Genomic DNA, 57,671 nt, shown 5'->3' on the forward strand with positions numbered 1-57,671 from the left:
AATGTCATAGTTGCTAAATCACCCACTGTAATGAATAACAAGAGACGTTCTTCTCAGCACCTTACTTTTGAAAAAGATAAAATGTTGTTAGTTAGTACAAAATCAAATGTAACTACGACGCTTACTCTGGAAAGATTAAAGCAATAGATTTAGTTAGCACTCAGAATGGTGGATAACGGTCTTGTATATAAAAAGTAGCGAATTTTTTAGCAATAACTTTTCGGGTTAGCACTGACAAAATTTTATAAAATTCATTTCCCTTCAAGCCCTGAAACCGCTATTTTTTATATACGTTGTTACCTGCCATTTTTATTTTTCTGTCGTTTAATTTCTTTTTCAATGTATGTTTTGCGTTTCCGATTTTGTCATTTCATTGCTTGTTAACTCGTTCCACGAACTGGTTATCTCCTTCTGATTTTCCGTCCCCGTAAATTCTCATACCGACTACCTTTCCGTTATCATCAAGATCGAAGATGATATCGTCATTACCCGCATTGTAGTAGAAATCGTGGGATCCGGATGGGACAAATTCAAAAATTGAGTTGTTGGGATACCGGATTCGCAGAAATTTCCTGGAGACAACAACCTCCCATATCTCACCTGCTTTATTGTGATAACCGCCTGCGAACTTTTCCAGTTCATTGGTTGGGATATTTACGCGGGGCTTATCCTCAGGAGCACGTGCCGCTGGAGGAAGTATTTCTCCTGCTACAAGGTGCATGGCAATCAACATAGGTTCTGATTCATAGGTCCGCGCATTTGATAGAACCACTGCCGCTACACCGGTTCTTGCATTAAACGCCAATCCGGACCTATATCCTTGCTTTCCTCCGGCATGCCGATAAATTCCATCTGACCTAAGTCCAAGACCGAGTGGCAAAAAAGTTCCATCAAGTTCGACACCTTCTCGCATCTGAAATTTCGCTGCTTCCACCATATGGGAATTGTTGGATTTCCCCAAATATAGTTCCAGCAATCTAAGCATATCATTGGCTGTAGACCGTAGAGAACCGGAAGCTTGAAGTGTAGCCATTTCCCAAGTCCGAATCGGCTGAAGATAGGGACTATGACCCGGTGCCAACCGTGCCAACTGTTCCGAACTAAGTGTGATCGAAGTGCTGTTCATTTCCAGAGGACCCAGTACCCGATCCTTGACCAAATCTTCATAAGTTGTGTTCATTCGGAGCGCTAGCACCCATCCAAGGAGTGATACCCCAAGGTTTGAATAGGCGTACTTTATTCCCGGTGCTCCCTCAGGCGTATAGCTTGACAAGAAAGACCAGAGTTGGTCAACAGAATAAGCTGCATAGGGGTCAGGCTCACCGTGGATATCAAAATTGGTTGGCATCGAAGGCAGCCCTGAAGTATGCGTGGCCAAATCACGAAGGGTTATAGGTCTCCCAACTTCCACCAATTTTATCTCGGGAGGTAGAAAGTCACTCACTAGGTCGTCCAGTCCTACTTCTCCACTTGTAACCATTTCAGCGAGTAGTAGATTGGTTATTACTTTGGTGAGTGACCCAAGTTGGAATACAGTTTCCCCATCCAAAGCCCGTCCATTTTCGGCCCCACTTAGTCCATTGGTAACAACATTCTGACGTTCACCATCAATTACTCCAACCACCATGCCGATACCATTGTATAGCATGCGCTCTTTGAGCATAGCACTGATCAGGTTGTCCGACGGGACTGCCCATTCAGGTTTACCGGACGTGAATGTTTTTTTTTCTCTTCTACAACCTACGACACCCAAAAAGAGGGTGAGAAATGTAGCTAAAATGAGATATCGATAAGAAAGTTTCATGTTTTTGACCTTGATTAAAAAATATAATTTCATGGATATTTCCAGAGATAAATAATGAGAATGGCATGTCTCTAAACAAAGCCTTCACAACGTTCAGCAAGGTTATTGACTCGTTCTAAATTGTCAAGAAACTCTTTCATTATGGGATAGTTTATATTTACACCTTTCATGCGAGCTATATTAATTTCTTCTATGTGATATTTTTTTTCATCAGTTTTTCCAATGGTAGGTAACGCCCAGATATGGCATGTGCCTCTGGACTTGTTTAATATCTACTAAAGTATCGGTTTAGCATTTCAGTTTCAAGTAGCTACTTAGTGGCATGTGCTATATCGTTTGTTAGTGGTCGTTTTGACATTTCATTCCGTTTCAGGATAATCTATGAACACTACTTTATTGTTTTTATCCAATGAGACTGTAGTATAAAGAGTTCTGCTCCCGATAAGTTTATAGTATCTGAAAGTATGAATGCTGACACCAAAAAGATTGATATCTCTAGAACTAACATCATCCTCTCCTAGAAAGACAATTGATTCGGTACTCGATAAAGCGGCTTTCAATCCTCTGGAAAGATATGACTTTGGAAATTTGTCACTTATTGAGTTTTTGCTTAGCTCATTAGAATCCAGGTTTTTAAATAATGTAAGGTGTTTGTTGGTGAGATCTAACCTATTATCTGCGATGGTCTCTCTTTTTGAAAGTTGCCCTAGTTCTTCATAATAAATTGATGCAATCTTCTGCACTAAAGGAAAATTTGTTCCTCCTGAGACATTGGTTAACAGAATGATGATAAATTTTTCTTCTGGAATAATAAAAGCCTGACTGCTGAACCCAGTCCTGAAGGCACCGCTATGCTGAGAAACAACTCTGCCGACCAATGGCCAATTCATCCAGCCTGGTGCGGTAGGTATAAGTTCACCATTATCAAGTATTGCAGAGGAAAACATGAGTTTTGTAGACTGTTCATTTAGTAACTCTCCAGTCAAGAGGGCATCATAAATGTCATTAAGTCCTTCGCAGTAGTACGAATTCCAACGTCAGCTCTTCCATAGGCAACCGGAGAGATTAGAATTCCATTTCCTCTACCTGAAATACCTGTGTCCATTTCTGTTGTGTCGTGATCGAAATAGCCCGAAACTCTGTTTGGAATAAGTTTATAGGGATGATCTACATACGTTTCAGAAAGAGACAAAGGGTTGAAAATAAATTGTTGAAGATACTCGCCATAATATTTTCCAGTTATTCTTTCGATCACCACACCTAGCACAAAAGGCCCAGAAGAGTAGAAAGTACCTGTCCCAGGTTTAAACTTTAATTCATGATCGAAAAGATGTTGAAGAAACGAACTGTCTGATTGAGCTTTTAAAAACAATTCGTTAGATTCATCCCAGCTATAAAGCCCCCAATCGTCTACGAGTCCTGACGAATGAGTCAATAGGTGCCATATGGTGATGGCATCCCATGATTTAGGAGCTTCTGGAATGTATTTCGTTACGCGATCATCAGGACTCAGCAAACCTGCTTCCATAAGTAAAAGTGTAGCTGCTGCCGTGTAGGCTTTGCTCATTGACGCAATTGCAAAGACTGATTTTTCTGTTACTGGAACACCTAATTCAACATTGGACAAGCCGCGGTAACCCTGTTCAATGATTTTACCATTTTTTCCTATGATAAAAGCAAATCCCGGAACATCCTTTTCTTTAATTCTCTGATTAACAACCTGGTCAACACTCTGTTGAGCAATGCATACCGTATTCAGGAACAATGTCAACAAAGTGATTCCAATTATTCTGTGTCTTCTCATTTTGCTTTATCCGCCATGACCACTAACGCTCAGATATGGCGCTATGGCCCCCGAGCTTTATTAATAGCGATAAAAGTAGCTTATCTGTCCGCGCCCGGCAAGGGGGTGCACAAAGTATCAAATGGACACTGCGCCATGAATATAAAAATATCCCACAAGCTGAAGATAGTAGAAAGCACAATAGTTTCTTGGCGGCAGATAAGCGGGATGTTTTGCAGGCACTTGGCAGATGACTAAGTAAGGCCATGCGCAATATCGTCCTTTCACATCTGTTTTAATTGTTCCCGTAGTTCGTCAGGGTCTTGCTTGTTAGCCCAAACAAGAGTTAGACTTATATAATCTGTTTTAATCTTGTAGTAGAGTGTTACAAGTGGATGAATAAGAAGTTGCCGAAACTCTGTCTGTTTGTAGGTTGGCCCGATTCGCGGATTCTTCTTCAGCTGCTCAATCCGTTCGTCGAGTCGGTCAAGGAAATTGTCCGCAACATCCTCATTCCACTGTTCTTCAATAAAGTCGGTTGTTTTGTCCAGCGATTTGAGCCCAACTGGCGTCCAAACTGTTCTCATTTACGTCCTAAAAGTTCTCGTGCACTTGTGTGTTCAATGCAATCCTCAAATTTGGCTGAACTGGATTCATGTAGGAGTTCTAGAATTGTATCAGGAGTCTCAAAATCTGGATTGTTCTTAAAACTCTCAATGCGATTAATAACGTCTTCACTTTGGATAGAGCTTATCCAAGTAATTAACTCCAGTTTACGTTGTTCAATCGTCATGCTGTAAAGATACGAAATTTACTACATGCAGTCAATGGATGTGAACGCCTAGCTAAAGTGCGTATGTCCCGAACCCACCTGATGAAAAACTAAGCTAGCAAAGCTGTGACCCACTTACAACAGTATGTGTGAAAAACTCTGTGAGAAAGATGAAGGCTAGAGCAAGAAAAGAAGCTAAAGTGAATTGAACTATCAGTGGAGAAGCTTTGCGGTTCGAATAGCAGGAGAGTGGCTAGGAGCAGTTTGACATATGCACTTTAGCGTTTGTTAGGAGACGCCACCCCTCAAAAGCTATCTCGAAGAAAATGCGTTGTGAAAGATAACCTCCAGAAGCACTGTAGTTGCTAAGGCTTCTCAACTTTTAGAAGGTGCATCGAAGTGGGACAGTTACAGATCAGGCGGTGAATAGCACGCTGACAAATGCTGCTTAGCAACTGTTAGACACAGCTTTAGTGGCTCAAATCACCATATTACCATGCGTTTGATCTTAGCTTTACGTTCGAAATTCTGAGTTGAAGGTTCGTCATTCGGGTTAGGTTCATAGTTGCCTACTTGAGTTCCTCTGGGGCTCATGACTTGAAAGTTAATATTTCCAGATTTGTATTTTACTGATACGTATTCAACAGAGGAGTCAAGATAGTCGGGGACTTGGTAAACGTTAGGATGTTTGTTCTCAATCTCTCCTAGAGTTGATCCGATACCCAATCCATCATACGTCCTGTAAGCTTTTGAAAGGCAAACAATTCCACCAATAGTTTTATCGAAATCCTTAGACCAAACAAACATTAATGTGTCAGAATTATTGATCACAATCAAATAGCCGTTACCAGGCCCGTCTATTCCGTATTTAGTTGCGGGTAGTTCTTGGATTGAGTTCGCTGGAAAAACTTGAGTTAGAATGTTCATGCTATCTCCCAAGTTGATGTTTCCCACAGAGTTTGGAGTTATCCTATAGTCTTGCGAATTACTAGTTAGTGCAATGAGAATTAGTAGGAGGGTGAGATAATCTTTCAAGTGGAGATTGTTGTGTCTAACGTTCAGGTAAAATGCTGTGTGGCTCGAGCTTTCTTAATAGCACTAAAGTAGCGATTCAGGCTCCAACTCACAACGGTTCAGATACAACACGTTCCACAAGCATTTTTCCTAGTGGCAGAAAGAAAAGTAGAAAGCACAGCCTTTTCCAAAAGCCAGAAATCGCAGTTCAGTTGCACTGAAAGTAGCAGATGGGTAGTAGCCAAATGCATTTTACCGCTTGTTACCTGTCGGCTATTTTAGCTAGTAGTTGATTAGGTTCAATGATCTCCGCTCCCTCAAAGGGGTTCAGTTCCAATAAGTCCTGATCTCCTGTCACTAGAAAGTTAGCTTTTGAAACTCTGATCAGTCCCAACAAAAAGTTGTCTTTCGGATCTCTGCAAATGTTCGGATACTCTATGACCTTATAGTCAGTTCCGATGAAGTCCATCAGTTTCAGTAGTTCGGATACTTTCTCTCTGCTAAAATATTTTTGAAATTTCTTCCTTCGTGTTACTTCAGTCAATTCCGCTCGAAGTTGTTCGGATAGTATGATTTCAATTTTCTGAGAAGTTAGAAGTTCTGTCAATTCACCAAGTTGATGACCAATGAGGTAACTGATCCAAATGTTGGTGTCGAATATGACCTTAATTCGATGTTCGCTTATCATAAAGGTCTTGTCTGACTTGTTCTACTTCTGAAGTTATCTCGTTCATCGAAAGCTTGTCAGTTTGAAAAGCAGTCAAAAGTTCAGTCAGTTTGGAGCCAATTGTTTCCTTCTCAAGTTCTTGGGAAATCTTGATCTTCTGTTCGCCTGGCAAGTTCCTAACCAGTTCGAGTATCTGGGAGAAAGAAAGGTTCATGTTCGCTTCCATAGGTTAAAGTTACGAAAAAGTAGCACTATCTGTTATCATGGCGCAGCTGACAGGTAACGCTCAGATATGGCGCTGTGGCCTCCGAGCTTAATTAATTTCGATAAAAGTAGCTTATCTGCCGGTGCATTCAAAGTATCAGATACGCACTGCGCCATGAAAGATAAAAATCTCCCACGAGCAGCACTTATTAGAAAGCACTTCAGATTTTTGGCGGGAGATAAGCGGGATGTTTAGCAGGCACTTTGCAGATGACTAAGTAAGGCCATGCGCAATATCGCCTGTTGGCCTCTGTTTTAGATTTCCTCTACTTTTTTGGCAGTTCGTTCGAGGAATTTCTTGATGAGTTCTGAGTCCGTGTAAGGTCTAAAGTTGTCCCTCGCTGTTTGTTCTATGGCGTTAATCTCAGACCTGTAGTCGTCTGAAAAATAGAGTTCATATGCAGCAAAGTTCGAATACAGTTCAAAGAGTTCGTCTGACTTAATTGTTTTTGCAAATTCGGTTGGATACTGCTTTAGCAAGTTGATAATAGGTGTTCCCATAACCTCCGAAAGTGCTCCGTCAGATTGTTTTAAGATCTTGTTGAATACTGGCAAATAGTATTTTCTGGTTTGTTTGTTAGTTGACGTTAAGCTATCAAGGATTCTAAAGGTTATGAAGTTGTCCGCTGGTTGGAGTTCATCATTCATAATCCGTTCAGCAATAGTTCGTGAGTCTATGTCGGCCAGATAGTAATAATGTTGTTCAACTCTTAGCGTGTCAGTTTGTTGACCAAAGAGTTCAAGAGTTGAAATGAGAGTTAAGAAGAGAAGAAGTTTTTTCATCTTGCAGTCAATGGAGGCCAACATTTGTGTAAACGACATTATGTCGTTTATCTACCTTTCAAATATACCAGTAGCAACCAAGCTGTCCAACGGACTTTTGATTTCTTCCATACTCTTGCTACTTACATGGGTGCATATCTGAGTTGTTTTAGGACTGTTATGGCCAAGCAATGTTTGAATGTAGCGGAGGCACTCTTCAGGTTTGGAAAAAATAAAACCCTCACCATTTCTGGCAAGGGTTTGATATTCTAATATTCCGTAAGCTTACTTCAGCACGCTGAAATCCCACGTGTCCAAATACTTGGTGGTAAAATTCCCGGATCTAAACGCTTCATCTTCCATCATTTTCAGGTGGAAAGGAATCGTCGTTTTAATGCCTTCTATCACCGTCTCTTCCAGTGCCCGCTTCATCTTAATAATCGCTTCTTCCCGCGTTTGTGCACTCACAATCAGTTTTCCAATCATGGAGTCATAGAAAGGAGGGATGGTATATCCAGCATACACATGGCTGTCTATCCGCACTCCATGTCCACCAGGGAAGTGAAGGTTGGTAATCTTGCCCGGACTTGGTCGGAAACCGTTTGCCGGATCTTCCGCATTGATTCTTACTTCAATCGAATGACGCTGAGGATAATAGTTTCTTCCGGAGATTGGCTCACCCGCGGCTACTTTGATCTGCTCTTTTATCAGATCATAGTCTGTTACTTCCTCTGTAATCGGATGCTCCACCTGTATACGTGTATTCATCTCCATGAAGTAGAAGTCTCCATTTTTATCCACGAGGAACTCTACTGTTCCGGCTCCTTCATATTTGATGGCTTCAGCACCTTTGATGGCAGCTGCTCCCATCTTTTCTCTTAGTTCCTGAGAAACAATCGGAGAGGGGGTTTCCTCGATCAGCTTCTGGTGCCTTCGCTGGATGGAGCAATCTCTTTCGGAGAGGTGGCAGGCTTTGCCTTTGCTATCTCCGACAATCTGTATTTCTATGTGACGAGGCTCTTCCACGAATTTTTCCATGTACATGCCATCATTCCCAAAAGATGCAGCAGCTTCTTGTCTGGCACTGTCCCAGGCTTTTTTAAACTCACTTTCTTCCTTGATGAGTCTCATGCCTTTACCGCCACCACCTGCGGTGGCTTTGATCATCACAGGGTAACCTATTCCTTTAGCCAATTTAATTCCTTGTTCCACTGACTCTAATAGTCCTTCAGAACCTGGAACAACAGGTACACCAGCCTTTATCATGGTTGCTTTAGCCGTGGCTTTGTCACCCATTCGGCTGATCATGTCTTCGCTTGCACCAATAAACTTGATGTTATTTTCGGCGCAGACACGAGAAAATTCAGCATTTTCTGATAAGAAACCATAGCCTGGATGGATAGCATCTGCATTGGTTACTTCGGCAGCCGCAATGATGTTTGGAATCTTGAGGTACGAATCTTTGCCTGCCGCAGGACCAATACATACAGCCTCGTCTGCAAAACGCACATGGAGACTGTCAGCATCTGCCTTAGAATAAACAGCTACCGTTTTGATACCCATTTCTTTACAGGTACGAATGATACGCAATGCGATCTCGCCTCTGTTGGCAATCAAAATCTTGTTAAACATAAGGGTAATGTTTTACGATGGATCAACTAGGAAAAGCGGCTGATCGTATTCTACAGGTTGTGCATTGTCAACCAGTACTTTCACGATTTTACCAGACACTTCTGACTCAATTTCATTGAATAGCTTCATAGCCTCTATGATACAAACAGGGTCGCCTGCCTTTACAGAGCTACCTATTTCGACAAATGAAGGTGATTCAGGATTTGCAGATCGGTAGAATGTCCCGATCATGGGTGATTTTATTTCTACAAGGTTGCTTTCTGCTGCTGGGGCACTGCCTCCGTCTGCTGCAGGAGCGGGAGTTGCTGCTGGAGCTTGAGCTGTTGGTGCGGGAGCTGCAGCCATTGGCGCAGGAGCAGATGCAATTACGTGCTGTTCGGCGCTTCTCTTGATGCTCACCTTAAAGTCATCTGTCTCAATATTCACTTCTTCCAACCCTGACTCGGAAAGGAAGTTTATTAATTCTTGAATTTCTTTGGCCTTCATAGGTTAATTGTTGATTAATAAATCTTAAGAACTAAGGTATAAAATTTCTTTGGCTGAGTGCAAAATTTCTTTTTCAGATTAGCCGTTAGGTACACGTGCTTATTTTACGCGCTCTACATATGAGCCGTCTACAGTATTGATTTTAATCACTTCATCTTGCTCAATAAACATAGGTACCTGAATGGTAGCACCAGTCTCTACCACTGCATTTTTTGTGGCATTGGTTGCTGTATTTCCCTTTACCCCGGGATCAGCCTGAGTTACGGTCATAATCACATGTTGTGGCAACTCACAACCCAAAACTTTTTCTTCTTCGGCGTGGAAAAGAATTTCTACTTCTTGTCCGTCTTTCAAGAATTTTGGTGCGTTGATCAGGTCTTCCTGAATGGCAATCTGCTCGTAAGTAGAAGCATTCATGAAGTGATAGCCCATATCATCCTTATATAAGAATTGATGCGGTCTTCTTTCTACGCGTGCGGTTGTCACTTTTACACCTGACGAAAAAGTGTTATCTAAAACTTTGCCGGTAGAAATGCTTTTCAATTTCGTTCGTACAAACGCTGGCCCTTTTCCCGGTTTCACGTGTTGAAATTCTACAATCATGAATAGATCATTATTGTATTCAATCACCAATCCATTTTTAAAGTCTGCTGTAGTTGCCATGAATTTTTAGGATGTTAGTTGGTTATTTAGGATCGTATGCCCATTTTACCCAGATAGATCCCCAGGTAAATCCGCCACCAAATGCAGCTAGAATAAGGTTATCTCCTTTTTTCAGTTTGCTTTCATAATCGAATAAGCAAAGTGGGATCGTGCCACTGGTTGTATTGCCATATTTCTCAATATTCAGCATAACTTTTTCGTCGCTCACGCCCATTCGATTGGCGGTAGCATCGATAATTCTTTTGTTGGCTTGATGAGGAACCAGGTACGTCACGTCATCGGCCGTTAGCCCGTTTCGTTCCATCACCTGAGCTGCAATGTCGGCCATGTTCTTCACTGCAAATTTGAACACAGTAGAACCTTCCTGATAAGCAAAATGCTCACGATTCTTCACTGTGTCTTCTGTTGCTGGTCTTCGGCTACCTCCGGCCTTCATGTGAAGGAAAGGTTCCCCAGAACCATCAGACTTTAAGACTGAATCTTTAATGCCAAAATCTTCTTCCGTAGGCTCTAGCAAAACCGCTCCTGCGCCATCTCCAAAGATGATGCAAGTGGCACGGTCAGTATAGTCCACGATGGAGGACATCTTATCCGCGCCAATGACTAATACCTTTTGGTATTTGCCTGTCTCGATGAATTGTGAGCCTGTAGCCAACGCATAAAGAAATCCGGAGCATGCAGCCTGAATGTCGTATCCAAACGCATTTACTGCTCCGATTTTATTCGAAATGATATTGGCAGTTGCCGGAAAAACAAGATCCGGTGTTGTCGTAGCACAAATCACCAGATCAATATCTTCTGCTTTGGTATTGGTTTTCTTCAGGAGTCCTTCTGCGGCCTTCACAGCCATGACTGAAGTACCCTGATCTTCACCTTTTAATATATGTCTTTGTTTGATGCCTGTTCGAGAAATGATCCACTCATCATTGGTGTCAACCATTTTCTCGAGATCCTTGTTGGTAATAACGTCCTCAGGAACGTACCCGTGAACGCCCGTTATTGCAGCTTGAATTTTAGGCATCAGGACTTAGCTTAAGCTAAAACTTCTTTCTCCATCACAACTTTACCTTTATAGTAAAGTTTGCCTTCATGCCAGAAAGCTCTGTGAGGAAGGTGTGCTTCACCTGTAGTAGGACAAATCACAAAGCTCTTTGGAGTTGCTTTATAATGTGTTCTTCTCTTGTCTCTTCTGGTTTTCGAAATCTTTCGTTTTGGATGCGCCATCTTCTTTTCTCTATCTTAATTTTTCTTATTTCAATTTCTTAAGGGCTTCCCACCTGGGATCTATGCTTTCTTCTTGTGACTCCTTATCAGTTTCTGAAACATAAATCATTTCATCACTTTCGGGACCGTTTTGGAATTTTGGATGAAGTTTTTTCATCGGTACTTCCAAACTGATTGATTCATATAAAAACGCGGCAATGTTTAATTCCTGCTGACCTTTTAAAATTACAAATACATCTTCACTTAGCTCTTCCTGTTCGTCACCGTATTTGTAAATGATTTCCTTATTTATTGAAATAGGGAAGTCAAAAAGCTCAAGGCTTCTGTCACATTCCAGCTCAATTGATCCCTCAATCTTAAGATTAAGCGTAATCATAGAGTCTGTTTTTGTCAAAATCACGTCGCAAGTGCCTTTGCCCTTGCTTACCAGGCTGTTTTCAAAATGAGTGAACAAATCGTCATTAAACAGGAAATTAAAGTCGTGAGTGCTATTACTCAGTCCAAAAATTTCAATTTTATACGCTTTCAAATCCATCATTTCCGTCCACTTCCCGGTAAAGACCCGCAAATTTAGATAGAATCCAAGTACTACAAAAGCTTTATGAATTACTTTTCATCCTCACTTGCAAACTGACTCTCGTTTCGTTGGCGAATAATGTCATTTGCTAGGTAAAGTGCATTGCGGAATGAGGTTTCATCTGCTTCGTTTTTGCCTGCTATTGAAAAGGCCGTTCCATGGTCCGGAGATGTACGCACAAATGGTAGCCCGGCAGTGTAATTGATTCCTTCTTCGAAAGCCAAAGTTTTGAACGGGATTAATCCTTGATCATGATACATGGCTAATACGCCATCGTATTGCTTATAAGTGCCCATGCCGAAAAATCCATCTGACGGAAAAGGACCTGCAACTATGTGATGACCACTTTTTACTTCGTTGATGGCAGGGATAATTACTTTTTCTTCCTCATCACCAAGAAGTCCGTTTTCACCTGCATGTGGATTCATTCCTAATACCGCAACACGTGGTTTTTTAATACCAAAATCTTTCTGGAGTGACTTGAGCATCTTCTGAATCTTGATAACAATTTTTTCTTTGGTCACTTTGCTACTTACTTCCTTGAGTGGAATGTGCCCGGTAACTACGCCAACTCTAAGTCCTTCATGTACGAGAAACATGAGGCTCTCTTTTTCTCCGGCTTCCTGTGTTAGGTATTCGGTGTGCCCAGGAAATTTAAATTCATCTGACTGAACCAGTTCTTTACTTAAAGGTGCCGTAGTGATCGCATTAATTTTTCCATCCTTCAGATCTGCTACAGCCCTTTGTAAGGATAGTACAGCATATTTGCCACCGGTTTCATTGGGATGTCCAGGATTGATTTCTATAGCTTCATCCCATACATTCAACACATTCACTTTTCTGTGTATGACCTTTTCAATGCTAGAAATTTGCTGGTAGTTGAAATCTTCCTTGTCAAGGTTTTTACGATAATAGGAAATCACCTTGCCTGAACCATAAATCACAGGTGTGAACTGCTTGAGTATGCGATTGTCTTCTAGAGATTTGATTATAACCTCTGGCCCAATACCATTCACATCACCGATGGTGATTCCTATAACAGGTTTATTTTTTTTGTGAGATGATTCACCCATTTGCGCATTACATTTATAAGATTTGAAGTTAACCCGAAAAATTCGGGAGATGTTTATTCGAAATTGAGTATTACTTAATATCGATCTTATTCACATCTGAACTGACAATTATAAAAACGGAGAATAAGTTGGCAAACGTAAGACCAAAAAAACATTTAGGTCAACATTTTTTGAAGGATGAAAACATCGCTCAAAAAATTGTGGAAGCATTGAAGAATGAAGCAAACCTTCCGGTTTTTGAGATTGGACCAGGGACAGGTGTTTTGACCAAGTACCTACTTCAAAAGCCTGAGATTGATTTTTATGCCTTGGATGTCGATGCAGAATCTATAGACTATTTAAAGGCCAACTACCTGAATCGCAGTGATCGATTTCTCTTTCAGGATTACTTGAAATACGATGTTCCTTTTGATCACTTCAATGTGATTGGAAACTTTCCATATAATATTTCATCGCAACTCTTCTTTAAAATCTGGGATGATCGGGAGAAAGTAGATGAGGTGGTTTGCATGATTCAAAAGGAAGTGGCGGATCGGATTTGTGCCAGCCATGGAAATAAGACCTATGGTATTTTGAGCGTATTACTGCAGGCATTCTATGATATAGAATACTTGTTCAAAGTTTCACCCGGAGTATTTAATCCCCCACCGAAGGTGCAGTCGGCAGTCATTAGATTGAAAAGAAACAAAACAAAAGAATTGTCTTGTGATGAAAAGCTATTTAAGCGAGTAGTAAAAGCTGGTTTTGGTAAACGTCGTAAGACCTTGCGCAACGCATTAAAAGATCTAAATTTGCCCGAATCTGTGACGGCTCTGGAGGTGCTAAACCAACGAGCGGAGCAATTATCTGTTCAAGAATTTATCTCGCTGACCGAAAAAATTTCCTGAAATGGAACCAGTAATGACTTTTGAGTTATCCGTCGAATTCAAAGATCGATTTCAGCAAGGACTGGACGAGCGAGATGATTCGTTTGTAAAGTCTATACTAGAAGGTGTAAATCCAGCCGATATTTCTGCTCTACTAGATGAGTTTGATGCAGAGGAATGCAAATACGTATTTGACCTACTATCACCTGAAGTAGGAGCGAGTATTCTTGAAGATTTGGAAGAGGATGTTCGAGAGGATTTCATTAAGGAGTTTTCCGCTTCTGATCTGGCATCCTTTGTTGAACTCATGGATTCAGATGATGGAACCGACATCTTGTATGAGATGGAAGTAGCTGACCGAAATGAGGTTATTCGTCAAATTTCTGATGAGGAGAAAGCTTCCAACTTGATGGAACTACTTGAGTATGATGAGGACGTTGCTGGTGGATTGATGGCGAAAGAATTGATTAAGGCGAATCTAAACTGGAGTATTTCTCAATGTATTGAGGAGATTAGGTTGCAAGCCGAAAATGTGCAAAAGATATATTCGGTATATGTGGTGGACGACAAAGAGAACCTGCTTGGAAAAGTAGGGGTGAAAAACTTGATTCTTGGAAAGTCAGGTGCCAAAGTTGCAGATATCTACGACGATCAAATAATATCAGTGGAAACGTCTACTAGCGAAGAAGAAGTAGCTAGCATCATGCAAAAATATGATTTAGAAGCTGTCCCGGTTGTCAACGCTAGGGGAAGATTGGTTGGTCGAATTACCATTGATGATGTCATTGATGTAATCCGAGAGAATGCTGAAGAAGAGCGACAACTCATGACAGGAGTAAGCTCAGATGTAGAAGAAGATGACACTGTCTGGAAGATTTCACGCGCACGTTTGCCTTGGTTGATCATTGGAATGGCTGGAGGTTTGGTAGGAGCGCAATTCATGGGATTTTTTAGAGAAGAAATAATTATTGTTCCAGCACTGGCATTCTTTATTCCATTGATTACAGCATCGGGCGGAAATGTTGGAATTCAATCCTCGTCTATAGTAGTACAGAGTCTGGCTAATCCAAATGTTTTTGCAGATAGTATGTGGAAGCGACTTCTAAAAGTATTCCTTGTAGCTATCGTCAATGGTGCTATCCTTTCTTTGATGGTTTTTGGAGCAGTGATATTATTTATGCGCGAACAGCCATTAGCTGCTACAGTTTCAATTGCCCTTTTTGCAGTGGTTTTGTTGGCCTCTTTTATGGGTACAATTACGCCACTTCTATTGAATCGTTTTGGAGTAAATCCGGCCTTAGCCTCAGGACCTTTTATTACTACTACGAACGATTTGCTCGGTTTGGCTGTCTATTTCTCGACAGCACACCTATTGTATAATTTATAATGGCAGATAAACGCGTTCTCATCGTTGATGACTTGCACGAATGTATTCTTCCGCTTCTAAGTGAGGCAGGCTATGAACCTGTCTATTCACCGGGAATTGATCGAGCAGGTATACTTCAAATCATTCAGGGATTCGTAGGACTGATTATACGCAGCAAGACGTCTGTAGATAAAGAATTGATTGACCGTGCCACTAGTTTGAAGTTTGTAGCTAGGGCAGGTGCAGGGATGGACAACTTGGATAAGCAATACCTGGAATCTAAAAATATCAAAGCAATAAATGCTCCTGAGGGCAATCGTGATGCACTGGGTGAACATGCCGTCGGGATGTTGCTTTCATTGTTGCATAAAATTCCATCAGGCCATCATGAAGTAGTAGGTGGAGCCTGGAATAGGGAAGGTAACCGTGGAATTGAGCTTAAGGGTAAAGTGGTCGGTATTTATGGTGTGGGAAATATGGGGATGTCATTTGGAACAAAGTTGAGTAGTTTCGAATGCGACATCATTGGATATGACAAATTTAAAGGTGAGTTTCCTGGCGCATTTATTAAGAATGTGGAATTGGAAGAATTGTTTGAACGGACAGAGATATTAAGTATTCATGTGCCTCTTTACGACCTTACCAGAGGCCTTTTTAATGAAACATACCTTAGAAAATTTAGAAATCTAAAAGTCTTGATTAACACAGCAAGAGGTGAGATTTTGGATACCAAGGGTTTGATAAAACTTCTTGAAGAAGGTGTTATTTATGCAGCAGGTTTGGATGTGTTGGAAAATGAGAAACTGAGTGTTTACACTGAAGAAGAGAAAGCGCAGCTTGAAAAGCTATCATCCTTACCCAATGTTCTTCTTACTCCACATGTGGGAGGTTGGACATATGAATCATATCAACGAATTAGTGAAGTGCTTGCAAAGAAAATTGGAGCGTTAAGAAGTTAGATCAGCCAATTTAAAGCGGCTTGTACATCGTCAAATCTTTTCATTTTAAGTAGTGGTATTTCATCTTTAAGAATTTCACCAGCAAAACTACTATACATGCTTCCTATAGCTGATATAGGACTGATAGAAGCCAGTTTAACTAACTTATTACTTAGGCTTTCCGCTTTGTGCTTTAGCAATTCCTTTACCCATACTCTAGCTTCAGTTTCAAACTCAACTAGAAAGGAATGGTCTAATACGAGTTTGTTGCAACCATGGAACTCAATTGCTTCAAACGCTGACCTAATCAATTTTTTAGCTGTATGAATATCCACATGATCATTCCAGTCAATTCTAGCTATTCCGTAATTTTCATCGATAGAAAAGGTGCTCCCATTTTTTTTAGTGATACTCTGAAAATCAACTGATTTTAAATTTTTAGTGGAATCTGAAATTAATAGATCAACTTCTATAGAATGAGTAGCCTTTTTCACCTGGTTAAAGGTGTTCGGGTTTTGGTAGAAATAATTGTCTAGATATGTAGATTTCATGGTAGTTTTCTAAACGAATGACAATGCAAGCTATACATTCAATCACGAGCAAAATTAGGATTCCGATGTACCTAACAAATGACATGGTGAAACCTGCTCTTTTTCCGATAAGTATTTTGTGCAATGACACCCGCCGGAATATCTAATTGAATTATTCCAATAATTCAACATTAATATTGGGAGAAATAATTTTTAAGCTGTTATAAATCAAAACTTTGAAATGGCCACTTTCTTGATTTTGACTTTAGCAATACTGTATATTTGCATTATCAAAATAAGACAGCACAAGAAAACGGCTTCAATGTGAGGCCGTTATTTTTTGTTTAAAGGGGTACTATCAATTATGGCATTTAATTACTACACACAAGAAGGACTTGATAAGTTGAAGGCTGAGCTGAATGAACTTAAGACTAAGGGAAGGTCAGATATGGCTAAGCAGATAGCAGAGGCACGGGACAAAGGAGACTTGAGCGAAAATGCGGAGTATGATGCAGCAAAAGAAGCGCAAGGTTTATTGGAATTAAAAATTTCAAAGTTGGAGAATGTTGTTGGAGATGCTCGGGTAATTGATGAGTCTTCGATTGATACATCTAAGGTTTCTATTCTTTCTACTGTGAAGATTAAAAATAAGAAAAACAACATGGAGGTTACCTATCAGTTGGTGGCTGAGGAAGAAGCTGACTTAAAGAGCGGAAAGATTTCGGTTCAGTCTCCAATCGGCAAAGGCTTACTTGGAAAGAAAAAAGGAGAAAAGGCAAAGATTACTGTGCCAGCAGGTGATATTGAATTTGAAATACTAGACATTACCGTCTAATGTCAACCATCTTCACTAAAATAGTTGAACGAGAAATTCCAGCTCACATCGTGGCAGAGGATGAAAATTACCTCGCGTTCTTAGATATTAATCCACTCGCCGATGGTCATACTTTAGTGATTCCCAAAAAGGAAGTGGATTACATATTCGATTTGGATAATGAGACCCTTGCGGGGCTATTTTCTTTTTCTAAAGGAGTAGCTGGAGCAATAGAAAAGGTAATTACTTGCGAGCGTATAGGAGTGTCTGTTGTTGGCTTGGAAGTACCTCACGCGCACGTTCACTTAATTCCGATCAATGCTGTGGATGACATGAACTTTAGCCAAATGAAACTCTCTCCATCCAAAGAAGAGCTGGCAGAGATGGCTAAAATGATTAAAGAAGCTTACAGTTAGTTTTAGTAATTTAATACGACACTAAAACGTGTCAACTAGGTTACTTCACCCTTCCCGGATTATCTGAGATAAATGATTTCCAACTCTTCTTTCCGCCTCCTGGTATTCCAGATTTAGATGAATAGTGATGGCAGATGGCTACAGCCAATGCGTCAGTAGCGTCGAGCAATTTGGGAGCTTTTTCAAATTTGAGTAGCATCTGGATCATGTGAGCCACTTGTTCTTTGCTGGCATTTCCATTTCCAGTCACAGATTGCTTCACTTTTTTTGGAGCATATTCATGAATCGGCATATTCCGATTGAGGGCAGCTGCCATTGCCACGCCTTGTGCTCTACCAAGCTTGAGCATAGATTGTACATTCTTGCCAAAAAAGGGCGCCTCAAGCGCCACCTCATCAGGTAGGTATTCTTTGATGAGTTCAGTTACCCGATCAAATATTTTCTTCAGTTTTATCTCGTGATTTTTATACTTGCTTAGGTGAATCACCCCAAACTGGATAACGCTCATTTTTTCACCTTTGCAATGGATCAAACCATATCCCATTACATTAGTGCCCGGATCTATTCCTAAAATGATACGCTCTTTAATCGCCACAATGCAAATTAAGAACAACCAGCCAAACAACCTTCGAAAGTCAAGGCTCATTGGCTTGTTAAAGCTGGCACTGCTGGTTGGATGTTTATTCTTTCTCTATGACAAACTTCAGGATCAACCTATTTCACTTAGCGAAATAAAATGGCCCAATGGTTTCTGGTTTACACTTACAGTTGTTTGCTTGTTGATGACCTCAAATTGGTATTTAGAAGTATTAAGATGGAAGTATTCTATTCAAGTTTTTGAGTCAATTTCCACAAAAGAGGCGTGGCGTGCTGTGCTTGGAGGATTAGCGCTCAATTGGGTACTTCCATTAACATCTGGAGATTTGATTGTGCGAATTTCACAGCAGCAGGATCAATATAAAACGACCTCTGCTGCCTTGCTTAATAGATTTATCATGCTATGCTTCACGATACTATTAGGTGGCTATGGAATAAGCCATTTAGCTAAAAACTACGATTGGAGCTGGTGGGTACTGATTCCAATTGCTTTATTGATGGTGCTAGGACTTATGTTTCGAAATTCATTTAGACGCTTCATCGCTTATTTCAAACAATTGAATCAAATGACTTTTCTTAGAGTTTTTGGTTTATCATTATTGAGATATCTGATTTTCGTCAGTCAATTCTTACTTGTACTTCAAGCTTTCCTTCCTATGTTATCAATCAGCCTTCTCATCGCTGGCATAGGATGGATATTTCTTATTCGGTCAGCGCTCCCACTTTTTTTAGGAGGCATTGGCATACGAGAAGCTTCAGGAGTTTTATTTTTCGAACCACATGTGAATCAACTTCATCTCGTTCTAATCCCGATTTTCCTTATCTGGATTATCAACACAGTCATTCCTTCACTAGTTGGAATGCTTTTGTTTCTCAAATGGAAACCAGCATTTGCAAAATAATCTGGTTTAAATTGAAGTCTTCTCAATATTTAAGTACTCAATTAAAAGTCACTCGAACAAATGGAGTTAACATTGCGTGATGATGATTTTGATAGCAGCATTCACAATTCTGCACGTGCTTTTTTACCTTAAACTGGCTCATGGATGGATCCGAATTCCATTGATTTCTTCGAAAGAGACGCTGATACCATTTTCTGTAGTTATTCCTGTTCGGAATGAAGAGGAAAATATTGCGCGAATCCTGCATCAATTAGCGAAACAAAATTATCCAAAAGATCTTTTCGAAGTGATTGTGGTGGATGATTTTTCTGATGATCAAACTGTTAGTATAGTTAATGGATTAAAGGACTCCCTGGAAATTAGCATTAGATTAATTCCTTTGATTGATAAACAAAAACAGGGTAAAAAACATGCGCTGACTGCAGCTATTAATGCTGCGGAGCACGAGACGATATTGACGACAGATGCAGATTGTTGGTTTGAATACAACTGGATTAAGTGTTATAACGATGCTTTTGATGAAAGGACCAATATGGTAGCGGGACCGGTGGCTATTCAGGGCAAAGGAATCTTTGCTCGACTTCAGCAGGTTGAGTTTGCGGGCTTAATGGGTTTTGGGGCGGTAACAATCTCACATGAAAACCCAAGTATGTGCAGTGGTGCAAACCTTGGATTTAGAAAGAGTGCATTTGAAGCGGTTGGCGGATATACCAATAACTTGTTTACTCCATCAGGTGATGATGAATTTTTACTCTTCAACATCATGAGTAAATTCCCACACTCTACTCGTTTTTTGAAGAGTGACAATGCTGTAGTGAAAACCGCTGCGCATAAAAAGCTGCGTTCTTTCGTCAATCAAAGAACCCGATGGACCAGCAAATGGAAGTATAATAAGAATTGGAAAGTACGAGTAAGTGCAATATTGTTCTTTCTTGACTATTTGATTTTCTACGCCTCAATCGCATTTTCATTGTTGGGATTGATTGATCCAATCTTGATAGCACTGGTGATATTGGTCCGTTTCATTTCTATGCTTTTGTTTGTCGCCCCAATCAATAAATTTTTAAAAGGAAGAAGTAGTTTTTGGCCTTTATTGGTCTTTCAAATTATTTATCCTTTGCATGTTTTATTCATGGGTATGAATTCTATCTTTGGTTCTTATACCTGGAAAGGAAGGAAATACGGATGACAGACCTAGAATTTGATATTATTGATGAACTGTATTTTGTTACCGCCTATTCTGACCTGAAAGAAGCAATAGATTTTTCAGATGATGTCTTAAAAGTCAATTTAGCAAATATGGCCAAGCAAGGGTGGGTACGGGTTTACAAATCGGTTAATGAAGAATCTGAGCTGGATCAACTGGATTTAGAAAATGATTTTCAATCCTATTTTTACCTTGCTTCTAAAAAAGGACTATTTGAACACAACTCGAAATGAAGGGCACTTCACTTGATATAAAAGACCTTCAGCTCAACGCTTTACTTGAGGTGACTCAGGCAGTAAACAATAACTTGCCTGAAGATGACCTACTTAAGATTTATAAGTTTACCCTTTTGGCCGACTTAAAAATTAATAAACTCGCACTATACACGCAACAAAGTGGAGCATGGGTTTGTCGTGTAAATTTCGGCACGAAAGAAGACTTAATTGGAGGTACACTTCCAGCAAAATATAAAGAACTAAAAAATCAAATAGGAACAGTTGAAACATCATTCAATGAGTTCGACGCTGTATTCCCAGTCTATCATAAAAGCAAGCTACTTTCAGTGGTGTTCATCGAGTCGGATTCTAAACTCGGTGTTCAGAATCGATTTTTAAATGCATTGACGAACATTATTCTTGTAGCAATCGAGAATAAGAGACTTGCACGTCAGCAAATGGAGCAGGAAGCTTATAGAAGAGAATTAGAGATTGCCAAGAAGGTTCAAAACTTCCTCTTTCCAAAAGAGCTCCCAAAGATCGAGCGATTGCAGATTGAGGCTTTTTATCTTCCACATCACGATGTAGGTGGAGACTACTATGATTACATTCAGATAGATGAAAATAAATTTTTGGCATGCATTGCAGATGTGTCTGGAAAAGGCGTTCCGGCAGCACTCCTTATGTCAAATTTTCAGGCTTCTTTACGCGCATTGGTTAGACAAACAAAAGACCTTCTTGAGATAGTTACCGAGCTAAATCACGCCACATTTGTTAGTGGAAACGCTGAAAACTTCATTACTTTCTTTGCTGGAATTTATGATTTCAAATCCAAGAATTTAGAATATATCAACTGCGGTCATAATGAAATTATTCTTAAGCATGGAGATAAAATCGAGTTACTTAATGATGGCACCACGGTCTTGGGGATGTTCGATCCACTACCATTCATTGAAACCCAACGATTGGACAATTTGGATGAATTTTTCCTATTCGCATATACCGATGGCCTGACAGAAACATTCAATGAGAAAGATGAGGATTTTGGCTTTGAGCGATTGCTTGAAATAATGAAGCAAGATTGTCCTGAAGATCTATCGGATCTCCATGATCATATTGTGAAAGCATTAAATGAATTCAAGGGAAATCGTAGCTATCACGATGACATTACCATGCTTTCCTGCCATATTCAAAACAAATGATCCGTTTTTACAGAACCCCATGGATTTCGCAGGCTCGGTATCCAGAGCTGATATGGAATATAGATTCTGAAGAATCTCTTTATTTAACTTTTGATGACGGCCCACATCCAGAAGTAACCCCATGGGTAATTAAAGAATTGAGGAAGGTTGGTGCAAAAGCTACTTTCTTTTGCCTAGGAAAGCACATTAAAGAATATGAAAGTATTGCAAGAGCGATAATAAAAGATGGTCATATAATCGGGAATCATACTTACAGCCATTTAAATGGCTGGAAAACCTTAAATATGACCTATCAGGAAGACATTCGCACTTGCGACAATGAATTGATGAAATTGGGAATCCATAATCAACTGTTCCGCCCACCATTCGGTCGAATTAAGAAAGGTCAAATAAGTGCATTGAAAAATCGAAAAATAGTGATGTGGAGTCATCTTTCATGGGATTTTGATCCAAAACTTGATGTTAACAAAAGTATTGAACAGTTAAAGGCGGCCAAACCTGGAAGCATCATATTATTTCATGATTCAATAAAAGCCTTTAATAATCTAAAAATCATTCTTCCTGAAATCCTTTCTTTTTTTTCATCAAAAGGGGTGAAATTCGAATCTATAAGATGATTGACACGCACGCACACATTTACTTGGACCACTTTTCTGAAGATGTAGATGAAGTGATTAATAGAGCACTTGAAAGTGGAATACAGAAAATCTTACTTCCTAACATAGATAGCACCACCATCGATTCGATGCTAAATCTCGAAATGAAGTATCCTGATATTTGTTTTCCCATGATGGGACTTCATCCATGCTCTGTAAAAGTAGATTTTGAAAAAGAATTAAAAGTCGTTGAAGGTTGGCTAAGTAAGAGACGCTTCTTAGCAGTAGGTGAGATGGGTACCGACTTATACTGGGACAAAACTTTTTGGCAACAACAAAAAGAAGCTTTCAATTTTCAATCTGAACTTGCAATTCAGTATGATTTACCTATTGTCATCCATTGCAGAGAAACAATAGATGAAACCATTCAGTTGGTTAAATCACATGAGAATAAAGGACTAAAGGGTGTGTTTCATTGTTTTACGGGTTCTGTAGAGCAAGCAAAACAAATCACAGATATGGGGTTTTACCTTGGACTAGGTGGAGTAAGTACATTCAAGAATGGTGGCATGGATCAGGTAATCCCATTTCTCGATCAGACTAAAATTATTTTAGAAACTGATAGCCCGTATTTAACACCAACACCACATAGAGGAAAAAGGAACGAGCCTGCTTTCGTGTCGATTATTGCGGATAAAGTGGCAGAATATTTACATACGACAAAAGAAGCTTTGATTGAATTGACCACAGCTAATGCAAATGCGCTATTTTTCCCTACTCAAAAGTGATAGTGATTGAAATACAAGATTGTAAATATCAATAAGAGCGGTGAACGTTCGGTACTCATAATTTATACAGGAGGTACGTTTGGTATGATTCAAGACGCGAGTGGAGCACTAGCTCCATTCAACTTTGGAAAAGTAGTAGATCGTGTTCCTGAGCTTCGTCAACTAGGCATTCGACTGACAGTTATCTCATTTCCAAAACCCATCGATTCTTCGAATATCCTTATTCAGGATTGGAAAGATATGGCATACATCATTGAAGAAAATTATGCTCAGTATGATGCTTTTGTGATTCTTCATGGAACGGACACGATGGCTTACTCAGCTTCCATGCTTAGTTATATGCTAGAGGGATTAAACAAGCCTGTCATTTTCACTGGTGCTCAAATGCCAATAGGTTCCATCCGTTCAGACGCAAGAGAGAATTTAATAACAGCACTTGAAATAGCGGCAGCTCACAGCAACGGACAAACGATCGTAAGTGAAGTATGCGTCTATTTTAATTATCTACTTTTAAGAGGCTCACGTTCTCAAAAATTAAGAAGTAGCACATTTGCTGCATTTGAATCCGAAAATTATCCTGTTTTGGCTGAGGCAGGAATTGAAATAGAATTTAATTATCCAGCCTTGAAGCCGTTTGATCCGGAGGCACAACTTAAGGTTAGGAATTTGATGGATTCAAACGTAGTAATCCTGAAAATATTCCCAGGAATAACAGAGCATGTCGTTCGATCAATTCTAGAAAATCCAAATGTTAAAGGTGTTGTTATGGAAACTTTTGGATCCGGAAACACGATGAGTTTCGATTGGTTTATAGATTGCTTGAGGGAAGCAATTGCAAGTGGTAAAGTAATCCTAAATGTTAGTCAGTGCATTGGTGGAGAAGTTGAGCAAGGAAGATACGAAACAAGTAAAAAATTGAATGAAATAGGGGTTTTGAGTGGCGGGGACATTACTACTGAGGCTGCAATTACAAAATTGATGTTTTTGTTAGGCTCAGAGAAAGTTACGAAGGAGCTTAAGCGGCAGCTGCCCCATTCTTTAGCTGGTGAAATGGACGCTGTGCTTGAATGAAATACCGAGAAAGACCTTGATGTTCGAATAAAACTTGCATAAAGGTATTTTTCATGATTTATTTGTAGCCCGTCAAAAGTGGCGGCCTACAGAGAGGTGGCCGAGTGGTCGAAGGCGCACGCTTGGAAAGCGTGTATACCTCAAAAGGGTATCGAGGGTTCGAATCCCTTCCTCTCTGCGATTTGAAGCGAATGACCTAAGAGTTCGACTTTTTTTATGAATGGTGCGAATTTTGTGGGAATGAAAATGCAAATTTGAATTTTACTAAAACTTAAATATTTAACTAAACCGAAGACTTAACTTACAAGACTGAATTATGAAAAAGTTATTGACTCTCTTAATGTTGGCAGGTGTATTTACCTTCAGCGCTACTGCGCAAGAGTTTTCTGATGCTGCAGCAGATTCTGCAGATGTAGACTCAGCACAAACCGAAGAAGTATATGAAGAGCCTGTAGAAATCGCCCAGATTGTAGCTCCTGTAGAAGAAGCTCCATCAAAAGGATTTCACCAAGTAGTAAAAGAACAGTTCATCGATGGAGGACCAACTTTCATGGGTATCGTTCTTGCATGTTTGATTCTAGGTTTAGCAATTGCTATTGAAAGAATTATCCACCTTAACATGGCTTCTACTAATACTAAAAAACTTCTTGCTGATGTTGAAGATGCGTTAAGCGCTGGTGGTGCTGATGCAGCTAAAGAAGTTTGTCGAAACACAAGAGGCCCGGTTGCTTCTATATTTACTCAAGGACTTTTAAGAATGTCTGAGGGAGTAGAGATGGTTGAGAAGTCAATTATCGCATACGGATCTGTAGAAATGGGTAAGCTGGAAAGAGGTATGATTTGGATCTCACTTTTCATCTCTCTTGCACCAATGCTTGGTTTCATGGGTACAGTTATAGGTATGATTGAAGCATTCGACGCAATTGCAGAAGCTGGTGATGTTTCTCCTGCTCTAGTAGCAAGCGGTATTAAAGTGGCACTTTTGACTACTGTAGGTGGTTTGATTGTGGCAGTAATTCTTCAGCTTTTTTACAACTACCTTGTATCTAAAGTTGATTCAATTGTGAATAGCATGGAAGATGCCTCTATCTCTTTGGTAGACCTTCTTGTGAAACACAATCTTTCTAAGTAATCTAAAAATAGATTAGACTATGGTTGATGTAGGATTATTTATATCGTATATACTCATTGGTGTTTGCATACTCACAGCAGTAGGTATGCCACTAATGAAGGCAATGGGAGACCCAGACTCATTAAAGAAAATGGGAATGGGAGTCGGAGCATTGGTAGTAGTTTTTCTTGTAGCTTTTTTTACAGCTAATGGAGAAAACTCAGGTGATGCATCCGAGACAACGGCGAAGCTCGTGGGAGCAGGATTGACAACTTTTTACATTCTTGCGATCGCAGCGATTGGCGGTATCGTTTATACAGAAATTAAAAAAGCAGCTGAATAATGGCGAGGAATAAAGAGAGAGGCACTCCGGAAGTGAGTTCTGGCTCTATGGCAGACATTGCCTTCCTTTTACTCATTTTCTTCTTGGTGACAACCACGATAGCAAATGACAAGGGGATTTTAATGACATTGCCTCCTCCACCAGAACCAGATCAACCAATTGTTGAGTTTCAAGAGCGAAATATCTTCAAGATTTTGGCGAACTCAAATGATCAGTTGTTGGTAGAGAATGAGCCATATAACAAGCCGATATCGGAATTGAAAGATGACATTAAAGCATTTGTTTTAAACTTTGGTAATCCTGATCAGGAAGGTATTGATACATACAATAGCCTGCCATCTCAGATGAAAGCCAGAGCAAAACAAAGCCCTGAGTCTTCGGATCATCCTAAAAAGGCAGTGGTTTCATTTAAAGCAAATAGAGGAACCAGTTATGATTTGTACATTCAAATCATGGATGCTGCTCATGCTGCTTATAATGAAATTTATGCAGAACGAGTAGGTATTAATGCTATGGAATTTTTGGAGCTAGATCAAAGCAATGATGTTGAAAAGAGAATGTATCTCCAGGGCAGAGCAGGAATTCCAAAAGCGATCTCAATTGCAGAACCAGATAAATAAGTTGAACTATGTCGAAGTTTAAGAAAAATTCTAGTGCATCTCAAGATATTCCAACGGCAGCATTGCCGGACATTATCTTCATGTTGCTTTTCTTCTTCATGGTGACAACTGTGATGAGAGAACAAGAGATTTTGGTGAAGCAGGTACTTCCAAAAGCAGAGCAACTTTCGAAGATTCAGAAAAAATCATTAGTTAGTCATATCTACATAGGTGAGCCAAGGAATATTGGAACTTATGGTGAGGAGCCAAGAATTCAAACCAATGATGTATTCATGGAACCTGATGAGTTAACACTTTTTGTGAACCAGGAAAAGGATAAGCTTTCAGAGGCAGAGCGTGATCGTATCACAATGGCACTCAATATTGATAATGAAGTGAAAATGGGCATTGTGTCTGATGTGGAGCAAACATTGAGAAAGTCAAATGCCAGAAAGATTTTGTACAAGTCCTTAAGAGGAGTGCAAAATTAATTGCAACTTTAATAATTCAGATATAAAGCCTGATCAGCCAACTGACTGATCAGGTTTTTTTATGACTAGTCGTTCAGTTGTTTTTTCTTCTCCTTAATCCACTGATCGTATTCCTGTTTGGCGTTGTCAAGTGCATCTTCTAGCTCTTTCTTTGTCGCCTTTCGAAGTTTATCAGCTTCGTCAATTACCTTTCTACGTTGTTTTTTTAATTTCCTGAGAGCGGTTTCTATTTCTCTTTTAGCATCCTCCGCTGCTTCTTCAGAGTCTTCTTTCAGCTGACTTATTTCTTCCTCAATCTCTCGCTTTTTCTCCTCGAATCTATCCAGTGTCTCTTCTCTTTCAGACTCTTTTCTATCATCTTCTATGGTGCATGAAGTGAAGAGTATACTTATGAGAATTATTGAAAGGTATTTCATGAATAATTTTTAGTTTAGTCTACGCACTTACCCGTTTCGGGTTTAAATAGGGCGCCCAATCATCACGATAGGCACCGTTGTACATTTTTAAGAATGTAAGGTAATTTGGCTTAATTGGAGCTTTTGTAAGCTGCATACCAATCTTCTCTAAGGTAAAATCACTTTTACGTGAGTTACATTGCTTGCAGGCAGTCACAAGATTGGTCCATATAGATTTACCTCCTTTTGATCTAGGAACAACATGATCAATTGTTAGCTCTTTTCGAGCACCACAATATTGACATTTACCTCCGTCACGCTTAAAAATATTATGACGACTCATTACTACACCCTTATAAGGTATGTTAATGTAGTATTTTACAATAATGATTGATGGGAAAGGAAAAGATTGACTTATAGATCTTAGACGCTTTTCTTTTATTTCAGTAATTAGATCAGCTTTTTTTAAAAACATAAGCATAAAAGCACGTTGTACTGAGCATACAGTAAGTGGTGTGTAGTCTTGATTAAGTACCAGTACAGTGTTCATTGCGTCATATTTTCAACCGTTCTAATTCTCTCTTTTGATCCTTCTTTTTAATACTATCTCGTTTATCATAGATTTTCTTACCCTTGGCTAGTGCAATTTCTAACTTGGCCAATCCCCTGCTATTAATATAAATTTTGATCGGTATAACAGTTAACCCCTTTTCATCCATCTTTGATTTAAATTTTTCAAGCTCTCTTTTTTTCAGCAATAGTTTTCGGTCTCTAGTCATCTCATGACTTTCGAAACTTGCCTGAGAGTAGGGAGATATGTTCATCCCTTTTACAAAAAGTTCTTCTTTTCTGAAGAAGCAATAGGCTTCCTGAATGCTAGCTTTCCCTTCTCTTAAGGATTTAATTTCGGTCCCTTTGAGCATGATACCAACCTCTAGTTTTTCTACAAATTCATACTCGTAACTGGCCTTTCGGTTCTTTATTTGTATGTTATTAGAAAATCGATTTTTTTCCTTACTCATAGTTTAAATATAATACAGTCCTTAAAATGGCATCCTTGGTAGTGGACTATCAGTTATTTTCCCAAATGAACCATGTTCATATAAAAGGTGACCACTTATTGCAATCATGCCGGCATTATCAGTGCAATATTGAAAGTCAGGTATAAATACATCCCATCCTAGCTCTTTCGAATTAAGTTCCAACACCTTTCTTAATCCGCTGTTTGCTGATACACCACCAGCTATCGCAACCTGATTGATATTTTCTTGTCTGGTGGCTTTTGTCAACTTGTCCAACAACATAGAAATAAGAGTTTGTTGAATACTAGCAGCCAGATCAGTTAGATTATTCTTAATAAAGCCTTTATCTTTTTTTAATTCTTTTCTTAAAAAATAAAGAATAGAAGTTTTGATACCACTAAAGGAATAATCGAGTGCGGGCATTACAGATTCCGCAAATTTGAATCTATATGGATCCCCATCCTTAGCTAGTTTGTCAATCATTGGCCCCCCAGGGTAGGGCAACCCCAATAATTTCGCAGCTTTATCAAATGCTTCTCCAACTGCATCGTCCTTGGTTTGACCAAGAATGTCCATGTCAGTTGGACTGTTAACTTTTAAAATTTGGGTGTGACCTCCGCTAACAGTTAAGCAAATAAAGGGGTATGCAGGATTGGGATCATCGATAAAATGTGCAAGCACATGGGCCTTCATATGATGAACAGGTATTAAAGGAATATTAAGTGAAGCAGCCATTGCTTTAGCAAAGCTGTTGCCAACCAACAATGCCCCAAGTAATCCAGGTCCTCTAGTGTAGGCAATCGCATCGAGCTCAGTAACGTTAATAGAGGCATGATGTATTACATGATTAACAATTGGCACGATATTTCTTTGATGTTCACGAGAAGCTAATTCAGGCACTACGCCTCCATACTGCGCATGAATAGCTTGGCTAGCAATTTCATTATTGATTACTTTGCCATTAATACAGATGGATGCTGAAGTTTCATCACAAGAAGACTCTATACCAAGGATAACCGCCACCGCTTTTTGAAGGCCAAGATAACTATATCACAAGTTCGTAAGGTACTCTGGAAGATTTTTTCAGGGGTTTTCTTTTATTTGATGACTTTATTCCTGGTGATAATGCTCCTGCTGCAGCTACGTCCTGTTCAAACTTTTATGGCACAAAAAGTCTTGAAAATTATTTCAACAAAGACAAACCATGAAATATCTATTGATAAAGTTAAAATTTCTTGGCTGGATAGAGCAAGCCTAGAAGAAATCCTGGTCAAAGATTTACAAAGTGATACACTTATATATTCGAGAAGCCTGACTATAAATTATTCAATCAAGGATATAATTTATGGAGACTATTTAAGTGTCGAGGAAATTAGTGCCGACGATCTTAGACTAAAGCTGATTAAACCGGATTCGTTATCAAGACTGAATCTTTCAGAGTTTCTTAACGCGCTAAAGAAAGATACGGTTAAAAAGAAATCTAAACCTATTCATGTTGATCAGATTGATCTGAAAAATCTTAAGTTGAGTCTTAGAGACAAAACAAAAACCCCTGATGAGTCTAAGTTGGACTTTGCGAACTTAAGTTTTAGAATACCTGATTTTAGTATTGTTGAATTATCACTAGTCTCAGACACAATTTCTGGAGACATCATACAGATGAATGGATATGAAAGCAATTCAGGTTTCACGATCACCGAATTAAGTACTAATTTTTATCTAAGCAACCAATCCTTAAGTATTGATGATCTAAACTTTAGAACACCGACGAGTTATATATCTGATAGCTTAGAATTTTTCTACAATGGACTGGATGATTTTGGGCATTTTGTTGATAGCGTTTCGTTTATTCTTCATTTTAATAATTCGAGAATTTCTCAAACAGATTTAAAACTTGTTCTGGGGACAGATAAAATTAATGAGGACATTACCATCGATGGAATTCTTTGGGGAACGGTAGGAGATTTTAATATTGAGGAAACAAGATTTGGGTATGGTAGATCATATTTCGTCGGTGGAGTAAGCTGCTTTGGATTACCTGTTATTAAGCAGACATTCATATTGGCAGATATTACAGATTCACATGTTCTTCCAGCCGATCTCAGGCCATATATTGGTAATTATGCTGATAATTTAAGTCAAATGGGAAGGATTGACTTCACTGGTAGCTTTGCAGGATTTTTAAATGATTTTGTGGCACGTGGGGACTTTATTACAAATCAGGGCTCTGTTCACACAGATATAAATTTAAAAATTCCCAACAATCCGAATAATATGTCCTATGAAGGAAATCTTGAGTTTAAAAATTTAAATATTGGTGCGTTCTTTCAAAATGAAATTGCACAAGTCGTTAATTTGAAAGCCACAATTAATGGGAGAGGTATAAAACCAGAGAATGCAGAGTTCGACCTAAAGGCACTCATTTATAAGAGTGGATTAAAAGGATACATATATGATAGTGTTGAAGTTGATGGAAAGTTTGCTAAGAATTATTTTGAAGGAGGTTTTTCTGTAAATGATCCTAATTGTTCCTTAAGTGGCGCTGCACAAATTGATTTTAGGCAAATACATGAAGTTTTAAATGCTAATATCAAAGTTGATAAAATTAATGCGGATAAACTTCAGCTAACTTCTCGAGCTATTTCCGCTCACGGAAAGTTGCAGCTTGAAGTAATGGATATAGATATAGATAACTTCTCAGGCAGACTAACAATAGACTCAGGCTCCCTCTCAATTGATCAAAAAGAAGTTGAGTTAGATTCCATTAGAGTTAGTGCAATTTTTGAGGACAGCACACGCGTAATCCAAATGTCGTTTCCTGGATTTAACTCGACATTGAAGGGAGAATTTAAAATATCTGATGCCTTGAAAGACATACCAATAATGGCTGCTAGGTACGCATCAGAGCTCAAGCTAAATCATGATACCACAAAATATGAAGTTAGTGGTGAAAGCTACAAACTGTCACTTTATGCACAAATTGATAATATTTCAAGATATATTGATTCGCTCAAGCTTCCTTTTACCTTAGGCGGCAAAACAATTGTTGAATCAACATTTAGGCAAAGTAAGAATGCCAATATTTCGCTGTATATCCAGTCAGATACTTTTACGATTGGTACAAGCGAATTTCATCAGCCCGTAGTTGAAATAAATGGATCTAGTGATTTAGATGCATCCGACATCCTTACAAATTTTATAATTGAATCATCTAAGCAAGTGTTTGCTGGAATGCCAGATACAGAAGAATTGCTATTAGAAGGAGTATGGTACGGTAATAGCATCGATATAACGACACATATAAGTCAACCAGGAACGGCAAGTGATGTTAGGGTTGAAAGTAATCTGATGCTTTATCAAGATTCATTAGTTATTAAGATGCTTCCTTCTGATATAAAGCTTCTAAATGATAGTTGGACATTTAATCCTACCAATAAAATTATTATTACCTCCGACAGAGCGTCGATATCAAATTTGGAGATATATGACTCCAGTGAATCAATTGTTGTAGAAGGAATTTATGCTGATTCTACAGAAACCAACATTACTGTTTCTACAGAAGATCTAAATATGAATAAGGTTGGTCTGTTCTCAGAAGCTGAAATTGGAGGTTTTTTAAATGGTAATTTTAAAATGTTCAGGCAAAGCAAGGACGAAGCATTCAAATTTGATGGAGCATTCTTATTAAAAAATTTAATCTACGACGAGCTAGAGGTTGGAGATATAAGTGGTTCTTCAAAGTGGAACCCTGCAAATCGTAGTGTATTCACCAAAGTAGAAGTAGAGCGGAAGAATGTAAATGCTATTGAGGTGGAGGGATACTATTACCCATCAAAGAAGAATGATCAACTTGATTTTGATATCAAATTTGATGATGCAGATTTAAAAATGGGAGAGCCATTTTTAAAGGAAAATTTCTCGAATATTGATGGGGTTGCAAGCGGATCATTAAGGTTGTTAGGAACATTTACTAAACCTTACGTGGTAGGAAGTTTCAATATATTAAATGGGGGTCTTACTGTCAACTATCTCAACACTCATTATTCGTTTGCTGGTCAAGTTAATTTTGATCCTAATGTGATAAGGTTATCCAATTTTGATTTAGTAGATAGAAAGGGCTCTAATGCAATCGTTACAGGTAGTGTCCAACATACCACTTTCCAAGACTTTATGACTAGTATTACGATCCGTGCAAATAACTTTGAGTTTCTTAATACAACAACAATTGATAATAATCTTTATTATGGATCCGCTTATGGAACAGGTACAATTGATGTAACTGGACCCCTAAATGACCTGAACATTAAAGCCAATATTAAAACAGAACCAGATACGAGATTTTTCGTCCCGGTTTCAGAAGGCACCTCAGTAGGACAGGAAGATTATATTACTTTCGTTGATTTTTCCGACACCACAAATGTTTACGAAGAAGAAGAATTTAAAATTTCAGGGCTCACGATGGAATTCGATATTGAAGTGACACCAGACGCTTATTGTGAACTAATATTTGATATAAAAACAGGTGACATTATACGAGGCAGAGGACGAGGAAACCTGAAACTTCGGCTTGACACGGACGGCGATTTTAGCATGTTTGGACCTCTTGAAATTACGGAAGGCGCTTATAATTTCACTGTGCCCAACCTTTTAAATAAAGAATTTGATGTTGTTCCTGGCAGCCGTATTACTTGGTACGGAGATCCATATAATGCATCAATCGATTTAGATGCTACATATCTACAACGAGCGTCTTTTGAAGGTTTAAAAAATCCAGTGGATCAAGACAAAACCTTGCTGTCCCAAAAGGTGCCGATTTTAGTAATTCTTCAATTGGAAGGAGGTATGCTTTCACCACAAATTGATTTTGACCTTCAGCTACAAAATGAATCAGATGCTACAAATGAAAACATACCTGAGCTTTCGCGTATTCGAAACGATGAACAAGAACTAAAGCGGCAAGTCATTAGCTTGCTTTTCCTTAAAAGATTCTCTCCACGTGAGAGCTTCACGTTAAGTGGAGGAGGCAGTGTTGGAAATAGTGTGAGCGAATTCTTATCGAGTCAGGTTAGTTATTTGGTAAGTCAAATTGATGAAAATCTTGAAGTAGAAGTCAATTTGGCAGATCTTAATAATGACGCGTTTAACACTTTTCAATTACGATTTGCATATACCTTTCTAAACGGTCGATTAAAAGTAACAAGAGGCGGTGATTTTGGGAGTCAGGATGATAATAATGATAATGTCTTGAATGATCTCGTTGGTGATTGGTCAGTAGAATACAGTTTGACGAAGGATGGAAGACTAAGAGCTAAAGTCTTTAGCAATTCAGATCAAAGAATACAGGTTAACGAAAACCAACAAAATCAAGAGATTGGAATAAGTCTGCGATTCGTTCATTCCTTTAATGACCTTACTGAGCTACTGACTATGAAAAGAAACGAAGCATTGATTCGAAGAGAAGAAGAGTCAGGCAATACAGAGTCAGTGGACGTATCAAGAAAAGACTCAACACAATAGCTGAGATAGGTTATTCAACATGGAATTATTATCTTAAGATGATAAAACCAAATTACCATGAATTACAGAAAATTTAGTGAGAACTATGCAAAAGAAATTGGGGGAGAGTTCAGGGAGTATGATGAGAATCAATCAGTAATAATTGTTCCTCTTAAACGTGGAAGATTTCAAACTGTAACAGGTCATATTGTTACACATCCTGGATACGAACGTGATGTAGTTCACCTGAAGTCGAAAGTCTGTGAGTTAACCTATGATGTTCCATTCGAACAATGTCTAGAGGCTTCCAAAGACTATCCATATACTAAGTTTGTAATAGAAGATGGCTTTCTCAAAGTGGAGGCTATTAATTTTCTGGTAAACTTAAAAGATTCAATGGTGAAAGAGATGATCCAGGAAATTGCAAATCATGCAGATGATTGGGAGTTAAAAATTACAGGTAAAGACATTCATTAAATAGTTTTGCAAATACAAGCCGACCTATCGTTCCTGCTGATGCAGGGGAGGAAAGTCCGGGCAGCATAGAGTAGCGTACTTCTTAAGCGGAAGCGTACCTTAGGGTAAAGAGACAGTGCCACAGAAAATAAACTACCCCTCGGGGAAAAGGTGAAAAGGTGAGGTAAGAGCTCACCGGGCTTATGGTAACATGAGTCGCATGGTAAACCTTACGCGCTGAAAGACCAAATAGGTTCTACAATTGAGGATTACTCGTCCAAGTAGAATTGGGTAGGTCGTTAGATCTTATCGGTGACGATAAGACTAGATAAATGATAGGATAGAACAGAACCCGGCTTACTGGCTTGCTTTTTGCAGATTAATTTTCAAAAATATCAAATGGCGAAAATTCTAGTAGTAGATGATGAGAAAAGTATACGAGACGCGCTAAGCGATATACTTTCGGAGGAAAAATATGAAGTATTGACAGCTGAAGATGGCGAAGACGGATGGGCTAAACTGGAGCAGGAGAAAATTGACCTGGTTCTTTGCGATATTAAAATGCCTAAAATGGATGGCATGGAATTGCTCAATAAGGTATCCCAAGAAGGATTGGACGTCCCATTTGTAATGATTTCAGCGCATGGAACTATAGATACAGCCGTTGAGGCCACCAAAAAAGGCGCCTATGATTTTATTCAGAAGCCACCAGATTTGAACCGAATATTGTTAACTGTTCGAAACGCTCTCGATAATTCAAAACTCTCTACTGAAACTAAGGTGCTTAGAAAAAAGGTGAGCAAGGGCTTTGATATAATAGGAGAATCCGATGGAATAGTTGAGGTGAAAAATACCATTGAAAAAGTTGCTCCAACAGAAGCTCGGGTTCTTATCAATGGAGAAAATGGAACTGGCAAAGAGCTTGTCGCCAGGTGGTTACATGAAAAAAGCAATAGGTCTAAATCTCCGCTGGTTGAAGTCAATTGTGCAGCTATTCCATCTGAACTAATAGAGAGTGAGTTATTTGGTCATGAAAAAGGGTCATTTACATCTGCGCACAAACAACGAATTGGGAAATTTGAACAAGCACATGGTGGTACACTTTTTCTTGATGAAATAGGGGATATGAGCTTATCAGCTCAAGCAAAGGTCTTAAGAGCTTTACAAGACAAAAAAATAACGCGGGTAGGCGGCGATAAAACGATCAATGTAGATGTTCGTGTTTTGGCTGCTACCAATAAGAATCTTAAGAAAGAAATAGAACAAGGAAATTTTAGAGAGGACCTATATCATCGACTGAGCGTAATGGTGATAACAGTGCCTGCCCTTCGTGAAAGAAAAGAGGATATAAAATTATTAACAGATCACTTCTTGGATCAGGTAGCCAGCGAATATGGAACAGCTAAGAAGCTCGTTGAAGATAATGCCATTGACCAGCTGGAAAGCTACGAATGGACTGGGAATATCCGGGAGTTGAGAAACGTGGTTGAGAGACTAGTTATCATGTCTCAAGACACCATAACTAAAGAAGATGTAAAAAAATACGTTGAAGCTTAAGCGTTAGCTTCTTCTTTTTTTACTTCCTGAGTATCCTCCTGAGCATATGTTGGACATGTTCTTTGAGTACATGCACTCATTGCTAAAATTATTACTGCTAGTATCGTAAGTTTCAGTTTCATATGCGGTTTAATTCAGTGTGAGGGCTATTTCTTTACCTAACCCTTCAAAAATAGGAGAAATATTCTACTATTCAACAGCGAATCGTTTAAAATATTTCATGGTTTTCGCTAAATCATCAAGTTACATCCACGAATATCACTATTATCAAAACGACCAAGGACTTCAAAATTATCTCCTGTTACCCTTCCAAGGTCTTTAGTCTCAATAAAACAGCAGGTATCAATGTTTGCAAGATCTATAATATTGATGCCTCCGGTTTTACCCGTATTCTGATAAGAAAAAGGATCGTTAATGTCTCTTATCAAACATTTAGCCCAGGAAGGAAATTTAAAAAAACCATGCTTTCCATAGCCTTGGCTGTTGAGCTCAGTCATGCCATATTCTGACCATATCGCATCAACTCCAAAACCACGTTGAAGTGAATCATGCAATTCTGTTCTAGTCATTTCCTTTCTTCGACCTTTCATCCCACCGGTTTCCATGATGATCGCATTTTCGATTTTTTGAGATCTGTCTGCTACGTCCAATAATGCATATGATACTCCAATTACAAGTTTTTGATTGGAGTCTTTCATTACTTGATCAATGTCTTCATTCAAAAAGTAGCCTGATCCTGGATGACTATATTCCATGAAATAATCAACCATGCTTATCAGTGATGAATCACCTTGAGATTGGTAGGAAGGAAGAATAGCAACTATTTTATAGTTAGATAAAGGGCCAAATTGATCTTCAAATATTTTTTTTGCCGCAAGGTGATAGTAATCAAGATCTTTTACAAAATGCTTACTTCTGCGGCTTGAAGTTGTGCCACTACTCTGAAAGATTTTATTTTCATTCCACTTTCCGCTTTTTATAGCATGATTTTTGAAGAAATCTATCGGTAGAAAAGGTATCTCCGATAGATTTTTAACCGTTTTAGGTGTTCTATGGAGATAGTCACAATATGATTTAAATATGTGACACGAATGATATTGATAATCAAAAGCTGCTAACGAACTATCGGCGAATGTTTTATCGTTTACTTCGAAAAGAGTATGTTTAAATTTTTCTGCGAAATTCATAATCCCATTTCATTAGGGGCAAAGTAGATTATTTTTGTTTTTAGCGTATGAATCGACTTATAAAATATGTATTGCCGATATTGGCCATGGCACTTACCAGCTGCTTTGACAAAGATATTTTCCCCGAGACTCCAAATATAGCTTTTGAAGATATCGTTTTTTATGACGGCACAACCACTGATTCTCTTATTCTTACATTTTCATTTGAAGATGGAAATGGAGACATAGGAGTGGTTGAATCTCAAGATGTCTTGCCTCCTTTTAATGAATTTGATGTCTATTTAGATTCAAGAGATAGTGTGATTACAGAAGCTAATATAGGTGCTGCTGTTCCTCCAATCTATGTCGCACCACTCATAACTGAGAATTTTGTTCCTTTAGGAATAGTTGATAACACATTGATTGTGGATCTCTCCCAAGGTGATTATCCGATATTAGCTTTTGGAAAAGAATTTTACTCTGAGGATGTCAATGACATTCCCCTTATTTGTCCTGGTCTAACTAATCAGGATGGAACATTTTTGAGCAGCACAACTTTAACGCCCTACATTATTGATGAAAATGGAAGTATAGCACCAGCTGATGCAGGAGCACAGGTTATATCATCTTCTCTTCCAGTTCAACGAATTGAGACATACTTTAATTTTATTATTGAATTCCAAAAAAAGGTTGGAGATAATTATGTGCCACTAAACTATCAGCAAATCTTCGGCACTAACCTTTGTGATGTTGGTGTTTTTAATGGTCGTATTCCTCAATATGATCCCGAAGGTAAAAGCGGAACTTTCACTTATTCAATTCAATCTGCAGTTTTACGACTTGCTTTCTTAGATGATGTCATCAGAGCTAAGTTTTACGTGTATGACAGGGCTGGTAACAAGAGCAATGAAGTAACTTCTCCTGACTTTGTACTAGCTGACATTACTCAGTAGATGTTTGGATATTTTTCTGGATTTACTTCTGAAACAAGCGCGTAAATTTTATCAAACACATCTTCGATATTGGGTTTAGAAAAGTAATCACCATCACTTCCATATGCTGCGCGATGATTCTTAGCCGTAATTGTCAATGGTTTGGAATCAAGGTGAAAGTATCCATTATCTCTTTCCAAAATTTGCTGCATGATAAACGCTGAAGCACCACCTTCTACATCTTCATCAACGACTACTAATCTGCTGGTCTTTTCAAGTGAACCAACAATTGTTTTTGTGCGATCAAATGGGATAAGTGTCTGAGCATCTATTACTTCTAATTCGACGCCTTCTTCTGCCAGTTGGTTCGCAGCTTCCATCACCACTCTATATGTCGATCCGTAGGTGACAACTGTTGCATCAGTGCCTTCCCTTAAAATTTCTGGTTCGCCTAATGCAAGTTTGAACTCTGTAAGGTTTTCTGGTACGCGTTCTTTAAGTCTATATCCATTTAAGGATTCGATAACCAATGCCGGATCATCCGATGACATGAGCGTGTTATAAAAACCAGCTGCTTGTGTCATATTTCTTGGAGTAAGGACATACATTCCTCTTAAGGAATGAAGAATCATTCCCATTGGGGATCCGGAATGCCATACACCCTCTAATCGGTGGCCTCTTGTTCTAATAATCAGCGGTGCTTTTTGCCCACCGTATGTTCTGTATTGAAGGGTGGCAAGATCGTCTGAAAGTGTTTGAAGCGCATAAAGGAGGTAATCCAAATACTGAATTTCTGCGATTGGTCGCAATCCTCTTATAGCTGCTCCAATGCCTTGCCCAATAATTGTGGTCTCTCTTATTCCTGTATCCGTAACTTTTAGTTCACCATGCTTCTCCTGAAGCCCTGCAAATCCTTGATTTACATCACCAATTTTGCCTACATCCTCTCCAAAAGCAAAAATTCTAGGATCATTTGAAAGAAGATGATCGAAGCACACATTCAATACTTCTCTACCATCTACAAGCTCACTGTCATCTGAGTAAACAGGTTGAATGGTGTTTACTTTTAAGGCTGAGTCAGAGGATTCACTATATAATTTTGAACTGTATTGTTTTTGGTAAACTGCACTTTTCTCGTTTAGCCAGCTTACAAGATTTTGTTTTTCTAAGGAACTATCCCTTTTCAGGAGTCTAAGCACTTTTTTAGCCGACCTTACAATGTGCAATTTTTCAGGATTTAATTCTTTTCTAAGGTCTTCTGAGATCGCAGAGATATCCGATTTTTTTGGAGAAGAAATACCGGCTTTTTCAATTAAACCTAATACCTCCTCAACCTCTTTTTTGATTTCAGTGCTATAGGCCTTCCATGCCGCATCTTTTGCTTGCTTAGCAGCTAGTTTTGACTCTTTTTCAATTTGATCCAGTTCTTCTCTACTTGCAAGTTTTTCGTTTTCAATCCACTCTCGCATTTTAAGGATGCAATCATGCTCCTGTTCCCATTTTAACCTATCCTTTGATTTATATCTTTCATGTGACCCAGAGGTGGAGTGTCCTTGAGGTTGGGTAACTTCTATCACGTGTATTAAACACGGGGTGTGTGTCTTACGAGATATTTCTATTGCCCTTTTGTAAGTATCTAACAACGCTATGTAGTCCCATCCTTTGACTTTGAGTACCTCAAATCCAGGCTTGTCTTTAGACTTTTGAAATCCACTAAGTGCATCTGAGATACTTTCTTTAATTGTGTGATATTTCTGAGGTACGGATATCCCGTATCCATCGTCCCAGACAGACATTATCATTGGCACTTGAAGAACACCAGCTGCGTTCATCGCCTCCCAGAAATGACCTTCAGACGTAGAAGCATTTCCAATCGTTCCAAAGGCAACTTCATTGCCATTTATTGAGAAATCTTCAAGCTCATTTAATTCTTTGCTTTCACGATAAAGTTTGGAAGCATAAGCAAGTCCCAGAAGTCTGGGCATTTGACCTGCTGTAGGGGAGATGTCAGCACTACTATTTTTCTTATCAGTTTGAGTAAGCCATTCACCTTGTTCATTAAGATACCTGGTGGCAAAGTGGCCATTCATCATTCGGCCGGCTGACGCCGGATCCGCTTCTACATCGGTATGGGCATAAAGCTGCGCAAAGAATTGTTGAGTATTGAGCTGCCCTATGGCCATCATAAAAGTTTGATCTCTATAATATCCAGATCTCCAATCTCCATTTTGGAAATACTTAGCCATTGCTATTTGAGGAATTTCTTTCCCATCGCCAAAAATTCCAAACTTAGCCTTACCCATGAATACTTCTTTTCGTCCAATCAAACTTGCTTCTCTACTTTCTACAGCTAATTGATAATCTTGAAGGATTTCTTTTTTTGAAACGGGTAGCTTCGTTTTATTTTTCGCCTCGCTCATAATAGATGGATAATAAGTTGTTTATGACCAATGTCACTTTCAAAAATACGAAAAATGAACCACTTTTGAAAGCTACGACCTCCATATAAAACTACGTTTTGAGTAAAATGAGTTGTGTAAAATGATATATTATTTTGACATTTTAATTTATTAGAAATATTATTCTAATAAAATTCAATTTTCCATTTACCATGTTTTGTATTTTAAAATGTTTAGTTGTCTATTAAAAGCACTACCTATATTTGCCGTCCCTTAACTTTATTTACGATGATAATAGGCGTTCCAAAAGAGATTAAAAACAATGAAAACAGGGTGGCCGTTACTCCGTCAGGGGTGGTAGAATTCACCAAAAGAGGTCACGAAGTTTATATTCAGTCGACGGCTGGTAATGGTAGTGGTTTTACTGATGACCAGTACATAGATGCTGGAGCAAAGGTTCTTCCCACTATTGAGACAGTTTATGATATTGCAGAGATGATCATTAAGGTGAAAGAGCCAATTGAGGCGGAATACAAGCTTTGTAAAAAAGATCAACTTATTTTCACTTATTTCCATTTTGCGTCGCATGAGCCACTGACCAATGCCATGATTGATAGTGGAGCAGTTTGTTTAGCGTATGAAACAGTGGAGCGTCCAGATAGATCGTTGCCACTGCTGATTCCCATGTCGGAGGTTGCTGGAAGAATGTCGGTACAAGAAGGAGCAAAATATCTTGAAAAACCATTAAAGGGTAGAGGTATTCTTCTAGGTGGAGTACCCGGTGTTCGCCCTGCTAAAGTTATGATTCTTGGAGGCGGAATCGTTGGAACAAATGCTGCAAAAATGGCCGCTGGAATGGGAGCTGACGTTACCATTTTGGATCTTAACCTCCAAAGGTTAAGATACCTAGATGATATCATGCCAGCTAATGTAAATACCTTCATGAGTAGCGAGTATAACATTCGGGAGTTGATCACGACCCATGATCTAATCATAGGAGCTGTTTTGATACCCGGAGCTAAAGCACCAAATCTTATAACCAAAGACATGCTTAAAGACATGCAATCAGGCACCGTGTTGGTTGATGTAGCGGTGGATCAGGGAGGGTGTATCGAAACTTGTAAACCTACTACTCATGAGAATCCAACATTCATCATTGATGATGTTGTTCACTATTGTGTAGCAAACATGCCTGGTGCGGTTCCTTATACTTCTACATTAGCACTAACTAATGCCACACTTCCATATGCTATTCAATTGGCGAATAAGGGGTGGAAGCAAGCATGTAATGATAACAATGAGCTTAAGCTTGGTTTGAATGTGATTAATGGTGAAATAGTATACAAAGGAGTGGCTGAAGCATTTGATATGCCATATACTCCGGTTGATAAATTCTTGTAGTGTAAGACATTATTTTAAAAAAGCCTACTCGCAAATTGTGAGTGGGCTTTTTTGTTTCCATTCATGGCATTTATATGACCATTCGCTTCAAAGCATATGAACAGGGACCAACATAAGGATTTTATTTGTGTGTAGAACTTCTAAAACTTGATGACCAGAAACAGCTCATATTGGCTCTTGCAATCTATTGGTTGGTTTACCTATGCTTTGATTGGAGTAGTCGTTTCTTTCCTATTCTATGAAACAGTAGATGTTTGGGTTATTCTCGCACAGTTTTTTAGTGCAATAGTTATGTTATTATCTACACACCTACTTCGGTATAAGATGAAGTTAGATGGGTGGCTTCGACTGAAAATTCAAAAACTCATCTTGAGGTTAGCGCCTACTTTAATAGTCATTTCATTGTTGGCCAATGGTATTGTTGTTGGTTATACTATGCTGACAACAGATATCATTGATGTTGAAAACTTTAGCCCATTGGTATTTTTGCTATTCTCCTTTCAAACATTGGTTTATTTCAGCCTTTGGACGGCAGTTTATCTGATCATTTACTTCTTTAGAAACTATAAAAAGGAAGAAGTAGAAAAATGGCAACTCCAAACAGCAGTAAAGGATGCCGAGTTGATTGCGCTTAAGGCCCAGATTAACCCTCATTTTTTGTTCAATGCTTTGAACAATATAAGAGCCCTGATACTTGAGGATCACATGAAGGCCAGAGATATGGTATCTCACCTCTCTGAGCTTTTGCGTTATTCAATTCAATTCAATGATAATGAAAAAGTGACTATAGATGATGAATTGGAGATCGTTAATAAATATCTGGAGCTTGAAAGTATTCATTATGAAAACCGTTTACATTACGAAATCTTATCAAATAAGGATTTGGGAAAATGTCGGATACCGCCAATGTTGATTCAGTTGATGGCTGAAAACGCCGTAAAACATGGCATTTCACAAATTAAGAATGGAGGAGATATACTTATTTCGGTTGATAAGGAAGGAAAGAACCTTGTACTTGAAGTAAGTAATACGGGTAAACTTAAAAAGAACGTCGGTGGAGGTATTGGTTTGAAAAATGCTACTGACCGAATAAGAATTTTGTTTGATAGTGAGCCGGATCTTGAATTGACTCAGCAAGGCAATATGGTTCGTTCACGTCTAAAATTACCATTAGTAAAATGAAGGCATTAATAGTAGATGATACCAGACTGGCACGTCAAGAGCTTCAGTATCTTTTGAAAAATCATAAGCAAGTGGAGGTGATTGGCGAAGCGGAAAATGCTGATGAAGCTAAAACAATGATTGAAGACTTAAAGCCAGATTTAGTCTTCTTAGATATCCAAATGCCTGATAAAGATGGATTTGAACTGCTAGAGATGTTGGACGAAGTTCCGCAGATTATTTTCACGACCGCTTATAGTGAATATGCAATAAAGGCCTTTGACTATAATGCCTTGGACTACCTGAAAAAACCTATAACGGACGATAGGCTCACACTTGCTTTGCAGCGTGTCATTGAAAACTTAGAAAAGAGAGAAGAGCTTAAAGATGTGCTTAATGAAAATAGCCAAGTATTTGTAAAAGATGGAGAGAAATGCTGGTTTGTGACGTTGAAAGATGTACGTCTATTTGAAATTTGGGACAACTATACTCGAATCTATTTTGAAGACCACAAGCCAATGATTCCAAAAACACTTCAGTACATGGAGAGTAGATTAGATTCAAAAGTTTTTTTCAGAGCTAACCGACAACAAATAATTAATATGAAGTGGATCGATAAAATTGAACCATGGTTTAGCGGGACAATTCGTTTGTATTTAAAAGACGGGACTGAAGTGGAAGTTAGCCGAAGACAGACCTCACGCTTTAAGGATTTGATGAGTTTTTAAGTAACTGTTGCAATCGTTTGATGGCGGCTTGATTACTTTCAATTGAGATATTTTGCTGGATATGTTGTTTTTCTTTGGAAGTTAAATGCCAACTTAATGAAGCGCGTTCTACATCTGTAGTAGTCCCACTTTTCTCGAAAGAATCATAAGCGATTTCTACAACATCAAACGCTCCGTCAAACCAAAGTTTCATTTGTTCTATTCGAGCATCATTGTTTATATCCTGCATGTTGGTAAGGTTATTATAAACACTTGCAATCGGATAGGTTAAACGATCAATTACAGAAGGGTTATGCCTTTTTTCAATCGGTGCGTTTGATTTAGTATCTCTCACTACTAAGAAAACAACACCTGCAGTATTCTCTGTAATCCAATCTTTGAATACATCAACAAAACGTATCGCATCTGAAATACCAAAATTATCCGAAATACCTGCATCCATTATCTCAACACGAGGCTCGGCAGGTAGACTGATATTTGGTGTGATATATGGGAATGAGGCGGACATCCTTAAAGCAGCTAAAAAACTAAGTTTTTCAGGTTCATTAGCTCTAAACAATCCCTGAAAATCCACACCTCTTATTTCCTGATTCGTATCTTCTAAAATTTTTGAGGAGACACCCATGAATGAAATAGGCTGTGCGGAGATATACAGTTTCCTACCATCATTGGCGATGGTGGGAGACATAATTAATGTTGGGATCTTAGACGCTTTTTCATCAGCTAGATAATCACCAATTTGCTGATTCAGCGTATATCCTAGATTCTTATTGAGATTTTGCTCAAATACGTAACCTCGATCAATGCTGTAGGTGCGACCTGCATATTCATGCGTTCGCATTTTAAAGAATAAGTCATTTACTAATAGACCAAATATCACAGGATTCAGATTATCCTTTCCAATTCTTTCCAAAAGCAAATTTCTACTGCCTGAAATAGCAATACCTGGATCTCTTCTGAACATTTCTCGGTAGTATGCTGCGCCAATTACACCCCCAGATGCTCCTGTTATCAGCATAGTTTGATCCATTAAACTTCCATTGAGGGCGCTATCTGCTCTCAAAAGCGAGTTTACCGTCCAAAGGGCAGCACGCTGACCACCACCACTTACACATAGGAAAACGATCTTCTGATCTTTGGAATTCTTCCACTTTGATTTCCAACTTTCAAGCGTTTCTAACATGTGCAGTCTATCATGCACGAATTGTTCTTTGGAATGAACAGCTTGTAAATTTTCAACCGAGTATTCAGTTTTAATGGTATCATAATTAATACCTGTAGCTTGATTAATCCCTTTTCCAAATCCAGTTTTCACACCAATGTTTACAAGTATAAAAATGCCAAGTGCAAACGTTAATCCCCAACCTTTAAACCAATAGCTGATAGCTCCAACCAGCATTACTGCGATGGCAAAAATGAGAAGTGAACTTGCCGCAGCCGGGATTTGTAAGAACTCAATATGCATGAAAAATCCGAGGAGGAGGATAACTCCAATAATGCAAAGTTCCACAATGACAGAATTGAAATGATTTTGATCAAATACCCGAATTATCGCTTCACGATTGCCAAAATTGATAATATGTTCTGTTGATCTTTTCCTGAATTTTAAATCCAAATAATTTGTGACATTATACTCATCAGCCTTATTCTCACGCACTCTTCGCATTACCCGATCACGACTTACAACATTTTTTCTTAGTTTCTTATCAAGGCTTCCGGCAAGGAAAATGAAGATATCCTTATTAGTAAATCGGAAATAGAGAATCATTAGTAGATGCATCGCTAGAATACCAAGCAATAAGCCAGAGACGTATAAGAAAATATCTACTGATTCGGCTAAACCATTGTTTAACTGAAATCGAATCAAAAGAATTATATAAAGAATAAGTGCCAATAGTGGTATGAAACTATTGTTAAGTGAAAACTTAGTAAATGGTCTTTGTAAGACACCAATAAATCTGAACCTGTGGCCATCCAGGATATAAGTGGTAATATGCCAAGCCATAATGAGGTTGCCAAAAGCCAGACCCACTATGAAGAAACTCCAGAAGCCAACCTTACCAAGGTATTCTGGATCAAGAAATAAGTAATGGATACCATATACTTTACCCAAGCCACCTGAAAATGCAGCAATAACAATGACCCAAACAGTGAGTAAGGCCAGATTCTTCTTCAAATGGTGAAATATCAATTGCACCATTAGTGAATGGGAAATCTGATCAAGTACCTGTTTGAATTTATTCATTCCTCAGTTTATCGATTGAATCTGGTTGTAACATGGTTAGGTTGTCTGACTCATCGAATCAGCAACCGATTATCCGAATATAGTAACTAAATTCATACCAATAATTCACAACCAATTTCGAATAAAGGTCTTTTCGACTGAGCATAAAAAACCCTGCATGAGCGGGGTTTATTGTTTCGATTAAATCAAAAATTATTTTATCGCTTGCTCCAAGTCTTCGATAAGATCATCTATATCCTCTACGCCAACACTCAGTCTAATCATTGAATCTGTTAAACCGGCAACCACGCGTTTTTCTTTTGGAATACTCGCATGAGTCATACCTGTTGGATGACCAACCAAAGATTCGACACCTCCTAGTGACTCCGCGAGACTGAATAGCTTAAACTTCTTCAGCGTTTCTTCTGCTTGTTCGATTGTATCTTCTTTTTGGATGAAAGAAATCATGCCACCAAATCCCCGCATTTGCTTTTTCGCGATCGCATGGTTTGGGTGATCCTCAAAACCCGGCCAGAAAACTTTGTCAACATTCGGATGATTTCTTAAAAACCTGGCGATTGCTTCACCATTTTCACAGTGTCTCTGCATGCGTAAGTGAAGAGTTTTAATACCTCTTAAGACTAGAAAACAGTCTTGAGGTCCTGGCACTGCACCACTTGAATTTTGAATGAATCCAAATTGCTCATCAATTGCTGAATCATTGGTGCCCAAAAAGCCCATGATTACATCTGAGTGACCTGCAATATATTTTGTCACAGAGTGCATTACAATATCAGCTCCATGATCTAGCGGATTCTGTAGGTAAGGTGATGCAAAGGTATTGTCAACTGCAACCTTAGCTCCATGCTTATGTCCAATTTCACTGATCGCTTCAATGTCTATTATATTCAACATAGGATTAGTTGGAGTCTCAACCCAAAGAAGTTTGGTTTTATCATTGATGATATCCTTTAGTTTCTTAGGATCTCGCATATCAACGAAAGTGAATTTGATTCCAAACTGTTCAAAGATTTGTGTGAATAACCTGAAACTTCCGCCGTACAAGTCACCTGTACTTATCACTTCATCTCCAGGACGCAAAGTTTTGATCACTGTTTCAGTAGCACTCATGCCTGATGCAAAACATCTTCCATATTTGGCATTTTCCAAAGCTGCAATATTCTTTTCCAGAACACTTCTTGTTGGATTTTGTGTGCGAGCATACTCATATCCTTTGTGTACACCTGGAGCATCCTGAACGTACGTGGATGTTTGAAAAATTGGAGTCATAATAGATCCAGTTGATGGATCTGGCTCTATACCTGCATGAAGTACTTTTGTTCCGAATTTCATGTGCTTTATTTTAAAATTTACACGAATGTCATTGGCGGCGGTGTGCACACTTTATAGACATTTCATTGCATGGTTTTATGTTATTTCAGAGGAAGGGTGAATTTATCAATTAAGTTCCTGCTCATGAAATCTGCTGAAAATTGCTGTTGATGGTGGTGATTCTTTGTTTTGTCGAAATCATTGGATTGATATGGTCTTTTTTGACACCTATTTCTGAGAATATTTATATCCTTGAGGTGTCAACAAGCTATTGAATTTTTAGACCACCCATAAAAATTATAGCGATGAAACCGTTCACCACCCTAATTCTGCTTATTATATCGCATTTTTCTTCAGCTCAATTTTATTCGGGCTATTACGTCAGCGATCCGCAAGTTCATTCATTCGATCATTTTAGAATAAAGCACGAACATGACCATACCAAACTGGATGGAGACCTGATAGTACATGCGTTTATTGGCCATAATGAATTATGGGAGCAAAGTGCTCATTTTGTGACTGATGACTTAGTGAGAGATGAATTAATAGCAAATTATGGACATAGAGAAGACATTATATCAGCTCATATCCTAAAATTCATGTGGGACGGTAATGAATGGGAGTATATACTACTCGGTTACATGGCTGAAGATAAGCATAGACATTTTATAGTTATTGAAGAAATCTTCAATGATGAAACGGAATCTAGACTCCTGGAATTCAATCGTTTTGATTGGATTAAAGGCCATCATATCGTTAGTTCTGAATCACACTAAACTTCCTAATATTAATTTTTTTTAAAAAAAGATTCCAGCTTCATTTTAGCTTCTGAGTCTGATAAGTAAGAAGGAGAAAGGGATGGTTGTCCTGGTAAATTCTCGATGTGAAGCGTTTGAGTAGGAAAAGCAAAATTGACACCAATCTCTTTTCCAAGTTTAATGATACTCATCAAAATTTCATGCCTACATTTCAATTCATCTCCCCATGTTGGTACTTTGAAAAATATGTAAAACATGATATTTAATGAACTAGAAGCCATTTCGTTAAAATAGACATGATAATTATCCTTCCATGTTTTCGGATGATCCTCTACAATCTTTCGAAGGCCATTTACGAAGACCTCAATCATTTCCGGAGGAGTATCGTAGGTGACTGCAATTTGAGTATGAAATCTACGATATTTCCTGAGGCCATGATTGTCAATGGTATTGTCAGCGAGCTTGCTATTTGGTACGGAGATCAATGAGTTTCTAAAAGTTCTGATTCTCGATGAGCGGAATCCCACTTCTTCAACAGTGCCATCAACATCATTAGAAGTTATCCAGTCGCCTACTTGAAATGGTTTGTCTATAAAAATCATGACAGAGCCAAAGAAGTTTTTGATAGTATCTTGTGCGGCTAACGCAAAAGCTAAACCTCCAATGGAAAGCCCTGTAAGTAGCGGGAGGATAGGTACCTGGAGGTTATTTAGAATAAAAAATGTACCTATTATAATTACAAAAGTCTTTAGTGTTTTTCTAAGAAGAGGTACAAGTTGGTCATCAAGTGTGCTTTCAGTTTTTTGTGCCATCCGCATCAGAAATATACTCGCAATGGATACGAGGCGATACATGATTACCGTACCAAAAAGAGGTACCATCACTCGGAGGATGATATTTATATACTTCGAATATGTGACAGGAAGCTGTAAAGCAGGAGTGAGTAGAAGTAGTAAAAGAACGATGATAAATACACTTGTAGGACGAGCAACCTGCCATAAGTACTTTTCAGATGTCTCACTCTCATACTTAAATCTCTTGACCAGTCGGCTAAATATTCGTTCCGTAAAAAACGAGAAAATTTTATACACAAGCGCACTGATAAGTGCGAGAATGAAGATGGTTATGTACTGATAGGTGTAAAGGCCAAAAGTTTTTTTGGTTCCTAGTTTTGGTAAGACATTCAATAGTTCGCCGGTTCCAAATCTAAAGGTCTCCTGGTAAAGCTCATCTATACTGTCTATGCTTGACTCGGAGAAATACCATTTACCATTTTCTGCCTTCAAAAGGAAAATCTTGGGGTACTCATCAATCAAAATATACTTCTTTCGGGTACTTGCAGAATCCTGATAATTGGTGACATTAGGTATTTCATCTAAATACAGATAAATACCTCTACCATCTAGTATCCTCTTAAATTTTACAGCAGCATCTCTTGCTTCATCGAATGATCTCCCATCGGGTTTGAATGGAAGGAGGGCCAGGGAATCGTTCGTCGATTCTGGTTGTAGATTTTCTAGAAATGTTCGTACGGATGCATACGGAGTGCTTAGATCAGCGTAAGGATCTTGAGCAGTGAGGTTGATTGTTAAAAAGCATATCAATACAGTAAAAAAGTACTTCATATGATCTGTGTTTTTTACAAAAGTAAAGCGCTTGAGCCATTACCTTTGCCGCCCATTTACATTTAAATTCTATTCGAAATGTCAAACCCACTACTTTCTTCTTTTGATACTGCTTTTGAAATGCCTCCTTTTTCTCGGATCACCGCAGATCACTACGAAGAAGCAATAGAAGCAGCACTTTCTGAAGCGAAGAAAGAAGTTCAAAAAATTATTGAAAATCAAGCATCTCCTTCCTTTGCTAATACCATTGAGGCACTAGAAAATAGTGGCGATAAACTTCAGAGAAACTCCTCAATATTGTTCAACTTAAACTCGGCTGAAACCAGTGATGAGTTGCAAAAAATTACACAAAATATATCTCCAAAGCTATCTGCGTTCAATAGTGAAGTGAAGCAAAACAGTGACTTGTTTAAGCGCGTAAAAAAAGTATATGATCAAAAAGATGAGTTAAACCTCAATAGCGAACAACAAAAACTGCTACATGAAACATATTTTGATTTTGTAAGAAGAGGTGTAGAATTGGAAGGAGATAAGAAGGAGAGATTCAAGGAAATCAGTATTGAACTATCCAAGCTTTCGCTTTCATTTTCGGAAAATTTATTGGCTGAAACCAACGATTATGAGTTAGTAATAACTGATGAAAGTGACCTATCCGGGCTTCCCGATGACGTAAAGGCGAGAGCCAAGGAGCTGGCAATGAATAAAGGAAATGAGTCTGCATGGATATTCACACTACAAGCACCAAGCTATATTCCTTTTATGGAGTATGCGGACAATCGTGTGTTAAGAGAAGAATTGTACAAAGCCTTCATGCGCAAGTGTTTTAAAGGAGATGAAAGAGATAATCAAGAGTTGATCTTAAAAACAATTCGCCTAAAAGCAAAGCTTGCTTCTTTACTTGGTTATGCAACATTTGCTCACTATGTATTGGAGCAGCGAATGGCTGAGTCACCCGATAAGGTGATTGATTTTTCGAACGATCTACTTGAAAAGAGCTTGCCAAAAGCCAAAATTGAGGTAGAAGAGATAAAAGACTTTATTAAGGCCAATGGTGAAGACATTACGTTGGAGCGATGGGATTGGTCTTATTATTCAGAGAAACTCAGAAAAGAGAAATATGAATTAGATGACGAGCTTGTAAAGCCATATTTCAAACTTGAGAATGTTATCAACGGAGTATTTGAAACAGCGGAGCGACTCTTTGGTATTTCATTTAGGCTCAATGATAAGTTGGAAGTATATCATGAAGATGTCCAGGCTTATGAAGTTTTGAATGAAGAAGGGAAGGTCGTTTCTATATTCCTGGCGGATTTTTTTCCGAGAGATGGGAAAAGAGGAGGAGCCTGGATGACATCCTTTAGGAGCCAAAAGTACGAAGGCTCTAATCGAATAATACCACAAGTGAGTATCGTATGCAACTTTACTCCATCATCAGCGGATCATCCATCCTTGTTGAAATTTATTGAGGTAGAAACGTTATTTCACGAATTTGGTCATGCGCTGCACGGAATGCTCGCAGATACGAAATATCAAAGTCTTTCAGGAACAAATGTTTATTGGGATTTTGTAGAGCTACCATCTCAGATAATGGAAAACTGGTGTTATGAAAAAGAGTGTTTGGATATGTTCGCTATGCATCACGAAACAGGCGAGTTGATTCCGGCTGATTTAGTTGAAAGAATCAAGAAATCTTCTACCTATCATGAGGCTTACGCCACCGTGCGACAGATGAGTTTTGGTTTGTTAGATATGGCTTGGCACAGTCTTTCACTTGAAGAAGCGAATGAAATTAAAGATGTTGGTGCGTTTGAAGAAAAGGCATTTGCAGCAACGGCACTTTTCCCCCATGTAGAGGGAACCAATATGAGCGCTCAGTTTAGCCATATTTTCGCCGGAGGATACGCAGCAGGGTATTACAGCTATAAATGGGCAGAAGTACTTGATGCTGACGCTTTTTCTGTTTTTAAACAAAATGGTGTTTTTGACCAGAAGACGGCAGCATCATTCAAAGAGAATATCCTGAGCAAAGGTGGAACTAAGCATCCAATGGAGCTTTATAAAAAATTCAGAGGCCAGGAACCTTCACCTGAAGCATTGCTGAAAAGAGCTGGATTGACTTCTTAACTCTCTAGGTAGGCTATTTCCGAATCAAGTGATTTGTTGCTTTTACTTAAATCTTTTTTGAGATCTTCAATAAGTGTATCGAGCGCTCCACTTAGCTTTTTCACATCTTGTTGTTTCTCTGGTCGACCACCAAAGACACGATCTTTTTCTGATGGTGAAAGTAGATGAGAAAAATATTTAGTATCTGTACTTATCTTATTGAGAAGCAATGCCACCTTTGGCAGTAATGACAATACCTTATTCTGAGGAACTGACAATTCAACTTCCGGCATGTTGTAAAGGATTGAATTGATTTCCGAATCTCTCAAATTTATCCTATCATGAGAATCAGCTCTAAGCGTTTTTAGAATTCTAGAAATTGCTTTCAAATTCCCATTCGTGTGCATGTCACGAGAATTGATACGGGCAATGTTGAGGAATGGCAGGTATTTTTTCACCTTTTTATTAGCAAAATCAAATTCTGCAATTCCTCTGTAAATTTCATTTTTGGTTTTTAGATACTCAGCACTATTTACCCACAAGGAGGGAAGTACATCAATTTCACATGTGGGCTTTTGAGCAGTGATGCGAATTCTGGTCTTATCACTGTAATCAACTGTTTTGAAACTTGGATCTTTTGAAAGAACATCCATTAAGTCCATTGCAAGGGTTTGCATGTCTCTATGTGGCTTGTCGGATACGTTTTTCTTAATGACAATTATCTCTACATCTCCATATAGCAAGATATTCGAATACGTCTTTAATGCTCCCTGATATCTATAATCAACATCGTATCCGCGTTTCTTGAGTGCTTTACTGATTATTTCGTGAATTCGGCGCGAATTTGCGTAAACTTTATACGCATAAGATGGATCTATTTCTACCATCGACTCCAATGTATATAACAGGCAGTCGGAGTAACCAGATTGGTGAAAAGCATCAGAAAGTACATGTTCTCGTAGAGCTTCGTCATACCTCCGTCCTTTCAGATTTTCTACTAACAGGCTATAGTCATGTTCCATGAAATGCCAAAATAATCAATTCTATAGATATGAATTGTATTTTTAGAAGATTATCGCCAGGTATCTTGATTGTTGAGATTAAAATAGAGACTTGATTATTAACCATAAAAGACTAAAAATTGCTGTTTTTAAGACGAAATAACCAATTAAAATACAAAAATTGAAAGCCACATATGCACCTAGACAATTTTGAAGGAAATAAAGAAATTCAGTTTTATTGTATTAAAAATTAAAATATTAGAACTTTTTAATTGAAAAAATGTGCTACTATTGTGGCCTTATGATTCTATTCGCTGAGATTGTAAATACCACGCCCTCTCGCATCAGAGGGTAACCCCTAGGCTGGGTATCTCAAACTATCCATTTGTTTTAGTTCACAATTTCAAGGCTGTGCTTTATCCATATAGCACCAGCCATCACATTTAATTTCTATTAGAAATGACTAAAGAATCATTCTCTATATCAAGAGTTTATAAACTCGTTGTTTCCGCCTTAAGAGGAGAGGAAACAGAATTCACAACCGGTAGTATTAATCGAGCGATTGTACTACTCTCAATACCAATGATTGCAGAAATGGTAGGTGAATCGTTATTCGCTGTGGTCGATATGATATTCGTATCGAGAATAAGTGTTAATGCGATCGCTACTGTAGCTCTTACAGAAACACCGCTAATGATTATTTATTCATTAGCAGTAGGTCTAAGTATGGCCGCTACGGCCATTGTTGCTCGAAGAGTGGGTGAGAAAAAGTTTGTACGTGCAGCTGATGCTGGTTTTCAAGCCATAGTTATCTCAATAGTTATCGGTATACTCTTCGGAATTTTCGGATTCGTTTTTGCTGAGGACATTCTTGCGCTAATGGGCGGAGAATCTGACTTAATAGCAGAGGGTGTAGGTTATACAAAGATTATGTATGCCGGGAACCTGAGCATCATATTGATTTTTCTTATTAATGGAATCTTTCGAGGTGCGGGCAATGCATCAATTGCCATGAGATCACTTTTATTGGCTAATGGCTTGAATATGCTACTTGACCCGATCTTTATTTTTGGGTTGGGCCCAATACCTGCCATGGGTGTTGAGGGAGCTGCTGTAGCAACTACAACAGGCAGATCCATTGGTGTTGTGTACCAATTGGTACATATCTTCAACGGAAGCTCTCTTATCAAATTGACGATTAAGAATTTTGTCATAAGAATAAAGACAGTTGTTGAGATTATTAAGATTGGGTCAGCAGGAATTGGTCAGTTTTTGGTAGAAACTTTAAGCTGGTTGTTTCTGGTCCGCATTGTAGCAGAGTTTGGAACAGAATCTGTTGCAGGCTATCAACTAGCTTTTAGGGTTATTGTTTTTACACTATTGCCATCCTGGGGCATGGCCAATGCGGCAGCAACATTAGTGGGTCAGAATTTAGGTGCCAAAAGCCCCGATCGTGCAGAAACTTCGGTTTGGCGAACAGCTAAATGGAATACGATTTTTCTAATTGCGGTAGCGATTGTTTTCTCCATCTTCTCTAACCAGGTCTTGGCGATTTTCAATCAATCAGGAGTGGTCTTGGAAACAGCAATTAATGCACTTCGAATCATATGTTTTGGATATATATTCTTTGCATATGGTATGGTCATAGGGCAGGCTTTTAATGGAGCAGGAGATACTTTGACACCACTCTGGATTAACATTGTAGTCTTCTGGGTAATACAAATTCCGCTGACATATTTATTGGCAATAGTATATGATTGGGGTCCTAACGGTGTCTTTTTCTGTATCGCGTTTTGTCATAGTTTGTACGCGGTAATAGCAATAGTACTTTTCAAACGTGGTAAATGGAAGACGGTAGAAGTTTGATACCAAATAATGCAAAGAGAAAAATCTTTACCGCATGTTCTTCAAACAATGTCTCAAAAAAAGTGGTCCAGCGATCAGTGGATTAATGGCTATTTACAGAGTAATTAATACGCGAAATTGTAGAGTTCCAGGTTGGCATCCCAGGTAGTGAAGACCTGGAATTCTCTTTTTGCGCTCGAATAGATGAGACTTATTTCATGTTCTGAATTGAGTGGGTTACCTGTGACCAGATTACCTGATTTATCATAGATATACAAGCTTTTATTTGATGTATCTGTAAAGATTACCAAGTCTTTACCTGCTCCGAATTGATAATACTGTATCAAAATAGTTTCTTGTGATAGGTAGTCTTTTTTAAACAGCAAGTTGCCTGTATCATCGAGAACCTCATAAGTATTGCCTTCTTTTCTGATGATTATGAATGAATCACCTCCCGTGTCAGGAACTAGCTGAAAGGTTGCATCCGCACTGGTTTTAATTAATTGATGGCGCTTAATTACATCACCTTCCAGGTTTATTTCTGTTAATTCACCTCCTTTTGAAATAACAGTCAGGGAAGAATTACTCAGCGAGTTGGACTTTCGCAAGTGATAGTTTTTGTCTAGTGTCTGACGTGTATCAAATGGAAATCCCTTGATGAATTGGCCTCTTCGATTCATTAAATTAATAACTCCATTTTCTTGAATTGAAATCATTACATCTGACCTTCCCAATCGAGCATGTTCAAGAGGCAATAGCGCTCTTCTGTTTAGGTTCTTTGGATTCCAACCGTCCAAAACATTCAGATCCTTGTCCGTCAGATAGACACCTCCATCTATATCAGTAACAGCCATTCGATAATTTCGGCTAAGGTCATAATCAATCAAATTTAAATGTTGAATGGTTGGTGTTTTAGGAAACGATTTTGGATAGCCTGGAATATATGCACCTGTTCGATCCACCATGTAGATATTTTTAGAGGTTGCAAATACGTATTGGATTTTTCCATTTTTATAATAGTCTATCGGATAGATGCCGCCCTGTATTGGTTCTTCAACATTCTGGGACCAGAGAGTGTTTTGATCTGGATCCATATAATAAATAGTGTTGGTACTGTCCTGAACCAGGATGTCATAATTTTTATGAGCATGTGTTTTTAGTAGATATGCCTTTGAATTGAGTTTACTAATGAATCGCAGGCCATTCTCTGCACGAGTTTTTGGTATACTCTTCTTTTGCTTTATGGGTTGGTTAAAGGTGTAATTGGTGAAATAACGCCCGTCAATGTAGCTGTATTGAAAAGCTGCCATATCCATTGTTTTGTATAGGGTAGCATTTTCCTTGAAATGATCGCTCCAATCAGGTTTCAGCTGATTTTGGAAGGTGCTCCATGCTCTTGGAATGTTAACAAACAGGCTAACATTAGCAGAATTATTCGCGCGCTCAAGAAAGTTATTCATACTGATTGATTTCCCCCAGGTATCTTCATTTTGAATAGAAAAGATCAGATTTTTCAATTCCTGCAGATCATTGGAAAAGATGAGATAGTTGCGATATCCGATATAGAAACACTGTTCAAAACCTTCTGCAAGTGATCCTAAAATGGTAGAAGGAAACTCGCCAATCGGAAGAAACCGAATTTCATTTTCACTGTATGATTCACGGTACACAGAATCATTCCTGGCAAGAGCTACACGCTCGGTGAGTTGACTGAAGAAGCTTAAAGATTCATCTCTATCTTTTACTTCAAGAATTAATAGTTTTTGTTGATCTCGTGAACGTGGCGATTCTAAATTAGCAATCCCAATTTCATTGTCAATTAGATCAAATACCTGATCTGCATTGAAATCGAATAATGCCTTAAGTGAGTCTTGATATACTTTTATTTTAGTGTCTGAGGATCTTAAGTAATTGATTTGAGCCTCTTTCCAATTGGAAAAATCCATGGAAGTGATGTGATAAAAATAAGCTGTATTCTCTGGCACTACCTCTGCCATTTCGAATGGGGCAGGTTGGTTTTTATGAGTAGATAACCATCCATCTTTTGTGTAGGAAAAGCCAGAAAGTTGGATAAATGATGAATCCAACATAAGATCATAATTACCTGCAAGGATTGAAAAGTCCGTACCATTACTGGTAAATGCTCCGATGAGCTCACCAAACTTCTCATAGTTTACATAGACAGAAGCAAGTCCGTTAGTTCCCAGCTTGCTTAGCTGAGTGAAATTTTCTTGAAAAGACAGCATTTCCTCGTCACTAATAGCTCTCACAGCATCTTCTACTAAGTAGGGAGTAAAGCTTGCAAGGAAGAAATTTTTGTAAAAAATGAAGGTGAGTGTTTTGCCTTGGTTAGATATTTCACTGATTTTAAAGTCGTTATAATTACGTGTTTTAAAGCGGTATCCACGCTCTTGAAGACGACCTATTGCTGCGTTTGCAAACGTATTTTGGGATATGTTTTGAAGCTCAATTACGAAAAGAAAGTCTACTTCAGAGCTAGACACTTTATGAGCGGAAGCAACAGCGGGGGCATTCTGAAAAATAGCTGTGAATCCACCTTCTCCATTGATTGAATCTAAAAATGAGATTCCATTTCTGAAATTTTTCAAACCGGAAGACTCTTTCAAAAATGTTGAAATTGAATATCCTTGAAAAGATTTCAAGTCTTGCACCAGCTTTGCATCTACTACTACAGCAGCATCAGCCGGAATAAAACTCCATATGGTGAGGTCAGAATGCTTTACCCATTTTTCGTAAGTAAAGTAACCTGCTCCAGCGAGAAGGAGTAGAGCTATTGAAATCAAAAGTTTCTTCAAATCGATAAGTTGATCAGCATCAAAAATAACTTAGATATTTGCCATTTAGTGCGCACGATCCACATTGAATCACAAATTTTATTTAATAGGTTGGTATAGAGGTAGGCGGAATTGATATATTAGCTATCATGTCGCAGTATAAGGAGCTTGGTTCTTTCATTGACCGCACATACAAGGTAGTTCGGCAAGACCTCATTAATAGGTTTAAAAAGGCTGGTATAGACATTACCCCAGAACAGTGGGTGATTTTAGCCAAACTTGAAGAACAAGATATGTATCAGACTGAACTGGCCAGTATGAGTTTTAGAGATAAACCAACCGTTTCCAGAATTGTAGACTTATTAGCAAAAAAACAATTCGTAGAGCGTATTCCCGATAAGGAAGATGGACGGAAGTATCATGTCTCGATCACAAAAGAAGGTTTGACTATGATAAATAAAGCGCGGCCTTTCGTAGAAGAATCACGAAAAATTGGCTGGAT

General features: G+C 38.6%; 56 protein-coding genes, 1 tRNA gene and 1 other RNA gene (1 of these 58 running past the window's edge). 29 read left to right on the forward strand and 29 right to left on the reverse strand.

Annotation, left to right across the window (positions count from 1 at the left end; genetic code table 11):
• Positions 1-370: 370 nt before the first annotated feature.
• The 16 genes from ABJG98_RS00780 to pdxA all read right to left on the reverse strand — a co-directional run bounded on the left by ABJG98_RS00780 (position 371) and on the right by pdxA (position 12,721).
• Positions 371-1,804: a serine hydrolase gene (locus ABJG98_RS00780; protein WP_348277547.1), complete on the reverse strand. Its 1,434-nt coding sequence runs from the start codon at positions 1,802-1,804 to the stop codon at positions 371-373.
• Between the two features lie 71 nt (positions 1,805-1,875).
• On the reverse strand, positions 1,876-2,076 hold the full coding sequence (locus ABJG98_RS00785) for a DUF3291 domain-containing protein (RefSeq protein ID WP_348278090.1): 201 nt from the start codon (positions 2,074-2,076) through the stop codon (positions 1,876-1,878).
• A gap of 87 nt (positions 2,077-2,163) precedes the next feature.
• The gene (locus ABJG98_RS00790; protein ID WP_348277548.1) at positions 2,164-2,790 is read right to left on the reverse strand and encodes a hypothetical protein; all 627 of its coding nucleotides are present in this window, start codon (positions 2,788-2,790) and stop codon (positions 2,164-2,166) included.
• Entirely contained in the window at positions 2,787-3,608 is an 822-nt protein-coding gene (locus tag ABJG98_RS00795) for a serine hydrolase domain-containing protein (protein ID WP_348277549.1), read from the reverse strand. The genes ABJG98_RS00790 and ABJG98_RS00795 overlap by 4 nt, the downstream gene beginning before the upstream one ends.
• 263 nt (positions 3,609-3,871) lie before the next feature.
• Positions 3,872-4,174 carry a type II toxin-antitoxin system RelE/ParE family toxin gene (locus tag ABJG98_RS00800; protein ID WP_348277550.1) on the reverse strand — a complete coding sequence of 101 codons (303 nt, stop codon included), beginning with the start codon at positions 4,172-4,174 and terminating at the stop codon, positions 3,872-3,874.
• Between the two features lie 668 nt (positions 4,175-4,842).
• Complete coding sequence (locus tag ABJG98_RS00805; RefSeq protein WP_348277551.1) at positions 4,843-5,394, reverse strand: hypothetical protein; 552 nt, start codon at positions 5,392-5,394, stop codon at positions 4,843-4,845.
• Positions 5,395-5,635: 241 nt separating this feature from the next.
• A complete protein-coding gene (locus tag ABJG98_RS00810) occupies positions 5,636-6,061 on the reverse strand; it encodes a putative toxin-antitoxin system toxin component, PIN family (RefSeq protein ID WP_348277552.1) in 426 nt (141 codons plus the stop codon).
• Positions 6,039-6,266 (reverse strand): hypothetical protein, encoded by a 228-nt coding sequence (locus ABJG98_RS00815; RefSeq protein WP_348277553.1) that lies wholly within the window; start codon positions 6,264-6,266, stop codon positions 6,039-6,041. The genes ABJG98_RS00810 and ABJG98_RS00815 overlap by 23 nt, the downstream gene beginning before the upstream one ends.
• Before the next feature lie 293 nt (positions 6,267-6,559).
• Positions 6,560-7,087 (reverse strand): hypothetical protein, encoded by a 528-nt coding sequence (locus ABJG98_RS00820; protein WP_348277554.1) that lies wholly within the window; start codon positions 7,085-7,087, stop codon positions 6,560-6,562.
• A 264-nt stretch (positions 7,088-7,351) separates the two neighbouring features.
• Positions 7,352-8,698, reverse strand: a complete 1,347-nt coding sequence (accC, locus tag ABJG98_RS00825) for an acetyl-CoA carboxylase biotin carboxylase subunit (RefSeq protein ID WP_348277555.1) — start codon at positions 8,696-8,698, stop codon at positions 7,352-7,354.
• A gap of 12 nt (positions 8,699-8,710) precedes the next feature.
• Positions 8,711-9,184 (reverse strand): acetyl-CoA carboxylase biotin carboxyl carrier protein, encoded by a 474-nt coding sequence (gene accB, locus ABJG98_RS00830; protein WP_348277556.1) that lies wholly within the window; start codon positions 9,182-9,184, stop codon positions 8,711-8,713.
• A gap of 99 nt (positions 9,185-9,283) precedes the next feature.
• Positions 9,284-9,847, reverse strand: coding sequence for an elongation factor P (gene efp / locus ABJG98_RS00835; RefSeq protein WP_348277557.1), 564 nt, complete (start codon positions 9,845-9,847; stop codon positions 9,284-9,286).
• A gap of 22 nt (positions 9,848-9,869) precedes the next feature.
• A complete protein-coding gene (locus tag ABJG98_RS00840) occupies positions 9,870-10,868 on the reverse strand; it encodes a beta-ketoacyl-ACP synthase III (RefSeq protein ID WP_348277558.1) in 999 nt (332 codons plus the stop codon).
• 11 nt (positions 10,869-10,879) lie between these two features.
• Positions 10,880-11,071 (reverse strand): 50S ribosomal protein L32, encoded by a 192-nt coding sequence (rpmF, locus tag ABJG98_RS00845; protein WP_089356102.1) that lies wholly within the window; start codon positions 11,069-11,071, stop codon positions 10,880-10,882.
• 25 nt (positions 11,072-11,096) lie between these two features.
• Positions 11,097-11,639: a DUF177 domain-containing protein gene (locus ABJG98_RS00850; RefSeq protein WP_348277559.1), complete on the reverse strand. Its 543-nt coding sequence runs from the start codon at positions 11,637-11,639 to the stop codon at positions 11,097-11,099.
• A gap of 38 nt (positions 11,640-11,677) precedes the next feature.
• Positions 11,678-12,721, reverse strand: a complete 1,044-nt coding sequence (pdxA, locus tag ABJG98_RS00855; protein ID WP_348277560.1) for a 4-hydroxythreonine-4-phosphate dehydrogenase PdxA — start codon at positions 12,719-12,721, stop codon at positions 11,678-11,680.
• Between the two features lie 128 nt (positions 12,722-12,849).
• Here pdxA and rsmA point away from each other — a divergent pair, with 128 nt between their 5' ends.
• The 3 genes from rsmA to ABJG98_RS00870 are packed head-to-tail and all read left to right on the forward strand — an operon-like array spanning position 12,850 to position 15,912.
• On the forward strand, positions 12,850-13,608 hold the full coding sequence (gene rsmA / locus ABJG98_RS00860) for a 16S rRNA (adenine(1518)-N(6)/adenine(1519)-N(6))-dimethyltransferase RsmA (protein ID WP_348277561.1): 759 nt from the start codon (positions 12,850-12,852) through the stop codon (positions 13,606-13,608).
• 1 nt (position 13,609) lies between these two features.
• Positions 13,610-14,974, forward strand: a complete 1,365-nt coding sequence (gene mgtE, locus ABJG98_RS00865) for a magnesium transporter (RefSeq protein WP_348277562.1) — start codon at positions 13,610-13,612, stop codon at positions 14,972-14,974.
• Complete coding sequence (locus ABJG98_RS00870; protein WP_348277563.1) at positions 14,974-15,912, forward strand: NAD(P)-dependent oxidoreductase; 939 nt, start codon at positions 14,974-14,976, stop codon at positions 15,910-15,912. Before mgtE ends, ABJG98_RS00870 begins: the two co-directional genes overlap by 1 nt.
• On the opposite strand, the gene ABJG98_RS00875 is transcribed toward ABJG98_RS00870, so the two are convergent.
• Positions 15,909-16,385: a hypothetical protein gene (locus tag ABJG98_RS00875; RefSeq protein WP_348277564.1), complete on the reverse strand. Its 477-nt coding sequence runs from the start codon at positions 16,383-16,385 to the stop codon at positions 15,909-15,911. The two genes, ABJG98_RS00870 and ABJG98_RS00875, sit on opposite strands and share 4 nt — an antisense overlap.
• A 400-nt stretch (positions 16,386-16,785) precedes the next feature.
• Between ABJG98_RS00875 and greA the strand changes: the two genes are divergently transcribed.
• Entirely contained in the window at positions 16,786-17,256 is a 471-nt protein-coding gene (greA, locus tag ABJG98_RS00880) for a transcription elongation factor GreA (protein ID WP_348277565.1), read from the forward strand.
• Positions 17,256-17,651 (forward strand): HIT family protein, encoded by a 396-nt coding sequence (locus ABJG98_RS00885; protein WP_348277566.1) that lies wholly within the window; start codon positions 17,256-17,258, stop codon positions 17,649-17,651. Before greA ends, ABJG98_RS00885 begins: the two co-directional genes overlap by 1 nt.
• A gap of 40 nt (positions 17,652-17,691) precedes the next feature.
• Here the strand turns inward: ABJG98_RS00885 and ruvC are convergent, their stop codons facing one another.
• A complete protein-coding gene (gene ruvC / locus ABJG98_RS00890; RefSeq protein WP_348277567.1) occupies positions 17,692-18,246 on the reverse strand; it encodes a crossover junction endodeoxyribonuclease RuvC in 555 nt (184 codons plus the stop codon).
• Position 18,247: 1 nt separating this feature from the next.
• Here ruvC and ABJG98_RS00895 point away from each other — a divergent pair, with 1 nt between their 5' ends.
• From ABJG98_RS00895 to ABJG98_RS00950, 12 genes are all read left to right on the forward strand, one after another.
• A complete protein-coding gene (locus ABJG98_RS00895) occupies positions 18,248-19,150 on the forward strand; it encodes a hypothetical protein (RefSeq protein WP_348277568.1) in 903 nt (300 codons plus the stop codon).
• Between the two features lie 79 nt (positions 19,151-19,229).
• The gene (locus tag ABJG98_RS00900; protein WP_348277569.1) at positions 19,230-20,339 is read left to right on the forward strand and encodes a glycosyltransferase; all 1,110 of its coding nucleotides are present in this window, start codon (positions 19,230-19,232) and stop codon (positions 20,337-20,339) included.
• On the forward strand, positions 20,336-20,590 hold the full coding sequence (locus ABJG98_RS00905) for a transporter (RefSeq protein ID WP_348277570.1): 255 nt from the start codon (positions 20,336-20,338) through the stop codon (positions 20,588-20,590). Before ABJG98_RS00900 ends, ABJG98_RS00905 begins: the two co-directional genes overlap by 4 nt.
• On the forward strand, positions 20,587-21,774 hold the full coding sequence (locus ABJG98_RS00910; RefSeq protein WP_348277571.1) for a PP2C family protein-serine/threonine phosphatase: 1,188 nt from the start codon (positions 20,587-20,589) through the stop codon (positions 21,772-21,774). The genes ABJG98_RS00905 and ABJG98_RS00910 overlap by 4 nt, the downstream gene beginning before the upstream one ends.
• Positions 21,771-22,391 carry a polysaccharide deacetylase family protein gene (locus ABJG98_RS00915; RefSeq protein WP_348277572.1) on the forward strand — a complete coding sequence of 207 codons (621 nt, stop codon included), beginning with the start codon at positions 21,771-21,773 and terminating at the stop codon, positions 22,389-22,391. The genes ABJG98_RS00910 and ABJG98_RS00915 overlap by 4 nt, the downstream gene beginning before the upstream one ends.
• Positions 22,388-23,158 (forward strand): TatD family hydrolase, encoded by a 771-nt coding sequence (locus tag ABJG98_RS00920; protein ID WP_348277573.1) that lies wholly within the window; start codon positions 22,388-22,390, stop codon positions 23,156-23,158. The genes ABJG98_RS00915 and ABJG98_RS00920 overlap by 4 nt, the downstream gene beginning before the upstream one ends.
• Before the next feature lie 6 nt (positions 23,159-23,164).
• A complete protein-coding gene (locus ABJG98_RS00925; RefSeq protein ID WP_348277574.1) occupies positions 23,165-24,229 on the forward strand; it encodes an asparaginase in 1,065 nt (354 codons plus the stop codon).
• 90 nt (positions 24,230-24,319) lie between these two features.
• Positions 24,320-24,407 (forward strand) — tRNA-Ser (locus ABJG98_RS00930).
• 138 nt (positions 24,408-24,545) lie between these two features.
• The gene (locus ABJG98_RS00935; protein WP_348277575.1) at positions 24,546-25,361 is read left to right on the forward strand and encodes a MotA/TolQ/ExbB proton channel family protein; all 816 of its coding nucleotides are present in this window, start codon (positions 24,546-24,548) and stop codon (positions 25,359-25,361) included.
• Positions 25,362-25,380: 19 nt separating this feature from the next.
• Positions 25,381-25,683: a hypothetical protein gene (locus tag ABJG98_RS00940; RefSeq protein ID WP_348277576.1), complete on the forward strand. Its 303-nt coding sequence runs from the start codon at positions 25,381-25,383 to the stop codon at positions 25,681-25,683.
• Positions 25,683-26,303: a biopolymer transporter ExbD gene (locus ABJG98_RS00945; RefSeq protein WP_348277577.1), complete on the forward strand. Its 621-nt coding sequence runs from the start codon at positions 25,683-25,685 to the stop codon at positions 26,301-26,303. Before ABJG98_RS00940 ends, ABJG98_RS00945 begins: the two co-directional genes overlap by 1 nt.
• A gap of 8 nt (positions 26,304-26,311) precedes the next feature.
• Positions 26,312-26,773 (forward strand): biopolymer transporter ExbD, encoded by a 462-nt coding sequence (locus tag ABJG98_RS00950; RefSeq protein ID WP_348277578.1) that lies wholly within the window; start codon positions 26,312-26,314, stop codon positions 26,771-26,773.
• 65 nt (positions 26,774-26,838) lie between these two features.
• Here ABJG98_RS00950 and ABJG98_RS00955 read toward each other — a convergent pair whose 3' ends face one another.
• From ABJG98_RS00955 to tsaD, 4 genes are read right to left on the reverse strand one after another with little or no spacing between them, the layout of a single operon-like run.
• The gene (locus tag ABJG98_RS00955; RefSeq protein ID WP_348277579.1) at positions 26,839-27,189 is read right to left on the reverse strand and encodes a hypothetical protein; all 351 of its coding nucleotides are present in this window, start codon (positions 27,187-27,189) and stop codon (positions 26,839-26,841) included.
• Between the two features lie 19 nt (positions 27,190-27,208).
• Positions 27,209-27,718, reverse strand: coding sequence for an HNH endonuclease (locus tag ABJG98_RS00960; protein WP_348277580.1), 510 nt, complete (start codon positions 27,716-27,718; stop codon positions 27,209-27,211).
• Positions 27,719-27,722: 4 nt separating this feature from the next.
• Complete coding sequence (smpB, locus tag ABJG98_RS00965; protein WP_348277581.1) at positions 27,723-28,190, reverse strand: SsrA-binding protein SmpB; 468 nt, start codon at positions 28,188-28,190, stop codon at positions 27,723-27,725.
• Positions 28,191-28,211: 21 nt separating this feature from the next.
• Entirely contained in the window at positions 28,212-29,213 is a 1,002-nt protein-coding gene (gene tsaD / locus ABJG98_RS00970) for a tRNA (adenosine(37)-N6)-threonylcarbamoyltransferase complex transferase subunit TsaD (protein WP_348277582.1), read from the reverse strand.
• A 138-nt stretch (positions 29,214-29,351) separates the two neighbouring features.
• Here tsaD and ABJG98_RS00975 point away from each other — a divergent pair, with 138 nt between their 5' ends.
• The 4 genes from ABJG98_RS00975 to ABJG98_RS00990 all read left to right on the forward strand — a co-directional run bounded on the left by ABJG98_RS00975 (position 29,352) and on the right by ABJG98_RS00990 (position 35,699).
• Positions 29,352-33,707, forward strand: a complete 4,356-nt coding sequence (locus ABJG98_RS00975; RefSeq protein ID WP_348277583.1) for a translocation/assembly module TamB domain-containing protein — start codon at positions 29,352-29,354, stop codon at positions 33,705-33,707.
• A 57-nt stretch (positions 33,708-33,764) separates the two neighbouring features.
• Positions 33,765-34,163 carry a hypothetical protein gene (locus tag ABJG98_RS00980; protein WP_348277584.1) on the forward strand — a complete coding sequence of 133 codons (399 nt, stop codon included), beginning with the start codon at positions 33,765-33,767 and terminating at the stop codon, positions 34,161-34,163.
• Between the two features lie 11 nt (positions 34,164-34,174).
• Positions 34,175-34,518, forward strand: an RNA gene (gene rnpB, locus ABJG98_RS00985) — RNase P RNA component class A.
• A gap of 23 nt (positions 34,519-34,541) precedes the next feature.
• A complete protein-coding gene (locus ABJG98_RS00990) occupies positions 34,542-35,699 on the forward strand; it encodes a sigma-54 dependent transcriptional regulator (RefSeq protein WP_348277585.1) in 1,158 nt (385 codons plus the stop codon).
• A gap of 230 nt (positions 35,700-35,929) precedes the next feature.
• Here the strand turns inward: ABJG98_RS00990 and ABJG98_RS00995 are convergent, their stop codons facing one another.
• Positions 35,930-36,886: an acyl transferase gene (locus ABJG98_RS00995; protein WP_348277586.1), complete on the reverse strand. Its 957-nt coding sequence runs from the start codon at positions 36,884-36,886 to the stop codon at positions 35,930-35,932.
• 47 nt (positions 36,887-36,933) lie between these two features.
• Here ABJG98_RS00995 and ABJG98_RS01000 point away from each other — a divergent pair, with 47 nt between their 5' ends.
• Positions 36,934-37,818, forward strand: a complete 885-nt coding sequence (locus ABJG98_RS01000; protein ID WP_348277587.1) for a hypothetical protein — start codon at positions 36,934-36,936, stop codon at positions 37,816-37,818.
• On the opposite strand, the gene ABJG98_RS01005 is transcribed toward ABJG98_RS01000, so the two are convergent.
• Positions 37,812-40,217 (reverse strand): thiamine pyrophosphate-dependent enzyme, encoded by a 2,406-nt coding sequence (locus tag ABJG98_RS01005; RefSeq protein ID WP_348277588.1) that lies wholly within the window; start codon positions 40,215-40,217, stop codon positions 37,812-37,814. The two genes, ABJG98_RS01000 and ABJG98_RS01005, sit on opposite strands and share 7 nt — an antisense overlap.
• A 267-nt stretch (positions 40,218-40,484) precedes the next feature.
• On the opposite strand from ABJG98_RS01005, the gene ald reads away from it, so the two are divergent.
• From ald to ABJG98_RS01020, 3 genes are all read left to right on the forward strand, one after another.
• Positions 40,485-41,597 (forward strand): alanine dehydrogenase, encoded by a 1,113-nt coding sequence (gene ald / locus ABJG98_RS01010; RefSeq protein ID WP_348277589.1) that lies wholly within the window; start codon positions 40,485-40,487, stop codon positions 41,595-41,597.
• A gap of 150 nt (positions 41,598-41,747) precedes the next feature.
• The gene (locus ABJG98_RS01015; RefSeq protein ID WP_348277590.1) at positions 41,748-42,779 is read left to right on the forward strand and encodes a histidine kinase; all 1,032 of its coding nucleotides are present in this window, start codon (positions 41,748-41,750) and stop codon (positions 42,777-42,779) included.
• Positions 42,776-43,486, forward strand: coding sequence for a LytTR family DNA-binding domain-containing protein (locus ABJG98_RS01020; RefSeq protein WP_348277591.1), 711 nt, complete (start codon positions 42,776-42,778; stop codon positions 43,484-43,486). Before ABJG98_RS01015 ends, ABJG98_RS01020 begins: the two co-directional genes overlap by 4 nt.
• Here ABJG98_RS01020 and ABJG98_RS01025 read toward each other — a convergent pair.
• Together ABJG98_RS01025 and ABJG98_RS01030 are read right to left on the reverse strand one after the other, a co-directional pair.
• Complete coding sequence (locus ABJG98_RS01025; RefSeq protein WP_348277592.1) at positions 43,464-45,731, reverse strand: patatin-like phospholipase family protein; 2,268 nt, start codon at positions 45,729-45,731, stop codon at positions 43,464-43,466. The two genes, ABJG98_RS01020 and ABJG98_RS01025, sit on opposite strands and share 23 nt — an antisense overlap.
• Before the next feature lie 192 nt (positions 45,732-45,923).
• Positions 45,924-47,090 carry a cystathionine gamma-synthase gene (locus ABJG98_RS01030; RefSeq protein ID WP_348278091.1) on the reverse strand — a complete coding sequence of 389 codons (1,167 nt, stop codon included), beginning with the start codon at positions 47,088-47,090 and terminating at the stop codon, positions 45,924-45,926.
• A gap of 257 nt (positions 47,091-47,347) precedes the next feature.
• On the opposite strand from ABJG98_RS01030, the gene ABJG98_RS01035 reads away from it, so the two are divergent.
• Positions 47,348-47,818, forward strand: a complete 471-nt coding sequence (locus ABJG98_RS01035) for a hypothetical protein (RefSeq protein ID WP_348277593.1) — start codon at positions 47,348-47,350, stop codon at positions 47,816-47,818.
• Positions 47,819-47,829: 11 nt separating this feature from the next.
• On the opposite strand, the gene ABJG98_RS01040 is transcribed toward ABJG98_RS01035, so the two are convergent.
• Positions 47,830-49,425 carry a mechanosensitive ion channel family protein gene (locus ABJG98_RS01040; protein WP_348277594.1) on the reverse strand — a complete coding sequence of 532 codons (1,596 nt, stop codon included), beginning with the start codon at positions 49,423-49,425 and terminating at the stop codon, positions 47,830-47,832.
• A 78-nt stretch (positions 49,426-49,503) separates the two neighbouring features.
• Between ABJG98_RS01040 and ABJG98_RS01045 the strand changes: the two genes are divergently transcribed.
• The gene (locus ABJG98_RS01045; protein WP_348277595.1) at positions 49,504-51,549 is read left to right on the forward strand and encodes a M3 family metallopeptidase; all 2,046 of its coding nucleotides are present in this window, start codon (positions 49,504-49,506) and stop codon (positions 51,547-51,549) included.
• Here ABJG98_RS01045 and ABJG98_RS01050 read toward each other — a convergent pair.
• Positions 51,546-52,550 (reverse strand): hypothetical protein, encoded by a 1,005-nt coding sequence (locus ABJG98_RS01050; protein WP_348277596.1) that lies wholly within the window; start codon positions 52,548-52,550, stop codon positions 51,546-51,548. The two genes, ABJG98_RS01045 and ABJG98_RS01050, sit on opposite strands and share 4 nt — an antisense overlap.
• A gap of 438 nt (positions 52,551-52,988) precedes the next feature.
• On the opposite strand from ABJG98_RS01050, the gene ABJG98_RS01055 reads away from it, so the two are divergent.
• Positions 52,989-54,395 (forward strand): MATE family efflux transporter, encoded by a 1,407-nt coding sequence (locus ABJG98_RS01055; RefSeq protein ID WP_348277597.1) that lies wholly within the window; start codon positions 52,989-52,991, stop codon positions 54,393-54,395.
• A 104-nt stretch (positions 54,396-54,499) separates the two neighbouring features.
• Here ABJG98_RS01055 and ABJG98_RS01060 read toward each other — a convergent pair whose 3' ends face one another.
• Entirely contained in the window at positions 54,500-57,190 is a 2,691-nt protein-coding gene (locus tag ABJG98_RS01060) for a DUF3352 domain-containing protein (RefSeq protein ID WP_348277598.1), read from the reverse strand.
• A 128-nt stretch (positions 57,191-57,318) separates the two neighbouring features.
• Between ABJG98_RS01060 and ABJG98_RS01065 the strand changes: the two genes are divergently transcribed.
• A protein-coding gene (locus ABJG98_RS01065; RefSeq protein WP_348277599.1) for a MarR family transcriptional regulator crosses the window boundary here: on the forward strand, positions 57,319-57,671 show its 5' portion. It continues 82 nt past the right edge of the window; the window shows 353 of its 435 coding nt (coding positions 1-353); it begins with the start codon at positions 57,319-57,321; its stop codon lies off the right edge, out of view.

Origin of the sequence: Ekhidna sp., assembly GCF_039960695.1 — a bacterium.
Classification (GTDB): Bacteria; Bacteroidota; Bacteroidia; order Cytophagales; family Cyclobacteriaceae; genus Ekhidna.

Coding starts and splice junctions, on each gene's coding strand:
- ABJG98_RS00780 (WP_348277547.1), bottom strand. CDS start 1,804: ATGAAACTTTCTTATCGATATCTCATTTTAGCTACATTTCTCACCCTC.
- ABJG98_RS00795 (WP_348277549.1), bottom strand. CDS start 3,608: ATGAGAAGACACAGAATAATTGGAATCACTTTGTTGACATTGTTCCTG.
- ABJG98_RS00800 (WP_348277550.1), bottom strand. CDS start 4,174: ATGAGAACAGTTTGGACGCCAGTTGGGCTCAAATCGCTGGACAAAACA.
- ABJG98_RS00810 (WP_348277552.1), bottom strand. CDS start 6,061: ATGATAAGCGAACATCGAATTAAGGTCATATTCGACACCAACATTTGG.
- ABJG98_RS00815 (WP_348277553.1), bottom strand. CDS start 6,266: ATGGAAGCGAACATGAACCTTTCTTTCTCCCAGATACTCGAACTGGTT.
- ABJG98_RS00820 (WP_348277554.1), bottom strand. CDS start 7,087: ATGAAAAAACTTCTTCTCTTCTTAACTCTCATTTCAACTCTTGAACTC.
- accC (WP_348277555.1), bottom strand. CDS start 8,698: ATGTTTAACAAGATTTTGATTGCCAACAGAGGCGAGATCGCATTGCGT.
- accB (WP_348277556.1), bottom strand. CDS start 9,184: ATGAAGGCCAAAGAAATTCAAGAATTAATAAACTTCCTTTCCGAGTCA.
- efp (WP_348277557.1), bottom strand. CDS start 9,847: ATGGCAACTACAGCAGACTTTAAAAATGGATTGGTGATTGAATACAAT.
- ABJG98_RS00840 (WP_348277558.1), bottom strand. CDS start 10,868: ATGCCTAAAATTCAAGCTGCAATAACGGGCGTTCACGGGTACGTTCCT.
- rpmF (WP_089356102.1), bottom strand. CDS start 11,071: ATGGCGCATCCAAAACGAAAGATTTCGAAAACCAGAAGAGACAAGAGA.
- pdxA (WP_348277560.1), bottom strand. CDS start 12,721: ATGGGTGAATCATCTCACAAAAAAAATAAACCTGTTATAGGAATCACC.
- mgtE (WP_348277562.1), top strand. CDS start 13,610: ATGGAACCAGTAATGACTTTTGAGTTATCCGTCGAATTCAAAGATCGA.
- ABJG98_RS00870 (WP_348277563.1), top strand. CDS start 14,974: ATGGCAGATAAACGCGTTCTCATCGTTGATGACTTGCACGAATGTATT.
- greA (WP_348277565.1), top strand. CDS start 16,786: ATGGCATTTAATTACTACACACAAGAAGGACTTGATAAGTTGAAGGCT.
- ABJG98_RS00885 (WP_348277566.1), top strand. CDS start 17,256: ATGTCAACCATCTTCACTAAAATAGTTGAACGAGAAATTCCAGCTCAC.
- ABJG98_RS00895 (WP_348277568.1), top strand. CDS start 18,248: ATGCAAATTAAGAACAACCAGCCAAACAACCTTCGAAAGTCAAGGCTC.
- ABJG98_RS00900 (WP_348277569.1), top strand. CDS start 19,230: ATGATGATTTTGATAGCAGCATTCACAATTCTGCACGTGCTTTTTTAC.
- ABJG98_RS00905 (WP_348277570.1), top strand. CDS start 20,336: ATGACAGACCTAGAATTTGATATTATTGATGAACTGTATTTTGTTACC.
- ABJG98_RS00910 (WP_348277571.1), top strand. CDS start 20,587: ATGAAGGGCACTTCACTTGATATAAAAGACCTTCAGCTCAACGCTTTA.
- ABJG98_RS00915 (WP_348277572.1), top strand. CDS start 21,771: ATGATCCGTTTTTACAGAACCCCATGGATTTCGCAGGCTCGGTATCCA.
- ABJG98_RS00920 (WP_348277573.1), top strand. CDS start 22,388: ATGATTGACACGCACGCACACATTTACTTGGACCACTTTTCTGAAGAT.
- ABJG98_RS00935 (WP_348277575.1), top strand. CDS start 24,546: ATGAAAAAGTTATTGACTCTCTTAATGTTGGCAGGTGTATTTACCTTC.
- ABJG98_RS00940 (WP_348277576.1), top strand. CDS start 25,381: ATGGTTGATGTAGGATTATTTATATCGTATATACTCATTGGTGTTTGC.
- ABJG98_RS00945 (WP_348277577.1), top strand. CDS start 25,683: ATGGCGAGGAATAAAGAGAGAGGCACTCCGGAAGTGAGTTCTGGCTCT.
- ABJG98_RS00950 (WP_348277578.1), top strand. CDS start 26,312: ATGTCGAAGTTTAAGAAAAATTCTAGTGCATCTCAAGATATTCCAACG.
- ABJG98_RS00955 (WP_348277579.1), bottom strand. CDS start 27,189: ATGAAATACCTTTCAATAATTCTCATAAGTATACTCTTCACTTCATGC.
- ABJG98_RS00960 (WP_348277580.1), bottom strand. CDS start 27,718: ATGAACACTGTACTGGTACTTAATCAAGACTACACACCACTTACTGTA.
- smpB (WP_348277581.1), bottom strand. CDS start 28,190: ATGAGTAAGGAAAAAAATCGATTTTCTAATAACATACAAATAAAGAAC.
- ABJG98_RS00975 (WP_348277583.1), top strand. CDS start 29,352: ATGGCACAAAAAGTCTTGAAAATTATTTCAACAAAGACAAACCATGAA.
- ABJG98_RS00980 (WP_348277584.1), top strand. CDS start 33,765: ATGAATTACAGAAAATTTAGTGAGAACTATGCAAAAGAAATTGGGGGA.
- ABJG98_RS00990 (WP_348277585.1), top strand. CDS start 34,542: ATGGCGAAAATTCTAGTAGTAGATGATGAGAAAAGTATACGAGACGCG.
- ABJG98_RS00995 (WP_348277586.1), bottom strand. CDS start 36,886: ATGAATTTCGCAGAAAAATTTAAACATACTCTTTTCGAAGTAAACGAT.
- ABJG98_RS01000 (WP_348277587.1), top strand. CDS start 36,934: ATGAATCGACTTATAAAATATGTATTGCCGATATTGGCCATGGCACTT.
- ABJG98_RS01005 (WP_348277588.1), bottom strand. CDS start 40,217: ATGAGCGAGGCGAAAAATAAAACGAAGCTACCCGTTTCAAAAAAAGAA.
- ald (WP_348277589.1), top strand. CDS start 40,485: ATGATAATAGGCGTTCCAAAAGAGATTAAAAACAATGAAAACAGGGTG.
- ABJG98_RS01015 (WP_348277590.1), top strand. CDS start 41,748: ATGACCAGAAACAGCTCATATTGGCTCTTGCAATCTATTGGTTGGTTT.
- ABJG98_RS01020 (WP_348277591.1), top strand. CDS start 42,776: ATGAAGGCATTAATAGTAGATGATACCAGACTGGCACGTCAAGAGCTT.
- ABJG98_RS01025 (WP_348277592.1), bottom strand. CDS start 45,731: ATGAATAAATTCAAACAGGTACTTGATCAGATTTCCCATTCACTAATG.
- ABJG98_RS01035 (WP_348277593.1), top strand. CDS start 47,348: ATGAAACCGTTCACCACCCTAATTCTGCTTATTATATCGCATTTTTCT.
- ABJG98_RS01040 (WP_348277594.1), bottom strand. CDS start 49,425: ATGAAGTACTTTTTTACTGTATTGATATGCTTTTTAACAATCAACCTC.
- ABJG98_RS01045 (WP_348277595.1), top strand. CDS start 49,504: ATGTCAAACCCACTACTTTCTTCTTTTGATACTGCTTTTGAAATGCCT.
- ABJG98_RS01050 (WP_348277596.1), bottom strand. CDS start 52,550: ATGGAACATGACTATAGCCTGTTAGTAGAAAATCTGAAAGGACGGAGG.
- ABJG98_RS01055 (WP_348277597.1), top strand. CDS start 52,989: ATGACTAAAGAATCATTCTCTATATCAAGAGTTTATAAACTCGTTGTT.